We start from the raw sequence: 57,671 nt of genomic DNA on the forward strand, positions 1-57,671 counted from the left end.
TGACAACGACCGGCACGGTGACCAACACGGTGGTGGACGACCTCGACGCCACGACGGTTAGTTTGACTGGTAGTGCATCGGTAACTGAAGGCGGTACAGCTTCCTATACCGTTAGCCTGACTAGTCCAGCCCAAAACACCGCGGTCACGGTTAACCTTACTTACAGCGGTACCGCTGTCAATGGGACTGACTTTACGGGGGTGGCAACGGTCACGATCCCGGTGGGCAGCAGCTCGGTTAACTTCAATATTGCGACTATTGACGACTTCGTGGCAGAAGGAACGGAGAACTTTACCGTCAGTTTGGGCGCCATTTCTGGCGGAAATTTTGAAGCTATTGCGATAAACGGGGCGGCCAGTAATGTAACGACTACCCTCCTGAACAACAACCATGGTCCTGTAGCCGTAGCCGACACCGGCACGGCAGTCGAAGCCGGCACGGCCGCGGGCAGCAACGCCACGGGCAACGTCCTCACGAACGACACGGACGTGGACACCGGCGACACCAAGACGGTGTCGGCGATCACGGGTGGCACGGTGGGCAGCGCCCTGGTGGGCACCTACGGCAGCATCACGCTCAACGCCGACGGCACGTACACCTACATCGTGAACAACGCCAACGCCACGGTCAACGCACTGAGGACCAGCGCCAACACCCTGACGGACACCTTCACCTACACGATGAGGGACACGGCCGGTGCCACGAGCACGGCCAACCTGGTGATCACCATCCAGGGCGCCAACGACGGCCCGGTAGCTGTGGCCGACACGGGTACGGCAGTCGAGGCCGGCACGGCGGCGGGCAGCAACACCACGGGCAACGTCTTGAGCAACGACACTGACGTGGACACGGGCGATACCAAGACTGTGAGTGCGGTGGCGGGCGTGGCCGGCAACGTGGGCAGCGCCCTGGTGGGAACCTACGGCACCTTGACCTTGAACGCCGACGGCAGCTACAGCTACGCCGTGAACAACGCCAACGCCACGGTCAACGCCTTGAGGACGGCGAGCGACACCCTGACGGACACCTTCACCTACACGATGAGGGACACGGCCGGTGCCACGAGCACGGCCAACCTGGTGATCACCATCCAGGGCAGCAACGACGGCCCGGTGGCCGTGGCCGACACGGGTACGGCAGTCGAAGCCGGCACGGCCGCGGGAAGCAACGCCACGGGCAACGTCCTGACGAACGATACCGATGTGGACGCGGGCGACACCAAGACGGTGTCGGCGATCACGGGCGGCACGGTGGGCAGCGCCCTGGTGGGAACTTACGGCAGCATCACGCTCAACGCCGATGGCACGTACACCTACGTCGTCAACAACGCCAATGCAGCGGTCAACGCACTGAGGACAAGCGCCAACACCCTGACGGACACGTTCACGTACACGATGGTGGACGCTGCAGGCGCGACCAGCACGGCGAACCTGGTGATCACCATCCAGGGCAGCAACGACGGCCCGGTGGCCGTGGCAGATGTGGGCACGGCAGTCGAGGCCGGCACGGCGGCGGGCAGCAACGCGACAGGCAACGTCCTGACGAACGATACCGATGTGGATGCGGGCGACACCAAGACGGTGTCGGCGATCACGGGCGGCACGGTGGGTAGCGCCCTGGTGGGCACCTACGGCAGCATCACGCTCAACGCCGACGGCACATACACCTACGTGGTGAACAACACCAACGCCACGGTCAACGCACTGAGGACCAGCGCCAACACCCTGACGGACACCTTCACCTACACGATGAGGGACACGGCCGGTGCCACGAGCACGGCCAACCTGGTGATCACCATCCAGGGCGCCAACGACGCGCCGGTGGCGGCCGGCGCGATTGCCGGCACGGTGACGGACACGGCGGCAAGCGACAGCTTCACCAGCCTGACGGGCAGCTTCAGCGCCACCGATGTGGACACGGGTGACAGCAAGACCTGGAGCGTAGGAGGCGGTGCGGTGCAGGTCGGCACCTACGGAACCCTGACGATCAACGCATCAACAGGCGGCTACACCTACGTGGTCAACGCGGCGGCGGTCAACGCCCTGCCGGCGGGCAGCACGCCGACGGACGTGTTCACGGCGACGGTGACGGATACGGCCGGGGCAAGCGCGACGCAAACCCTGACCGTGACGGTCAACGGCGCCAACGATCGCCCCATCGGTACGGTGAGTGGTGGAACGACGATCTTTACCGAAGGCAACAACGTCGTTTCCACCCCGGTCGCGATCGACAGTGGCATCACGGTCAGCGATGTGGACAACACCAACCTGACGGGTGCGACAGTCTCCATTGGAAGTGGCTTTGCCACCGGCCAGGACGTACTGGGCTTCACCACCATGGGAAGCATCACGGGCAGCTACAACGCGACAACCGGCGTGTTGACTCTCAGTGGTACCGCGACAGTTGCGCAATACCAGGCCGCCCTGCGCAGTGTGACTTACACCAATACCAGCGACACCCCGTCCACGGCAGCCAGGACGATCAACTACGTTGTCAACGACGGGCAGGCGCTGAACAACCTGAGCACTGTCGCCAGCAAAACGGTCAGTGTCGTCGCAGTCAATGACGCGCCGATCAACACAGTGCCCGCAGGGCAGACCATGGCCGAGGACGCCAGCAAGGTATTCAGCACGGCCAACGGCAACGCCATCACGGTGTCCGACGTGGACAGCGGTACCCTGACGACGACAGTCAGCGTGACCAACGGGACCTTGACGGCGCTTGCCTTTGCAGGGGCCACCATCACCAGCAATGGCAGCGGTAGCGTGACCATCAGCGGAACAGCGGCGGCGATCAACGGGGCCCTGAATGGCCTGAGCTATACCAGCACAGCCGACTACCATGGTGCCGCGACCTTGACGGTGCTGACCAGCGACGGGACATCGACCGACAGCGATACGATTGCTCTCACGGTGACACCTGTGGTCGATATCACAGCGGATACGGCGACAACGCTCGAAGACACCGCGGTGACGATCAATGTACTGGGCAACGATACGTTCGAGAATGCCGGAAGAACCATCACGGCCGTCAACGGGAGCGCGATCACTGACGGCGGTGCTTCTGTCGCGGTGACCAATGGCAGCGTAGCCCTGGTTGGTGGCCAACTGGTGTTCACGCCGACGGCCAACTTCAATGGCGTGGTACCGGCGTTCACGTACACGGTGACCTCCGGTGGCGCTACCGAGACTGCGAATGTGAATGTGACAGTCACACCGGTCAATGACGCGCCTACCCTGACCGTTTCGGCGGTCAGTCCAAACTTCACGGAAGGCTCCGGCCTGACTCAGGCTGCGCCTGTTTCAGTGTTCAGCGGCGCGACGGTGAGTGCCGTGGAAGCCGGTCAAAACATCACCGGGCTGACCTTCACCGTCGGCGGCTTGCTCGATGGCGCCAACGAATCCATTGTTGTGGACGGCAGAACCATTACTCTGGCTGCCAGCAGTTCGGGAACCACGGTGACCAACGGGCTGGGTTATATCGTCACTGTCGGTGGAGGTGTCGCGACAGTGGTGCTGGTCGGCGGCTCGATGTCGACCGCCGCCGCGCAGACCCTGGTCAACGGCATTTCCTACCAGAACACCAATGTGAACCAGCCCACTGCCGGAAACCGCACATTCACCCTGACCCAGATCAAGGACAGCGGTGGCACCACCGACGGGGGCGTGGATACCACAGCGTTGTCCGTTTCCTCTGTTGTCAACGTGGTGCCTCTCAACGACGCCCCCACCCTGACGGCGACGGCGCGCAACCTGACGGTCACCGAGACGGCTACGGCGGGTGACCAGGCGCCGGCGGCCCTGGTATTCAGTGGCGCAGCGGTAAGCACCATTGAAAGTGGGCAGAGCATCACCAGCCTGACCTTCACGGTCAGCGGCTTGCAGGACGGCGCCAATGAAACCATCGTGGTTGACGGCCGCACTATCAATTTGGGAGCTAGTGTCGCAGGCTGGACAACGACTAACGGCCTGATCTTCACTTCAACGGTGAGTGGGGGTACCGCGACAGTGACCTTGAGCGGCGCTTCCCTGAGCGCGGCACAGACGCAGACGCTGGTCAACGGCATCACCTACCAGAACACAAGTGTGGACAACCCGACCGCTGGTGTGCGGACATTCACCCTGACCCAGATTCAGGACAGTGGCGGCACCTTGAATGGCGGTGTGGATACCTCTGCGCCGGCTGCGGCATCGACGGTTACGGTTGTGGCAACCAACGATGCGCCGACCCTGGATCTGGATGCCAGCGCCGCAGGGACCGGATACTCCACCACTTTCATTTACGCCGGCGGTGAAGCTGCCGTGAAAATTGTTGACTCCGATGTGCTCATCGCTGACGTCGATAGCCAGAACATTGCCAGCGTAACGATTGATATCAGCACCAACTTCAATGACAGGGGAACAGATTCCCTCGCGTTCAATAATATCAATCCCGCCAAATTCACCAGCACCTACAACGCGACGACAGGCACACTGGTCATCAGCACCATTGGCGGTCAGACAGCCACCCTGGCGGAATACCAGGCAGCACTGCGGGAGGTGACCTTCGACAACGTGGGTGCAGGTCGCGCACGTACGCGGAGCATCGATATCACCGTGACGGATGCAGAAGGCAATACCAGCAACACAGCGACGACAGCCGTTGTTTTTTCAACAACGCTCAACCCGAGCGTGCTGGCCGCTGCGGCGACGGGTGATGAAGATGCGGCATCCATTCCCATCATCTTGAATGGCCTGGACGATACGTCGATCATGCGTTTCGAGCTGACCAGTTCCCTTGCAAACGGCACGTTGAACGGTACGCTGTATACCGACGCAAGCTTGAGCACGCCGGCGGTTCAGAATACCTGGTACCCAGCGACAGGTAACAGTCTGACACTCTATTTTGTGCCGAATGCCAACTACGACGGCAACGCGACTTTCAGCTTTAGAGCCGATGATGCCAATACTGGTACCTCTTACTCTGGCACCGCCACCGCTACGATCACGGTCAACCCAGTGAACGACGCGCCGGTACTGGCCAACACCGTGCTCACCCTGGGCGCAGTCAATCAGAATGCAGCGGCTCCGACCGGCGCCGTGGGCAGCCTGGTTTCGACGTTGGTAGGTGGCGTGACCGACGTGGATTCGGGCGCTGTCCAAGGTATCGCCATCACCGGCACCAACGCCACCAATGGCACTTGGTACTTCACGACCGACGGTGGCACGACCTGGCGAGCCATGGGTTCCGTGAGTGACACGAGTGCGCTGTTGCTGGCTTCCAACGGCAACACACGGGTGTATTTCCAGCCTGCGCCGGGTTTCTCGGGCACGGTTGCCGATGGCCTCACCATCCGGGCCTGGGACACCACCTCCGGCGAAGCCGCCACCAAGGTGAATACCAGCAGCAACGGCGGAACCACTGCTTTTTCCAGCGCGACAGACACGGTGTCCATCAGCGCCATCGATATCAACGATGCACCGACCCTGACTGCGACGGCCTTGAGCCCGACTTTCACTGAAGGGGTAGGCGCTGTTCAGTCCGCGGCAGTGGCTGTGTTCAGCAGTGCGGCCGCCAGCACCATTGAAGCGGGGCAAAACATCACGGGCCTGACATTCCAGATAACCGGCCTGGTTGATGGCGCCAGTGAGTCGATTGTTGTCGACGGCAGAACCATCACGCTGGGTGCCAACAGCTCGGGTACCACCGTCACCAATGGCCTGGGTTATTCGGTGACGGTGACAGGCAGCGTCGCCACCGTGGTTCTGACGGGTGGAACGCTGACAGCAGCGGCCACACAGACGCTGGTCAATGGCATCACTTACCAGAATACCAATGTCAATGACCCGGGTGCTGGCGACCGGACATTCACGCTCACGCAAATCAAGGACAGCGGCGGGACGGCCAGCGGTGGCGTGGACACCTCGACCCTGTCGATATCCTCGACCGTCAAGGTGGTTTCGGTCAATGACATCGCGCCAACGCTGGATCTCGACGGAAGCACGGGCGGCACCGGTTATGTCACTTCGTACACCGAAAACGGTGCGGGGGTGCCAGTGTCGGCGGCCAGCCAGGTGCTGGCTGACGACAATACGAGCCTTTCGGGCGCGGTCATCACGCTGACCAACTGGCAGGCCGGTGACAGCCTCTCGATTGGTGCAATTGCGGCCGGGATCACCTACACGTTCTCCGGCCCGAACAACAACATCCTGACCCTGTTCGGGTCGGCGCCTGTCGCCAGTTATGCAGCGGCCTTGCGGGCCATCACTTACGCCAATTCATCGGAAAATCCGAACACGACACCTCGCAGCATCACGGTTTCGGTGAGTGACGGAACCTTCAGCAGCGCTGTGGCGACGACGACGGTGAATGTGGTGTCCGTCAACGATGCGCCGGTCCTTGACCTGGACGCCAGTGCCGCCGGCACCGGCTTTTCGACCTACTTCATCCGGAGTACCGGTCCCGCGCCCACACCGGTCAAGATCACCGATACCGATGTCCTGATCACCGATGTGGACAATGCCAACCTGACAGGCGCCACCCTCACGCTGACCAACTGGTTCACCGGTGATGTGCTGTCAACAGCCGGCATTCCAGGGGGTCTTGGCATCACTGCCGTCATCAGCGGCGCGAACAGCAACATCGTGACTCTGTCGGGCGCGTCGAGTCTGGCGAACTACCAGACCGCACTCAACGCCATCACCTTTACCAATGCCAATACGACGGCCAGCCTGACGGCACGCAACTTCACCGTCAGCGTGACGGATGGCGCATTGACAAGCAATATTGCGAACACGACGATCAACATGGCGACCTCGGGCAATCCCATTGCGAGCGTCGCCAGCGCGACGGGCAATGAGGACGCGGCCGCCGGGATCGCCGTGGCGCTGACTGCGGTCGACCCCAACGGCACGGTGGCCAGCTTCACACTGAGCAGCACACCGTCAAACGGGGTTCTTTACACCGATCCGGCGATGACCATGGCGGTATCGACGGGGGTGGCTTATACCGCCAGTTCGGGCGGCTTGACGCTTTATTTTAAACCGACGGCCAATTGGTCTGGCAGCACCAACTTCAACTTCTTTGCGACCGACAATTCGAGCGCGACCAGCACCAGTACCGTGGCCACCATCAATGTCACTGCCGTTGCCGACGCGCCCAACCTGAGCGTGGTCAACGCGTTCACAGAGGTATTCAACACCACCTGGGAGTCCGTCGGACCGCTGGTGGGTTCTGCAGATGACACCAACAATGCCACCCATGCCATGGGAACGGCGCCGATTGAAGGCTGGTCGCTGGTCACCACGCTGACCGGAGATACGGCGGGCGCGTCTGCCGGACGCCAGGTGAACCAGTTCTATTTCAATGCCGATGGTGATGCACTCACGACCTCTGGCGGTACGCCCTACATCGCGAGTGGCATGCTGGGCAGCGCCACCGGTGGTGACTCGCAGAAAGTGTTCCTGCATCTGGACAATGCCGCCAATGGTGTGTCGGCCCTCAACCCGAACTACCAGACACTGGGCATCACACGAACCATCAACGTCACCAACACCGCGAACGTCTACCAGCTGAGCATGAACTATGCGCCGGATGCGGCGCCTGTTGCGGGCACCGGCTTCCAGGTGGTGCTGGACGCGGGGACGGCCGGTGAAGTGGTTTACACCTACGCCGCTGGCGCCGTCAACTCGGCACTGCAGTGGGAGGCCGTCCGCGCGGGATTCAACTTCTCGACAACCGGCAATCACACGATCACCATCCGCACCAATTCGGCCGAAAGCGGGGAGGGCGTGGGGGCCTACTTTGACGACATCCGCCTGGTGCAGGCCCAGGGCGCGATGCAGGACAATGCGACCAACCTGAACTCGGTGACGGGAACGACCACACAGATATCACTGGCCGGCAAGATCACGACCAGCCTGGTGGATGCCGATGGCTCGGAAACCCTGTCGCTGCGCATTTCCAACATGCCGGGTGGTTCGCGCATCGTCTCAGGCGGCATCACCTACAACCCGGTTAGCGGTTCCGTCACCATTCCGACAGCAGCACTTGCCGCCGCCTACCTGGTGTTCCCGGAAGACTATTCCGGCCGGGTCGATTTGGGGGTGACAGCGACAGGCACGGAAGGCTCCAACAATGCCACCGCGAGTTCGTCGCAAACACTGACCTTCCATATCTTCACAGGTGGCCTCTCGGCGAGCCCGCCGCCCTCGCTTGCGGTGGTCAGCAACACGACGATTGTCGAAGGGGACTACGCTGTGTTCGACATCCGGCTCGGCGCGCAAACGGGCAACGATGTCACCGTGACCTTGACCACCGGAAATGGGACTGCCACCGCCGCTGACTATGGTCCCGGTCTGGAGTATTCTGTCAATGGTGGTACCTCCTGGACCGCTTATTCGGGCAGCCTGGTGATTGCCGCCGGCAAGACCAGTGTGCTGGTGCGAACGTCCACCACGGTCGATGGAATTATTGAGAGCTCGGAAACCTTCACGCTGACAGCCAACCTGTCAACTGGCCCGATCTCCAACTCCGTCGCAGTGGGCACGGCGACCATTCTGGATCTGGACAGCGCGCCTATCCTGTCTGTCCGTCCTGTCGGGCAGTGGACCTTTGACGAGGCTTTTGGTGTGCCGGCGGTCAATGAACTCAGAAACATCAAGGGCACGCTGTCGGACGCCAACACCACCAACGGCACAGCGCTGCCGACCTGGGTCACCGGTCACGCAGGCACTTCTGGAACCGCCTTGAAGTTCGACGGCAAGGGCGCTTCTTTGGCAGTAGATCCGGTTGAATTGACCCCCATCACGGGTTCAGCCACGGTATCGTTCTGGATCAAAACCACGCAAAACGCGACCACCGACGCAGCGCAATTTGGCGGAACGGATATCGGATGGAACCGCCCCAGTGTGATTGGTTCCGAGCAAAACGGTGCCGTCAATGATGCGCAATGGGGTTGGATTGACAACAATGGCCGCATCGGTTTGAACGTAGGCGACACCACTGGCGCCAAAAGTACAACGGTGATCTCCGATGACTCCTGGCATTTTGTCGCGATGACCCGGAATTCCGTCACCGGCCAGACCCAGATATGGGTAGATGGTGTGCTGGAGGGTAGCGTGACGGCGGGCGGGCTGTCTGGCGCGATTACCAATGTGTTCGGTATTGGCTTTACCAATGGGGTAAACGCCGATTTTTCGCGCCGGATCGACAACGATAAATACCTCAATGCAACCGTTGACGATCTGCGCATTTACGACACCGTGCTGACCACTGAGCAGGTGCGCTCGATCCTGATGGTGGAGACAAACCACCATGATGTGGCCATTGCCAACGACGGTGGCAGTTTCAAACTCGATGTGACGGCCAGGGCGTTTGACACGCTTACCGTCAATGGCCTGCTGACCGGCTGGACCATCAGTGATGGCGCAGGGCACAGCGCCACGGTCACCACCGGGACGACGCAGGTGATTGATCTTTCCACCTGGGATCTGTCAACGCGGCTGACCGTCAGCGGCGTCGGCACGGCCCAGTCGGCGCTGATTGAAGTCAGTGCAGCCCGCGGTGTGCATACGGTGGACCAGATGATCAGTCTCGTGTCTGCCACCAATGCGTATGAGGGCACGGCTGCGAACAACACGCCGACGCTGACGGCTTCTTCGGACTTCGTGTACGGCGGTGATGGCAATGACACGCTCAACGGCGGCGTGGGTGATGATCGGCTGGTGGGGGGTACCGGCAACGACATCATCAACGGTGGCGACGGACGCGATCTGATCATCGGCGGCCAGGGCGCCGATACCCTGACCGGCGGCTTGGGCGCCGACATCTTCCGCTGGGAGCTCAATGACGGCGGAACGGCGGGAGCGCCCGTGACCGATACGATTACCGACTTCAGCCTGGCCAGCCGGTCGGCAGGCGGGGACGTGCTCGATCTGCGAGATCTTCTGGTCGGAGAAACCGCCGGGACCCTGCTCGGGCAGGACAATCTGGCGAATTTCCTGCACTTCGAAAAGTCGGGTGCGGACACGATTGTCCACATCAGCAGCACAGGCGGCTTCGCCAGCGATCCACACGCCGTGGGCGCGCCCTCGGCTGCCGTGTTGGGTGCCGTCGATCAGAGAATTGTGCTGTCCGGTGTCGACATGATTGGCGTGTACACCACCGACCAGCAGGTGATTCAGGACTTGCTGAGCAGAGGAAAACTCAATACAGACTGACGCGTCTGGTCGTTGACAAAAAGAAGCCGCCGGATCAGAAAGATCCGGCGGCTTCTTTTCAGGGCGGTGAGTTGGTGGTTGTCAGGCAGGCTCTTTGACAGCGGGCCCGGATACCCCGTCGAAGCCCGCCCCTTCCAGGGCCGCCAGTTCCGCGCGGTCGATCACGCCGGCGGCATAAACCTGCATGCCCATTTTGTGGGCCACGTTTGCCACGCTCTTGAGGAAAAGCTGGTTGTCCGTGCTGTGTTGCAGGCCCCGGACGAAGCTGGCGTCGACCCTCAGGAAATCGAGCCCAAGATCGTGCAACGCGTCGACCTGGCTGAAATGCCGGCCAAATTGGCCCAGTCCCACCCGGCTGCCGGTTTTTCTGATGTTGGCGACGAATTCGCGAAAACTTTCGAGCTGCTGGACGGCCGCAGCTTCCGGCACCTCCAGCCACAGGCGGCGGGCCGCCTCCTGGTTGACCCTGAGCAGGTCCAGCAAATGCGAGCGAAAGTCTTCTTCGCTGACAGAGAGTGCCGACAGGCTGACCGCCAGGCCGGCCAGGCCCGGCTCGTTGCCCAGTTTGCCAAGCGCCAGCCGGATGGCCGACAGATCCATCAGCGGCATCAGTTGAAAAGCCTCGCTTACTTGCCGGAAGTGCCGGGTGGGCTGCCAGGCTTGTGCGTCATTCAGCATCAGTTCCGTGCTGCAGCCCCGGTGGACAAGATGTCCCTTCAGGTCAAGGACGGGGAAGGAAAGCTGCCGGACCCGGCCGTTGGCAAGGGCCTGCCTGATCAGGGCTGCTGTTTTTTGCTCATCTTCGGGGGTGGTTTCTCCGCCAGCCTCGCGGAGGGCGTTGTCGCCTGTGGCCTCGGCCGCCACCATGGCGCCCGAGACCTGAGCCATCAAACCCGCCATGTCCTGTCCGTGCTGCAACTTGCCCATGCCGATGTAGGCAGCGGGCCCACTTCCGGTCAGGGGTGCGCTCGCCTCCACCAGCGCCGCCAGCAGCTTGCTGGCCACCTCGTGCGCACCGGTCGGGCCTGGCACCAGCAGCGCAAAATCGGATTCACCGATGCGTGCCGCCACGGCGTGGGCCTGCGCGGCGTGCTGGTCAAGCACCGCAGCGAAGGCTTTCAGGAGTGCATTGACAGCCGGCGTCCCCAGGCGCTGGTGATGCCGGGAATAATTGGCCAGACGCACCAGCAGCAGCGTGCCGCCCGTCGTATCTTCGGTGTCGAGCGAGTCCAGCAACTGGGTCAGAAAGAAGGTCCGGTTGGCCAGGCCCGTGAGCGGGTCGTAATTGGCGCTGATGCGAAGAACCTCCAGGCGTTGCGCTTCTTCGGCAAACATGGTCTTGAGGCGGGTGACCGTGCTGTTCATGGCCAGGGCAAGTTGTCTGAGTTCTGGCACTTCCGGCACATCAATCAGCACAAAGCGGCGTTCGCTGATGTCGCTGGCTTGCTTGATGACCCGCTGCAGCGGTTCGTGAAGGCGCCGCAGGATCATGGCCCCCAGGAAACCGCTGAGCAGTCCTGACAGGGCGAGGGCGACCACCAGTTGCACGACACTTTTCCACAGCGCCAGGTAGGCGAAATGGCTGTCGCTGACAAGGGTCAGTGTGCCGAGCTGGGTCCAGCCGCTGCTGATCTGCGCCTGTCCGGGGGCGGCATTCAGCGGCAGGGCCCGGACAAACCAGTCGGGTACGGTGCGTGCCGTGGCCGGCGCGACCCGCTCGACAATGGTTTTCCCTAGAGGGTCTACAACGCGTATCAGGGCATAGTGGCCGCTGTCGAACAGGGCCGAAACCGTCAGTTCCACCATGACCGCATCAGCACGCTGCTGGCTCAGCGCCAGTGCCAGCGCGGTGGCGTTGTCGGTGTTTTTGATACTGAGCTGCTCCGTCAGGTAGCTTCGGGCGTTCAGCGTGGACGCCAGCAGGCCACCCAGCAGTGCCAGCAGCGTGCTGAGAGTGATTGCAAGCCACATTTGGCGGTACATCGACATGGAAAATTCCCCTCGGAGCAGTTCTTTATAGCGGTTTCTAAATGGATTCAATCAAAACCTTCGGCGCGCGCGCGCGTGAGCAATTCCTTCCACCGGGTCAGATTGGCGGGGCCGCCAGCGCCGCGTGCGCCGGAGGCCCCTTGCCAGAGCCCCTGGCTGTTGAAGCTGAACACCGGTTGCAGATCCGGGCGGCGCGATGCAGGCAACAAGTCATCAATCAGGTTGTCGAGAATCAGGGGTTCGGCCCCTGGGGACGGGTAATAGGCCAGCACCATGTGGGCTTGGGTGATGCTGCTGTTGACGCCGCCCAGTCGGGCCTGCACATAGATCAGGCGCAATTTCTCGTCAGGAATGTTGAGCAGCAGTAGCGTGAAATACTTGGCAATGGCAAAGTCTTCGCAGTCGCCCGCGCCTTTGCCCAAGGTCTCCATCGGGGTGGCCCAATAGTCGCTTTGGCCCCAGATGGGTTGGTCATCCCCGAACCTGATCCGGCGGTTGTAAAAGTCGTTGACCCGTCTGAGTTGGGCGGGTGCCGTCTGGTCCGCGCTGCTTTGCAGGAGTTTTTGCCAGTCCAGGAACGATTCGCGGGCGGCGGGGCCAAAGCGCTGGGTCAGGACGCTTTGCATACGTTCAAAATCAACCGCGGCAACCTTCATTACCCCGAGAACGAGCAGCACGACAATCAGGGCGGCTTTGGGGAGGTGCTTCAAGTGTTTCGTTTTCACCGCAGTGGTGAAATTCGCCCGGATATTAATTGCTCTTCGGAAAATCCTGCGTTAATATGAAAATATCTATATAAAACAGTAACTAACGGTGATTTGTTAACCTGATTTCGAATGATTCTCCATCACTCAGGTTCATGGCCAGATCATTCCGCGGTCTGCACAGTGCGCGTCCTTTTGTAGCAAAGAGTAAGAAGATGCCAGAAAAGCAACCCAAAAGCTTTGCCATGCTGCCCCCGGCGGCCATTGCCTGCACGTCGGGTTCCAGCAGTGTAACGGTGAAGCTGTGGATCGCATGAACTTGCGAGCGTCCCTGCTGGCCCCATTTGTGGCCGGCACTTTTGCGCATGGCCAGCGCGTTGCTGTGCCCTGCCGCCTGAACAACACCCTGGTCGCGCTGATGCTTGCCGGTGTTGGGTTCGGCGCCCTGCCGCTTGTGTTTTCGGCTCCGGCGTTTGCCCAGGGAACAGGCAAACCGCTGACGCTCAAGGAAGCCGCACAGAATGCGGTGCTGAACAATCCCGAAGTTCTCGCGCGCTGGCACACCATCAAGGCTGCCGACGGCGAGCGTGATGCTGGCGCCGGTGCCTTGTTGCCCAAGGTCGATCTTGCAGCCGGCAGCGGTGCGGAGCGGCGCAACGCTGCGGCCACGACTGGCACCCGCTTCGACCGCAATTCGGCGTCCCTGACCATCACCCAGCTGCTTTACGACGGCTTTGCCACGCGCAACGACGTCAAGCGGCTTGATCATGCCCGTCTGGTGCGGCTGTTCGAATTTTTTGACACGTCGGAGAGTGTGGCGCTCGAAGCGGTGCGCGCCTATTACGACGTTTTGCGTTACCGGGAGCTTTTGCGCCTGGCCGAGGACAATTTTGTCCAGCACCGCTCGGTTTTCGACCAGACAGAGCGCCGTGTCAAGGCGAAGGTGGCGCGGGCCGTCGATCTGGAGCAGATCGCCGCGCGTCTGGCCATGGCCGAGTCCAACCTGCTGACCGAAACCTCCAACTTGCACGACACCACGGCGCGTTTCCAGCGCATTGTGGGCCTGATGCCAACGCGGGACATGCCGGTGCCTGCGCCGCTGATGCGGGATATTCCGGAGGATGCGTCCGGGGCCATACGCAGCGCGCAGCAGCGCAATGGTGCCTTGCGCGCCTCGGTTGAAAACGTGCGTGCTTCCAATGCCGCGCTGGCCTCACGCAGCGGCGCGTACCAGCCGCGTTTCGATCTGCGTTTGCGCCGCGAGCAGGGCGCCAACCTGAACGGTGTCACGGGCAATACCGACGCCACCGTGGCGGAAGTGGTCATGAGCTGGAACCTGTTCAACGGCTTCGGCGACCGGGCGCGGGAGCGCCAGTTTGCCGAGCAGCTCAATGTGGCCAAGGACTTGCGCGACAAGACCTGTCGCGACATCCGGCAAACGCTGCTCATCGCTTACAACGATTCGCGCAAGCTCAAGGAGCAGCTGGGCTATCTGGACCAGAACAAGGTGTCCGTCGAGAAAGCGCGCAATGCCTACCGCCAGCAATTTGACATCGGTCAGCGCACCTTGCTGGATTTGCTAGACACGGAAAACGAGCTGTTCCAGGCCAGGCGGGCGGTGGTCAACGCCGAGCAGGACCTCAACATCGCCTACGCCAGAACGCAGGCGGGTCTGGGCACCTTGCTGCCAGCCCTTGAACTGTCCAGAATCGAGACCGGCGGCTTCCCCGGGCTGGATCGGTGGAACGATGGTGAAGACGCTTCGCAGCACTGCCCGGCCGAGCCCGTCAGCGTGTATGTGGTGGACAAGGGCGCCTTGATCCAGCGGGCCGCCGATCAGGTGAGGGAGACCGCACTGTTCAACGCGCGCGAGCGCGCGGTGCAGGAGGTTTTTGCACCCACCGTGACGCCCTTGCCTCCCGCGGGCGGCCGTCTGGCGCCAGTCCCTGCGCCGGTCACACCGGCCACGCCGGTCGCGCCGCCTGCGCCTGTGGTACCGCCCGCTGATTCCGGGAGCAGCGAACTCCAGCGGACGCTGGAAAAGCAGACCGCCCTGGCCAATGCACGCGAGCGTGCCGCGCAGCAGGCCCCGGCGTCTGCGCCGGCCGCCAGGCCCGCGATGCAACCGACACCGTGGGTGGCGCCCAAACCGGCGGCCGTTGCGGAGCCCGCGCCGGCCGCGATGCCAGAGGCTGGCAGCAGCAGCGAGATCAGCAACGCCGTGGAAGGCTGGCGCGCGGCCTGGTCCAGGCGGGATGTGGATGCTTACCTTGGTTTTTATGCGCCCGCCTTCATGCCATCCAACGAGGGTGGCCGGGACGCCTGGAAAGAAAAGCGCAAGGCGTTTCTGGGGCGCGCCGTTGATATTTCTGTGGAAGTGAGTGAGCTGTCGGTCGCCACGCCCGACGCCACCCATGCAACGGCGACCTTCCGTCAGACCTACCGCTCGGCCAACTACCGTGACGTGGTGACCAAAACCCTGCAATGGGTACGGGTGGGCGACCGCTGGCTGATCGTGCGCGAGAGCTCTGTGACGCCGGTGCAGGGCATCCAGTAATTCCCGGAGCCTCCCGCCGACGGGTGGCTTTTCCGCTGAAGTGGATGCGCAGGCGCCGGTTTGCGCACGCGCAAAAAAAGGGCTCAGCCCAAATCGGTATCGGCAGCCACCCGGTCGAGCTCGTCGAACACCTTGTCAAAGTCCACTGGTTTGGTCCAGTAACCGGCAAATCCTGCCTGCTCGGCAAGGATCTTGTGCTCCGGCTGGGTGTCGGCCGAACACATGAAGGCTGGCGTTGCCCGCAGGCCCGGGATCTCCCGCATGCGCTTGAGCAGGTCAATCCCATGGGTGTCCGGCAGGCGGCCATCGAGCACCAGCACATCAGGCAACCAGTTACCGGCCACCTCAAAGCCCTGGGCACCGTTTTGGGCCATGCGGACCTCGACGTCGTCGCGCGTTCGCATCACGTCGTCGAACAGCATGAGGTTGTACATGTTGTCCTCCACATACAGCACCCGCATTTTCCGCTGCAGGCCCTGGCTGGCGGCCTTGGGCGTCTGCAGGGGGGCCGAAAGCGTGTCTGCCCGGTCGGAGCCTTGCGCAGAGGAGCTCTGTTCCCAGTAACCATCGGTGGAAACCTGGTCCAGTGCCCGGCACAAGCGCGCAGACTGGAGCAGGGCGTTTTCCACCCGTTTGCGCTCGGTGACGTCCAGGCTCATTTCGATATAGGCCAGCGGTCGGCCCTGGGCATCGGACTCCAGATAAAGCAGGGCATGCACGTCCACCAGGCCGCCATCGGGGCGGATGACGCGGTAGTCCAGTTCGATGGCCCCCGGGGTCTTGCGCAACTGGTCGCGGGCCCGGACCAGCACGTCCAGGTCGTCCGGATAGACCAGGCCCATGGCTGCTTCCAGCGTCATGGGGGTGCCCGCGGGCATGCCAAACAGCTGATAGGCGCGCGGGTTCCAGCTGAGCTGCTGGGTTTCCAGGTGGAAGACGGACTGGGCCACCCCGGTCATTTCCATCAGCTGCTGCTGCATTCTCCGCTGGGCTTCGGCCAAGCCGAATTCGGGCTCGGGCGTGATCTGCTTGAAACCGGATGTCTGATCAGCCATGAAATGCAAGCCTGGTGGGTGTGGGTCGGAGGGGGGTCATGTAGATCTCCAGAAACGTCGGCGTCGATGCGGCCAATCCGTTCCCATCTTATGCCAGAAAAGCCCTGCAACACCGTCGCCAGGCCTGCGTCCTTGCCTGCTTTGGGAGGCAGGAGCCACCCGATCAGTCCGGCAGGACAGCCGTCACTTCAATTTCAATGCGGGCCCGCTCTTCCACCAGGGCGGAGACTTCCACACAGGTCATGGCCGGAAAGTTTTTCCCCATCACCTCGCGGTACACCGCGCCCAGCTCCTTGAGCCGTGCGATGTATTCCACGCGGTCCACCACGTACCAGGTCATGCGTGCCATGTGCTCCGGCCCAGCGCCGCCGGCCTGCAGCACGGCCAGGATGTTTTGCAGGGCCTGGCGGGTCTGGGCGATGAAGTCATCGCTCTCGAACTGCTGCTGTGCATTCCAGCCGATCTGCCCGCCGACAAAAATCAGTGCGCCTCTGGCCATCACGCCGTTGGCGTAACCCCTGGGTGCCGCCCAGCCGTCCGGCTGCAATAGTTTCATCATGACTTGTCTTCCAGTGGGGTTTGCAGATAAGGCAGCATCGCTTCGCGCCATCCGTCAGGAATGCCCAAAGCCTTGCCATTGGGGATTTCGGCGCAGACGACCACCGAGTCTGCACGCAATTTAAGGGTCGGGCCCTTTTCCTGATTGCGCGAGCAGCTATGAATTTCATAGTGCATGCCGATGCTGGTGTGGCCCAGCCGGGTCAGGCTGAGCTCGATGCTGACCTCGTCGCCATAGCGGCACATGCCGAGAAACTCGGTCTTCATGTCCACGATGGGCACGCCCAGTCCGCCGGCAATCATCTCGTGCTCGGGAAAGCCGATGTGGGACAGAAAATCTTCCTGCGCTTCATGCAGCAGGTAAAAGTACTGCGGGTAGAAAACAATCCCCGCCGGGTCGCAGTGGTGAAAGCGGATCAGCTTTTGGGTGGTGAATTTCATGTCTGTCTCAGGGCTGGCGCAGCTTGAAGCGCTGGAGTTTTCCGGTCTCCGTGCGCGGCAGGCTGCTCACGAATTCGATCCGGCGCGGGTATTTGAACGGTGCCAGCATGGCTTTCACGTGGTCCTGCAGCAGCCGGGTCATTGCCTCGCCGGCCTCCTGGCCTGGCTTGAGAACGACAAAGGCCTTGACGAGCATGCCGCGTTCGTCGTCGGGCTCGCCGATCACGCCGCATTCGGCCACGGCCGGGTGCTTGAGCAGGGCGTCTTCGACTTCAGGGCCACCCACGTTGTAGCCCGAGGTGATGATCATGTCGTCGGCCCGGGACTGGAAGAAGAAGTAGCCATCGACGTCCTGCAGAAACGCGTCGCCCGGGTAATTCCAGCCGTCCTTCACATACCTTGCCTGGCGTTCGTCGTCGAGGTAGCGGCAGCCGGTGGGCCCGATGACCGCCAGCTTGCCGATGGTGCCGCGCGGGACTTCCCGGCCTTCGTCATCCACCACCTTCGCGGTGTAACCGGGCACCACTTTGCCGATGGCGCCGCGGCGCACGTCCGCCGGTGCAGCGGAAATGAAGATGTGGAACATCTCGGTCGCGCCTATGCCGTCGGTCATCTCGATGCCGGTCGCCTCCTTCCAGAGCTGGCGCGTGGCGTCGGGTAGCCCCTCGCCCGCGCTGACGCAGATGCGCAGCGTCGGTACGCCATGCTGCTTCGCGAAGGCGGCCATCTGGCGGTAGAAGGTGGGCGCGGTGTAGCAGATGGTGGCGCCCACCTCGTTGATGAGCTTGACCATGGCTTCCGGGGTGTAGGGAATGCCGGGGTAATACACCGAGGCGCCCGCCCACATCGGGAACACCAGCATGCCGCCCAGGCCGAAGGTGAAGGCCAGCGGCGGCGAGCCCATCACGATGTCTTCCGGCGTGGCCTGGAGCACATGGCGCGGCCAGGCCTCGCAGGCAGCGAGCACGTCGCGGTGCGTGTGCACGGCCGCTTTCGGCGTGCCGGTGGTGCCGGAGGTGAAGGCCATCATCGCGATGTCGTCGGCCGAGGTCCGGCAGGGCGCGAAGTAGCCGTCCTTGCCGGCGGCACGCACAGCGAGCGAACCTGGCTCGTTCAGGTTGAAGGGGACGATGGTCGTGAGCGTCGGGTCCAGGTCCCGGGCGGCCTGCAGTTCGGCCAGCAGGCTGGCATCACACAGCGCCACCGTGGCCCGGGACTTGGCGATGATCTCACCGAGTTCCTTGGCGCGCAGCAGCGGCATGGTGGCCACGGCCACCAGCCCGGCCTTGACCACACCCAGCCAGGCCAGCGCCATGCCGATGGTGTTGCCGCCGCGCAGCAACACGCGGTTGCCGGGCACCAGCCGCAGGTCTTCGGTCAGCACCTGGGCGATGTGCCTGACGCGTTCGTGGGCGTCGGCATAACTCAGGATGATCTTGTCGGAGCGCAGGAAAGGCCGGTCCGACAGGCCGCGCTTGTCAGCACGCTCGAACAGCACGTCCACCAGGTTGGCCTGCGCGGGAATCTGCAGTTCGGGCAGCTCGTAGCGCATCTGCGGCCACTGGTCCGGCGGCGGCAGGCGATCGTGCACGAAGCGGTCGGTCTGGACGGAGGGGTGGGAAGGGGTGCTCATGACTGCAACACCGCCTTGCCAATGATCAGTTGCTGGACTTCGGTCGCACCCTCGTAGATGCGCAGCGAGCGGATGTCGCGGTACAGGCTTTCGACCTTGGTGCCGACCTTCACGCCCAGGCCGCCGTGCATCTGCAGGGCCATGTCGATCACACGCTGGGCGTTTTCCGTCGCCGTCATCTTGGCCATGGCGGCCTCGGCGGTGATGCGTTTGCCGGCACCGCTGGCTTCGCTGTCGTCGCGCAGCCAGGCGGCGCGGTAAGTGAGCAGGGCGGCGGCATCGATCAGCGCCGCCATCTCGCCGATCTTGGCCTGCGTCAGCTGGAAGTCGGCCAGGGTCTGGCCGAACATCTTGCGTTCGCGCGAAAAACGCACGGCTTCAAACAACGCGCGGCGTGCCATGCCCAAGGCGGCAGCGGCGACCGAGGCGCGGAAAATGTCCAGCGTCTGCATCGCGAGCTTGAAGCCGCCGTTGAGCGCGCCGAGTTGCGCCTCGCCCGGGAGCTTGCAATGCGCAAACTTCAGCGTGGCCAGCGGGTGCGGCGCCATCACCGCGATGTGTTCGCTGCTGTCCAAGCCGGGGTTGCCGGCATCAACAATGAAGGCGGTGATGCCGCGTGTGCCGGCTTCGCGGACGGTCTTGGCGAAGGTCACGTAAAAGTCGGCGATGTCGCCGTTGCTGATCCAGGTCTTGCTGCCGTTGAGCGCCCAGCCGCCGTCAGAAGTATCTGCGCTGGTGGTCATGGCGCCCGCGTCCGAACCCGCGTCAGGTTCGCTCAACGCAAAGGCCGCGATCTTGTCGCCACGCGCCACCGCAGGCAGGTAGGCCGCCTGTTGGGCCGGTGTGCCGGCCAGCGTGATGGCGCCGCTGCCCAGGCCCTGCATCGCAAACGCAAAGTCGGCCAGCGGAGAATGAAAGGCCAGGGTTTCGCGCAGGATCACCAGCGCGCGCGAGTCGAGCTTGTCCATGGCCCCGCCGGCACTGGCGGGCACGCAGTAGCGCAGCCAGCCGGCGTCGCCGAGCAGGCGCACCCACTGCTTGCAGGCACGGCGATCGTCACTTTCGTCCACCTGCTGCGCCGGCGCCCAAGCCGCGAGCTGATCGCCCAGTGCGCGGTGTGCGTCGTCGAAAAAAGGCAATTCCAGATGTCGGGTATCGGCTTTCACATCAGTCTCCCTGAAACACCGGTTTCTGTTTGCTGGCAAAGGCTTCGTAGGCGCGCGTGAAGTCTTTTGTCTGCATGCAGATGGCCTGCGCCTGGGCTTCGGCTTCAATTGCCTGGTCCAGGGTCATGGCCCACTCCTGGTGCAGCATGGTTTTGGTCATGCCGTGGGCAAAGGTCGGGCCGGCGGCCAGTTCGGCGGCCAGCGCCTGCGCCTTGCCCAGCAGCTCGGCCGGCTCGTGCAGGGCATTAAAAAAGCCCCACTGCAGGCCTTCGGGCGCGGTCATGGCGCGGCCGGTGAACAGCAGTTCGGAGGCGCGGCCCTGGCCAATCAGGCGCGGCAGCAAGGCGCAGGCACCCATGTCGGCGCCGGCCAGTCCCACACGCGTGAACAGGAAAGCGGTTTTGGCCTGCGCCGTGCCCAGGCGCATGTCGGCAGCCAGCGCCATCATGGCGCCGGCGCCGGCGCAGATGCCGTCGATCGCGGCGACGATGGGCTGCGGGCACAGGCGCATGGCCTTGACCAGGTCACCGGTCATGCGTGTGAACTCAAGCAGTTCGGGCATGGCCATTTTGGTCAGCGGGCCGATGATTTCATGCACATCACCGCCCGAGCAGAAGTTGCCGCCGGCGCCGGTCAGCACAATCACCTTGACGTCGGTGGCGCTGTTGAGCGCGCGAAACAGGTCGCGCAGCTCGGCGTAGGAGTCGAAGGTCAGCGGGTTCTTGCGCTCCGGCCGGTTCAGGCTCAGGGTGGCCACACCGGCATCAAAAGCATAGGCAAAGTGGCGTGCCTGGTAACCGGCCAGCGCATTGAACTGCGCGTGCATGGGGTTGGCGGGGCCGATGTAGTGTTTCATGCGTTTTCCATTTCCTGGTTCAGATCGGTCTGGTGCTGTTTGACCTTGCCGAGCAGCTTGTGCAGGGTGTCGATTTCGCGCGGCGACAGGCCGCCGAAGGCCTGCACAATCCAGCCCTCGTGCTGGCGCGCCATCTCGTCAAAGGTCTTGCGGCCGCGTGAGGTCAGGCGCACGCGGTAGGCGCGGCGGTCGCCTTCGACGTCCATGCGTTCGACCAGGCCTTCGGTCACCAGCTGGTCGGTGATGCCGGTGACGTTGCCGCCGGTGACCATCATGCGGCGCGACAGCTCGTTCATCTTCAGCCCGTCAGGGTTGCGCTCGAGCTGCGCCATCAAATCGAAGCGCGGCAGGGTGGTGTCGAATTGTTCGCGCAGTTGGCCGCGCACCTGTTTTTCAATCAGCTGTGTGCAGGTCAGCAGGCGCAGCCACAGGCGCAGCGCTTCCGGGTGTTCGCGGTGTCCTCGTGCTTCCATGTCCATGGCATCTCTCCTGATTTACTATCTATTTAATAGCTGCTGGCGCTTGCTGGATATGGGCTCAGGCCTGTTTTTGCTTTGAAAGTTCACGGTACATCTGATCCCGCCCGCTGAGGTAGGGTTTCGGCCAGTCCACTGCCCGGCTTTGCAGCTTGGCCGCTTCGTGCAGGGTCCAGGCCGGGTCGGCCAGGTGCGGGCGCGCAATCGCGCACAGGTCGGCGCGCCCGGCGGCGATGATGCTGTTGACGTGGTCCACTTCCGAAATGGCACCGACGGCAATCGTCTGGATGCCGACCTCGTTGCGGATGCGGTCGGCAAACGGCGTCTGGTACATGCGGCCATACACCGGCTTGGCGGCGCGCGTGGTCTGGCCCGAGGAGACGTCGATGAAGTCGCAGCCGGCGGCCTTGAACAGGCGCGCGATGGCCACCGCGTCGTCGGCCGTGTTGCCGCCCGGCGCCCAGTCGTGGGCCGAGATGCGCACGCTCATGGGCAGGTGCGCGGGCCAGACGGCACGCATGGCCGCAAAAACTTCCAGCGGGTAGCGGCAACGGTTTTCCAGCGAACCGCCGTACTCGTCGCTGCGCCGGTTGGTCAGCGGCGTGATGAAACTCGACAGCAGGTAGCCGTGCGCGCAATGCAGCTCCAGCCAGTCGAAACCGGCCTGCGCGGCATACTGCGTCGAAGCCACAAACTGCGCCTTGATGCGGTCCATGTCCTCGCGGGTCATCGCCTTCGGAACGGCGTTGGTCGGTCCGTAAGAGACCGCGCTGGCCGCCAGCAGCGGCCAGTTGCCGGCGGGCAGCGGCTCGTCGGGTGCTTCCCAGCCGAGCTGCGTCGAGCCTTTGGGGCCGCTGTGGCCCAGCTGCATGCCCATGGCCACACCTTCGCCGGAGCGGTGCGCGAAATCGACAATGCGTTTCCAGGCCAGCATCTGTTCTTCATTCCACAGGCCCGGGCAGCCCGGTGTGATGCGGCCCTCGGGGCAGGGTGCGGTCATTTCGGCAAACACCATGGCCGCGCCGCCCAGCGCGCGCGCACCCAGGTGCACCAGATGGAAGTCCTGGGGCAGGCCATCGACGGCGCTGTAGGTCGCCATGGGCGAAACCACGATGCGGTTTTTCAGCGTCAGTCCCCTGACTTTCAGCGGCAACAGCATGGGCGGCGGCGCCGACGTGGCCCCCACGCTTGCCACTGCGTGTGCTGCGCTGCCCCCCGAGGGGGCCGTCGCTTGCTCGGGGCGGCCCTTCGCGGCGCGGCCCACATTGGCCAGCCACTGCTCGTAGCCCTGCAGCCAGGAGGCGTCGCGCACACGCAGGTTCTCGTGGCTGATGCGCTGCGAACGCGTCAGCAGCGAGTAAAAGAACTGTTCGGCGTCCAGCCCGCTGTAGCGGTCCACATTTTCAAACCACTCGGTCGAGTTGCGCGCCGCATTCTGGATCTTCAGGACTTCGACCGAACGCACGGCTTCATACGCCTGCAGCGCGGCGTCTGCCGCGGGGTGTTGCGCAAAGCAGCGGCTCAGCTCGATCGCGTCTTCCAGCGCGAGCTTGGTGCCGCTGCCTATCGAGAAGTGCGCGGTGTGTGCGGCGTCGCCCATCAGCACGATGGGCACCGGTCTGCCGTTGATGGTCTCGTGGTGCACCCAGCGTTCGCAGACCACGCGCGGGAAGCGGATCCAGATCGCCGAGCCGCGCACGTGCGTCGCGTTGTTCATCAGGGCGTTGCCGTCCAGGTACCTGGCGAACATTTTTTCGCAGAAGGCGATGCCTTCTTCCTGGCTCATCTGGTCCAGGCCATGGGCCTTCCAGACGGCCTCGGGCGTCTCGACGATGAAGGTGGAGGTGTTGTCGTCGAACTTGTAGGCGTGCGCCGCGAACCAGCCGTGTTCGGTCTGCTCGAACGCAAAGGTGAAGGCGTCGAAGGTCTTGTGGGTGCCCAGCCAGACGAAACGGCAGGCGCGCAGGTCGATGTCGGGCTTGAAGGTGTCGGCGTAGCGGTTGCGGATGCGGCTGTTCAGGCCGTCGCTGGCAATCACCAGGTCGGCCTGGTACTTTTCCGTGATGGCCTGGTCATCCTGCACATCGGTTTCAAACACCAGATCGACGCCGAGTTCAATGCAGCGGTCCTGCAGGATGTTGAGCAGGCGCTTGCGGCCTATGCCGCAAAAGCCGTGGCCGCCCGAGCGCACCGAGCGGCCCTTGAAAAACACCTCGATGTCGTCCCAGTGGTTGAACGCGTCACCAATCAGCTGCGCACTGACGGGGTCGGCCGCCTGCAGGTTGCCCAGCGTCTGGTCCGACAGCACCACGCCCCAGCCGAAAGTGTCAAACGGGCGGTTGCGTTCCACCACCGTGATCTGGTTGGCCGGGTTCTGCAGCTTCATCAGCACCGCAAAGTACAAACCGGCGGGCCCGCCGCCCAGGCAAAGAATGCGCATGGAAAGACCGTTCAAGTTGATTGATCGAGTCTTAATTGTTTAGGTTTAAACTATTTTCGTCAAGCGGTTTTACGGACCGGCGACTCATGGTTAACGCTGCCCCTGACGGGGAAGACGTAGCGAGTGCGATGGGTCCTCTTTGCAAGCAGCGGCCGCGGGTCCGGCCCTGGCCTGTCCTGAGCCTGCAGAAGGGCCGGCCCGCAGGCGCAGCGCCCCCTCGGGGGGCAGCGCAGTACGCGAAGCGACAAGCGTGGGGGCCCTATTTCCAGGGTGCCTGGAAGCCGTCGGCCCGGTAAGTCAGCACAAGGGTGTCGCGGTAGCCGTCCCGCGCCGCATCGTCGAGCGGCAGGATGGGGGTGGTTTCATGGATCACCCGGGCGTCGTCCAGCAACAGCGTGGTCAGCGGCTCCTGCATGAGAAAACGCAGGCCGTGCGGGCCGTTGGCGTCGAACACCCGGCTCTCCCCGCCCTTGACGCCGCTGCGCGCCACCAGCATCACCACCACGAAGTCCACACCGTCACGGTGCGCGCCTTCCGGCGTGGGGCGGCCCACGCCACCCGCGGTGTCGATGCGGAACTGGTGCGCCTCAATAAACCAGCGCGCCACCGGCCGAACCTGGGCAAACAGCTGGCCCAAGGCGCACAGCAGGGCGGTCCAGGCCGGCGCGGCGGCGACGGCTGGTTCGACCGGTTCGAACCAGCGCTCAAAGCCGCCGTGCAGGGCGTTGTAGTCGGTCGGCTGCCAGTGGGCGCGGTGAGGCGCCTGTTGCAGCTGCCCGCCGGGCAGCTCCTGGACAAAGCAGCTGTGCCGGCGCCGGCGGTAGTGGCCGCCATCCTTGAGGTGGGCATCGGGCGGCAGGTTGTCCCAGGAGGCGGCCAGGCCGGACCATTGCCCGGCCCAGCCAGACGGCAGGGACAGGGTGGCCGGAAGCTCGGCAGGTGACAGCAGGCTCAGGCCGTCCTGGCTCAGTCCCTGGGCGGCAGGTTTTTGAACGGTGGGGATATTGAACATAACCGCCTATTTTGCTTCACCGGGCTCGCGCATGATCGGGCAAGCTGCCTACAGCCGCCAGCCGAAGACTCGCTCATAATTATCCCTATTCATGCAAAAAAAGGAGCTGCCATGCTGTACAAGTTCAAGTCCAAAGCTTCCGGCGACCTGATCATGCTGGAGGCCAATGGCCGACGCGTGCTGGAAATCATCGGCAAGGACGCCGGTCCCAAGGGCATCATCCTGCCCGAGCAGATGCCGGCAGCCATCGCGGCGCTGGAAGCCGCGATCGTCCTCGAGGAGACCCACGACGAAGGGGCGCCTGAGCCCGTGCCCGGCGAAGGCCTGGGCCTGCGCCAGCGCGCCGTGCCCTTCATCGAGATGCTGCAGCGCAACCACAAGGCCGGGCACGAGGTGGTCTGGGGAGTCTAGTAGAGCCCCCACGGTCGCTCACTGCGTGTAGCTCCCTGCCCCCCGAGGGGGCCGCTGCGCCTGCGGCCCGGCGAAGCCGGTTCCGCGGCCCCTGCTTGAAGGACGAGCCGCGCCGTGTGCCTTCTTGTCCGTTCGTCCTGAGCCTGTCGAAGGATGCCCCCAGCCTTGCTAGTCGACCTTCGCGCCAGAGGCCTTGACGACCAGGGCCCACTTGGTGATTTCGGCGTCAATCAGCTTGGCGAATTCCTGCGGGGTGTTGCCGCTCGGGATGGCGCCCTGGGCCAGCATTTTTTCCTTGATGGCCGGGGTGGCCAGGGCCTTGGCCACTTCCTGCTGGATGCGGCTGACCACGTCGGGCGGCGTGCCGGCCGGCGCCAGCAGGCCAAACCAGCTGCTGGCCTCAAAACCCTTGAGTTTGCCGGCTTCCTCCACCGTGGGCAACTCGGGCATGGCCGTCGAGCGCTGGGCGCTGGTGACTGCAAAGGCCTTGAGCTTGCCGCCCTTGATCTGCGGCATGGCCGACGGCAGGTTGTCGAACATGACGTCCACGTTGCCGCCTATCAGGTCCAGCAGGGCCGGACCGGAACCGCGGTAGGGGATGTGCGTCATGAAAATCCCGGTTTGCGATTTGAACAGTTCGCCGGCCAGGTGAATCGAGGTGCCGTTGCCGCTGGACGCCATGCTGAACTGGCCGGGATGGGCCTTGGCGTATTTGACAAAATCTGCCACGGTGTTGATGCCCAGTTTGGCGGCTTTTTCGGCATTCATGACCATCACGTTGGGCACCCCGGCCACCAGCGTGATCGGGGCAAAGTCTTTTTGCGGGTCAAAAGGCATCTTGCTGTACAGCGACTTGTTGATGCCGTGGGTGCCCACCGTGCCCATCAGCAGGGTATAGCCGTCGCCAGGGGATTTGGCCACGAGGTCGGCGCCCACATTGCCGCCGGCACCGGCCCGGTTGTCCACGATGAAAGGCTGGCCGAAAGCCCGGGTCAGCTCGGGCGCCACGGCGCGGGCCAGGATGTCGGTGGTGCCACCGGGCGCAAACGGCACGACGATGCGCACCGGCTTGGTTGGCCAGGGGCTTTGCGCCGCCGCCGGAAGTGCTATAAAAATAGTAGCTGCCAGCGCAATACTGGAAAGGGCCAGGCGGCGATTTGTCTTGAAGATGGGCATGATGCGGGGTTCCTGTTGGAGTGTGTCAAAGCGATGGATCTATCTTGCCGCTGCGGGGCGGGCGCTTCAATCGGGGCAATCCCGGCCCGCAACAAAAAAGCCGCCTGGCTACTGCCCGGCGGCCTTTCTTCACGCGGCGATGCGGAAATCAGTCGGCAAACTTGCCGGCCGCTTCGATCACCGGCTTGAGCTTGGCAATTTCCGAGGCCACAAAGGCCTTGTGTGCCGCCGGTTCCACGCGTTTGTCGGTCACGACGATCGCGCCCAGGCCTTCCTGCTTCTTGATGAAGTCGGGGTCTTTCAGCGCGAGCTTGAGCGCCGTGTTCAGCTGGGCCTGGATGGCCGGGGACGTGCCTTTGGGTGCGTACAGGCCATGCCAGATGGTCAGGTTGAACCCCTTCAGGCCCATGTCCTGCAGGGACGGATAGTCCTTGAGCAGCTTGTGCGAGGACAGGGGCTTGGCGGTGGTCACGGCAAAAGCCTTGACGCGGCCGGCCTCGATCTGGCCGGTGGTGTTGGTGGTCTGGTCGCACATCAGGTCCACCTGGCCGCCGACCAGTGCATTCATCGCCGGGCCGGTGCCGCCGAACGGAATGGTGGTCATGGCTTCCTTGGCGTTGATCGCCGCTTGCCACATCAGGCCGCACAGGTGCGAGGCTGAACCCAGGCCGGCATGGGCAATGTTGAGCTTGCCGGCATTGGCCTTGATGTAGTTCTCGAAGTCACGGTAAGTGTTGGCTGGCAGCTGGGGCTTGCCAATCAGCGTCATCGGCACTTCATTGATCATGCCCAGGTACTCGAAGTCTTCCAGCGGCTTGTATTGCAGCTTGCGGTACAGCGCGGGGGCGGAAGCCATGCCGATGTGGTGCAGCAGCAGGGTGTGGCCATCCGGGGTGGCCTTGGCGACCTTGGTGGCGGCAATTGTGCCGCCGGCGCCGTTGACGTTTTCCACGACAAAGTTGGCGCCCGGCATGTTTTTGCGCATGGCTTCGGCCAGGTCGCGTGCCACACGGTCGGTCGGACCACCCGCTGCAAAAGGAACCACGATGGCAATCGGTTTGGAGCCGGGGTAGGTCTGGGCATTGGCGAACAACGCTGTTGCGGCAGCGGCGAGGACTAACAGGCGTTTCATCACATATCTCCGTTGAATTGAATGGCACAGTGTAGGCGGCACAGGCGCCGCCGTCATCTCGGGAACTACGTAAGGGCAAGCACTCAGCCCTCCGGGTGCAGCGCAATGTGGGTAGCCGACCCTCGCTACCAGCCAGGGCCGCGGAACCGGCCTGTCCGGGCCGCAGGCGCAGCGCCCCCGGGGGGCATCCTTCGACAGGCTCAGGACGAACGGATAGGAAGCGAGAAGCCGGCGGATCTTTCTTCAAGCAGGGACCGCGCGTCCGGCTCTGCCGGCCGGCAGGCGCAGCGCCCCCTCGGGGGGCAGAGAGCGACACGCAGTGCGCGAACGTGGGGGCTCTACTTGTAACTTCGGGCGTCCTCGATGACCTTGCCATCGTTGGGCAGGCTGCCCGGCGCCATCAGCTCGACATCGCCGCGCAGCTTGGTCACATCGCGGATCGCCTCGCTGATCCGGCTTTCCAGTTCCTGCGGCATGGAGGTCGCTTCCACCTTGAGCGTCATACTGTCGCTGGCCATCTCGCCGGTGACGACCAGGCGCGCCTTGAGCACCTCGGGAAAACGCCGGGTGATGTCGGCCACCTGGCCGGGATGCACAAACATGCCCCGGATTTTCGTGGTCTGGTCGGCCCGGCCCATCCAGCCCTTGATCCGGGTGTTGGTTCGCCCGGTGGGACAGGCGCCAGGCAGTATCGCCGACAGGTCGCCCGTTCCAAAGCGGATCAGCGGGTAGTCGGGGTTCAGGGTGGTGACCACCAGTTCGCCGACCTCGCCCTCCGGCACGGGGTCGCCGGTGCCGGGACGGACAATTTCCACAATCACGCCTTCGTCCAGCACCAGGCCTTCGCGCGCGGAGGTTTCGTAGGCGATCAGCCCCAGGTCGGCGGTGGCGTAGCTCTGGTAGACCGCCAGGCCGTGCCCGGCAAACCAGTCGCGCAGGCTGGGCGGAAGTGCCTCGCCGCCCGTCAGGCCCTTGCGGATGCTGGAGATGTCGCTGCCGGCCTCAAGCGCTTTTTCGACCAGGATGCGCAGGAAACTGGGCGTTCCCATGTAGGCCTCGGGCCGGAGTTCGGCGATCGCCTGGAGCTGTTGCTCGGTCTGCCCCACCCCGGCCGGAAAAACGCTGCAGCCGATGGCGTGCGCACCGGATTCCATGATGAAGGCACCCGGTGTCATGTGGTAGCTGAACGCGTTGTGGGCCAGGTCGCCGGCGCGAAAACCCGCGGCGAACAGGGCGCGGGCGGCACGCCAGTAGTCGCGGGCGGTGCCTTCGGGCTCATAGATCGGGCCAGGGGATGAAAAAATGCGCGGCATCTTCGGGCCGCGCAGCAGTGTGGAAAAGCCGCCAAACGTGTCGTTGCCGCGGGCCGCCTGCTGCCGCGCCAGCAGTTCGTGTTTGCGTGTGACCGGCAGCCGTGCCAGCGTCTGGCGCGACATGACTTCCCTGGCTTGCAGCCCCGCAAGAATGGCGCCAAAGGCAGGCGCGGCCTTTTGCGCATGCGCCACCTGCGCCGGCAGCGCCGCCATCAGCTGGGTCTCGCGGGCGGCCGGGTCCCGTGTTTCCAGCGCGTCGTAATACTCAGTCATAAGATCTCCGAGGGAGCGTTGGGCTCCCCTCTTTACCAGCAGGGGCCGCGGGACCGGCTTTGCCGGACCGCAGGCGCAGCGCCCCCGAGGGGGGCAGGGCGCTACACGCAGTGAGCAACCGTGGGGGCTTCATGCAAGCCAGCGCTTGCGGCGCTTGTAGCTCTTGACGTCCTTGAAGCTTTTGCGCTCGCCGCCGCCAACGCCGAGGTAAAACTCCTTGACGTCTTCGTTGTTCGCCAGATCGCTGGCCTGGCCGTCCATCACGATACGGCCGCTTTCCATGATGTAGCCGTAGTCGGCGTATTTCAAGGCCATGTTGGTGTTTTGCTCGGCCAGCAGAAAGGTCACTTTTTCTTTCTGGTTGAGGTCTTTCACGATGTTGAAGACTTCCTCGACGATCTGCGGCGCCAGGCCCATCGAGGGTTCGTCGAGCAACACCATGCTCGGGTTGGCCATCAGCGCACGGCCGATGGCGCACATCTGCTGCTCGCCGCCCGAGGTGTAGGCTGCCTGCGAGGTCCGCCGTGTTTTCAGGCGCGGGAAATAGTTGTAGACCTTCTCGAGGTTGGCCGCCACTTCGGCCTTGTTTTTGCGCGTGTAGGCGCCGGTCAGCAGGTTTTCCTCAATTGTCAGGTGGGCGAAGCAGTGCCGGCCCTCCATGACCTGCACCACACCGCGTTGCACCAGGTCGGCCGGAGACAGGTTTTCGATGCGTTCGCCGCGCAGCTCGATGGAGCCCTTGGTGACTGCCCCACGTTCGCCCTGCAGCAGGTTGGAGATGGCCCGCAGGGTTGTGGTCTTGCCGGCGCCATTGCCGCCCAGAATGGCCACGATACGACCCTGCGGCACTTGCAGGGACACGCCCTTGAGCACCAGGATGACGTGGTTGTAAATGACTTCGATGCCATTGACGTTCAGGACGATATCGCTGGCGATGTCAGGTTTTTCCATAAGAATGTTTCTGCTTGTTGCTGTCCAAACGGCAGCGCTGCAACAGGGGCTTGAAGCGCTGGCGTTTGGCGGCTCGTCGGAGCCGCTGCCCTCCTGCGCCGCAGGAGGGCTTAAAGCCTCATCACATCAGGACTGGCAATCCGCAGCCGTACGCCGCGTCAGCTTTTTCTCGGCGGCGTATTTATCGGCAGAATTTTTCACCAGGGGGCGGATGACTTGCTCGTCAGCCTGCAGCCAGTCCGAGGCCCAGACAAACTTGCTGCCGTCCCACTGGTGCACACGTGCCCACGCAGAGCCCATGTGGTCCACGCAGTTGGTCGAAACCGGGCGCATCACGCCCTTGAAGCCGAGGGCGTCCAGCTTGGCCTGGGTCAGGTTCAGGTTTTCATAACCCCAGCGCGCCTGCTCGCCGGTGACAACCTTGCCTTTGCCAAAGCGTTCCTGCGCTGCACGTACACCTTCGGTGGCCAGCAAGGCGCCCAGCACGCCGCGCATGTACAGCACGCTGCCCACTTCTTCCTTGGGGCCGGTTCCCTGGCCTTTCGCATGCACCTTTTCCAGGATGTCCTTGACAACGGCCGACTGTGGCTCGGCGCCGTGCTGCATCATCACGGCGCTGTAACCCTTGGCACCCTGGCCGATGTCTTTCAGATCAGGCTCTGCGCCAGACCACCAGGTACCGAACATTTTTTCACGCGGATAACCGACGGCCTGGGCTTCCTTGATGGCGGTCGGTGTCATCACGCCCCAGGTTTGCAAAATCACGTAGTCAGGCTGATCCCTTCTGACCTGTAGCCAGGTGGCTTTTTGTTCCACGCCAGGCGCGGCGATCGGCAACAGCTGCAAGGTGAAGCCGTACTGAGCTGCGCGCTCTTGCAGGATAGGCAGCAGTTCCTTGCCGAAAGGACTGTCGTGGTAACCGACGGCAATTTTTTTGCCCTTCAGTTTGTCCATGCCGCCGGCCTGCTTGCCGATGTGCTGGAGCACCGTATCCCCGGCGACCCAGTAGTGGCCAATCAGCGGAAAATTCCATTTGAAAATGCCACCGTCGGCAGAATCGCTGCGGCCATAGCCGGAGGTGATCATCGGAATCTTGTCGGCAGGGATTTTCTCGGTCAGGGCAAAAGTGATGCCGGTGGACAGGGGCTGGAAGACGGTTGCGCCGCCGTGTTTTCCCTTGAGCCGCTCATAACATTCCACACCGCGGTCTGTGGCGTAAGCAGTCTCACATTCTTCGACCAGCGTTTTGACGCCGTTGATGCCACCGCGCGCATTGACCAGCTTCATGTAGTCGTTGTGCCCGTTGGCCCAGGGTGTGGCATTGGGTGCCACCGGGCCGGTGCGCCCCGACAAGACCGGGAAAAACTGCTCCTTGGCTTGGGCGAAGGCCCCGGTGCCAACAGTGGCCAGCACACTGGCCAAAACGAGGTTGCGAACTTTCATGCCTGTCTCCTTGAATGTGGCATCAGAGTGCCATGGGTTAACGAAAGAAAAACCTGGCGCTGCGCGCGGCGATCAATGCGGAAAAGGCCATAAGCGCATCTTTTGCTTGCCAACGCTCCACAGCTTGGCCAGACCGTGGGGCTCCACGATCAGGAACCAGATGATGAGCGCTCCAAAAATCATGATTTCTGCGTGGGCGACGGCAGCCGTTGAGATGTCGATTCCCACCAGATTGCCGACAGCAGGCAAAAACTGATTCAGAAAAATCGGCAAGACAACAATAAACGCCGCGCCAAAAAAGCTGCCCATGATGGAGCCCATGCCGCCAATGATCACCATGAACAGGAGCTGAAACGACCGGTCGATGGAAAACGCAGCCGGCTCCCAGGACCCCAGATGCACAAACCCCCAGAGGCCGCCGGCAACACCCACAATGAATGAGCTGACCGCAAAGGCACTCAGCTTGGCGTATATCGGTCGAATCCCGATCACCGCCGCAGCCACATCCATGTCGCGGATTGCCATCCATTCCCGCCCGACAGCGCCGCGCACCAGATTCTTGGCCATCAGCCCGAAGACGATCAGAAAGCCCAGGCAGAAGAGGTACTTGCTGGCGGGGGAGGTGATGGGCCAGCCCATCAGGCTGAGATCCGACACCGCCACCGAGCCGGACGAGCTGTTGTTGGTGAACCAGCTGACACGCAAGAAGGCCCAGTCGCAGAAAAACTGGGCAGCCAGCGTGGTGACCGCCAGATACAGCCCTTTTACGCGCAGGCTGGGAACCCCGAAAAACAGGCCCAGCAAGGTGGCGAAGAAGCCACCGAGCAGCAGGGCGGCAATCAGCGGCATACCGTCAATACGCACATAGCAGTTGTACGCCGCATAGGCGCCCACCGCCATGAAGGCGCCGGATCCCAGGGAGATCTGGCCGCAGTAGCCCACCAGAATGTTGACGCCGAGCGCGGCCAGCGACAGGATGACAAAAGGAATAAAAATCGCCCGCAGCAGGTATTCATCAGCAAGCAGCGGGATGCCCACGACGGCGATGACAAACAGCGCCAGTATGCCCAGCCGGTCCTGCGTGATCGGAAAGATCTGGCTGTCTGCCCGATAGCTGGTTTTGAACTGGCCGTTTTCTCTGTAGAACATGTGGGTACGCCGTTAGATCGCGATGGAGGAATATCTGCGGGGGACTGTGCCCCGTCCAGCAGGGGTCGCGGAACCGGCTTTGCCGGGCCGCAGGCGCAGCGCCCCCCCGGGGGGCAGCGCAGTACACGAAGTGACAAGCGTGGGGGCTTCCATACGCGATCGATGATTTTTTAGTTTCAACACGCTGCGCTTAACTTTGCCTTGCAAAGTTAGTCTGCACTGAAAGATCATCCCTGCCCTTGCTGGCAGAGAACCCATGAATGGATTCTTCGCGTATTTCATACGCGATCGATGATCTTTTCACCGAACAAACCCTGGGGCCGAAACATCAAAAAGACCAGCGCCAGCACATAGGCGAACCAGATCTCTATGCCGCCACCGACGTAAGGGCCCAGGAAAACTTCAGACAATTTTTCGCCCACCCCGATGATGAGTCCACCGATGATGGCGCCGGGTACAGAAGTGAGGCCGCCGAGAATCACCACCGGCAGTGCGCGCAGGGCCACGGTCGTCAGCGAAAATTGAACACCGAGCTTGCTGCCCCAGATCATGCCGGCCACCAACGCCACGACGCCAGCCACACACCAGACAATGACCCAGATGCGGTTGAGCGGTATGCCTATGCTCTGCGCCGCCTGGTGGTCGTCGGCCACCGCACGCAAGGCCCGGCCAGTGGCGGTTTTCTGGAAAAACACACTGAGCAGGGTCACCAGCACGGCGGCGATCAGGGCCGCGTAGAGGTCTTCCTTGTTGATCAGCAAGCCGCCTTCAAATACCGAGCTGAAGGCAAATACGGGTTCTTTGGGCATGCCAATGTCAATCTTGTAGATCGCACTGCCAAACAGCGATTGCCCGAGACCATCGAGAAAATACCCGATGCCCAGCGTGGCCATGAGCAAGGTGGTGCCTTCCTGGTTGACCAGGTGCCGCAGCACCAGCCATTCAATCAGCCAGGCGACCGCAAACATGACAAAAGCCGCCAGCACAAAAGCGATCAGGTTGGCCAGCAGCAGGCTTTGCAAACCCAGCCATTGGGGCACCCATTCTGCAAAGCGCGCCATGGCCAGCGCTGCAAACAACACCATCGCGCCCTGCGCAAAATTGAACACGCCAGAAGCTTTGAAAATCAGCACAAAGCCAAGCGCCACCAGCGAATACAGCATGCCGGCCATCAAGCCACCCAGAAGTGTTTCCAGAAAGAATGCCATCAGATGCTCCAATTTCCAGCAGCGGCCGCAGAACCGGCTTCGCCGGGCTGCAGGCGGCGTCCCCTGCAAGGGGAGAGGCGGCTACGCGAAGCGAGTCCGCAACAGGGGTGTGCCATATTCATCAGTGACTCGTTCCTAGATAAGCCTTGATCACGTCCGGGTTGTTGCGGACTTCATCGGGGGTGCCGTCGCCGATCTTTTTGCCGTAGTCCAGCACCACAACACGGTCGGAAATGTCCATCACCACACCCATGTCGTGTTCAATCAGGACCACGGTGGTGCCGAACTCATCGTTGACGTCGAGTACAAAGCGGCACATGTCCTGCTTTTCCTCGACGTTCATGCCGGCCATGGGTTCGTCGAGCAGCAACACCTGCGGTTCCATCGCCAGGGCGCGGCCCAGGTCCACACGTTTTTGCAGGCCGTAGGGCAGCTGCCCCACCGGCGTTTTGCGATAGGCCTGGATCTCCAGGAAGTCGATGATTTTTTCAACGGCTTCGCGATGCTGGAATTCTTCCTTTTGCGCCGGGCCGATGCGCAGCGCCTGAAGCAGCAGGTTGCTTTTGATCTTCAGGTTGCGCCCGGTCATGATGTTGTCGAGCACGCTCATGCCCTTGAACAGCGCCAGGTTCTGGAACGTGCGCGCCACACCCATGACGGCCACCTGGTGGCTGTTCATGTGTTTGAAGGTCTGGCCGCGAAAGGTGATCGTGCCCTGCTGCGGCGTGTAGACGCCGTTGATGCAGTTGAGCATGGAGCTTTTGCCGGCGCCGTTGGGGCCGATGATGGCGCGGATTTCGTGCTCTTTCACATTGAAGGAGATGTCCGCCAGCGCTTTCACACCTCCGAAGCTCAGGGAGATGTTGTGGACGTCGAGGATGACGTCGCCTATTTTCTTGCTCATGCTGCGGCCTTCACCGGTGCAAAGGTCTGGGCGTCCGAAATTTTCAGCGTGGCGCTCACGCTGCCGCTGCGGCCGTCTTCAAACTTGACAACGGTTTCAATGAACTGCTCGGTTTTTCCGCTGTACAGCGCATCGACCAGGGGCTGGTACTTGTCGGCGATGAAGCCGCGGCGCACCTTGTTGGTACGGGTCAGTTCGCCGTCGTCGGCGTCGAGTTCCTTGTGCAGCACCAGGAAGCGGCTGATCTGCGAGCCCGCCAGCAGGGCGTCGGCGCTGAGGTCGGCGTTGACCTTCTCGACACATTCCTTGATCAGCTGGTAGACCTCGGGTTTTTGCGCCAGGTCGGTGTAGCCGGCATACGGCAGGTTGCGCCGCTCGGCCCAGTTGCCGACCGCATCGAAGTCGATGTTGATCATGACGCAGACTTTTTCGCGGCCGTCGCCATAAGCCACAACTTCCTTGACGTGCGGGAAAAATTTCAGCTTGTTCTCGACATACTTGGGCGCAAACATGGCGCCGTCGTTGGCGCCGCCCTTGATGCGGCCCACGTCTTTGACGCGGTCGATGATCTTGAGGTGGCCGCTGGCATCGAGAAAGCCGGCATCGCTGGTGTGGTACCAGCCGTCGGCTGTCAGCACCTCTGCCGTGGCGGCCGGGTTTTTGTAATAGGCCTTGAGCAGACCGGCGGACTTGACGAGGATTTCGCCGTTGTCGGCCACCCTGATTTCCACGCCCTTGATCGGCACGCCCACCGTGTCCGCGCGCGCCTGGTTGTCTGGCTGCAGGCAGACAAACACGGCTGTTTCGGTCGAGCCGTAAAGCTGCTTGAGATTGATGCCGATGGACCGGTAAAAGGTGAACAGGTCGGGACCAATCGCTTCACCGGCCGTGTAGGCGACCCGGACCCGGCTGAAGCCCAGGTTGTTGCGCAGCGGGCCGTAAGCCATGACCTGGCCGAGCGCATAGAGCAGCCGGTCGCCGGCACCCACCGGCAGGCCATCCATCAGGGCCGGGCCAACACGTTTGGCCACATCCATGAAGAAGTGAAACATCTTGCGCTTGAGCAGGCCCGCGTCTTCCATGCGGATCATCACGCTGGTCAGCAGGCCTTCGAAGACACGCGGCGGCGCGAAGTAATAAGTCGGGCCGACTTCCTTCAGGTCGATGGTGACGGTGCTGGCGTTTTCCGGGCAGTTCACCACATAACCGCAGCACAGCCACTGCGCGTAGCTGAAAATGTTCTGGCCAATCCAGGCCGGCGGCAGGTAGGCCAGCACTTCCTCGCGGCTAGTCAGCTTGTCGAACTCGGCGCCGGCTTCGGCGCGGTCGAGCAGGGTGCTGTGCGTGTGCACCACGCCCTTGGGGTTGCCGGTGGTGCCCGAGGTGAAGAACATGGCGGCCACATCGTCGGGCTGCGCCTGTTCGACCTGGTTCCTGAAAAACGCCGGCTGGCCGGCGGCCAAGGCCTGGCCCGAAGCGATCAGCGCATCGAGGGCGACCAGGCCCGGCTCGTTGTAGTTGCGCAGCCCGCGCGGGTCGTCGTAAATGATGTGGGCCAACTGCGGGCATTGCTCGCGGATGTCCATGAGTTTGTCGACCTGCTCCTGGTCTTCGACCATCGCAAAGCGGACTTCCGCATTGTTGATGGGGAACACACATTCGGCGCCCACGGCGTCCTGGTACAGGGGCACGGCAATGGCACCCAGCGACTGTGCCGCCAGCATGGTGGCGTACAGCCGCGGACGGTTCGCGCCAACCACAACCATGTGTTCGCCGCGCTGCAGGCCGGCCTGGTGCAGGCCGCAGGCGATGTGTTCCACCAGCGCGGCCATGTCGGCCCAACTGTGCGCCTGCCAGATGCCGTATTCCTTCTCGCGCATGGCAGGCGCCGTGGGGCGTTCTGCGGCGTGTTTCAGCAGCAATCGGGGGAAGGTGGTCTGCATTCGGTACCTTGTCTCCAGTGTTCAGTGCGGCTTCCCGTTCAGGAGAAGCGCTTGCGTGGAATGAATAGTAGGACTGCCTTTGACGTTACGGTGTCATTGCGACGACAATTTCCGGGTAAGTCCTAGTGGGGTGTCCCCGGGGTTCGGCCCTGTTATCGGATAAAGCGGCCATCGCGCGCAACCATGGTGAGTTCGACGAAGCGCGACGCGTTCGTCGCCGAATCGCTGAAGCTCACTTCGAAACCGCCCAGGTCGTAGCGTTTGAGGTTCCAGGTGCTGTCTACAAAGCCGCTGCGTGTCGGGTTCCGTCCCGCAAGCCGGAGCGCCTCGGCAAAAACCCGGGCATTGATATAACCCTCCAGTGCCAGATGCGACGGCGCCAGTGTCACGCCGGCAGCCTTCCAGGCCTGCTGGAATTCGCGAACGATGGGCACCACGGTGGCGTTCGGCAGGGGTACGACCTGGGAAATGGCGATGCCGGTCGCATCGTCGCCCATGGCCTTGATGGTGGCGGCGGCTCCCATGATGGAGAGGGCATACAGCGGCAGCCCCTTGCGGTGCATGCGCATCGCCTTGACGAAGTCGATGGTGGGTTTGCCCGCCAGGCCGACCAGCACCGCCTCCGGGTTCGAGGTCGCGACCTTGGCCGCGGCTGCGCCCGCGTCCGAGGAATTGTTTTCCACGGTCACGATGGCCGTGGCATCGAGCTTGTGCCGGGTCATGGAGCGCTGGGTGGCGTCGAACACTTCCTTGCCGAAGGTGTTGTTCTGGTAGACGATCGCGATGCGCTTGACGCCGATGGTCGCGAGGTGTTGCACCAGCTGCTCCGCCTCGTCCGCATAGCTGGCGCGGATGTTGAACACATTGCGGGCATTTTTGGGCCGAACGGACAGGGCGCCGGAAAAGGGCGCAAAAAGCGGGATGCCCGATTCAATCACCTGCGGCAGCATGGCCTCGATCATGGGGGTGCCCATGCAATTGAACAGCGCGAAGTTGTTGCGGTCTTCAATGAACCCCTTCACATTGGCGAGCGCACGCTTGACGTCGTAACCGTCGTCGGCCGCGACGAGTTCGATGGGCCGGCCGTTCACCCCGCCTTTGGCATTGATGGCCGCAAAACACGCCTTGGCACCCTGGTGCATGGCCTGGCCCAGTTCGCCCAGGGGGCCGCTGAGTGCCGTGGACTGCGCAATTTTCAGGGGGGCGGTGTTGTCGGCGCGCAGGGGTGCATGAAAGGCCACGGGCAGCGCCGCGAGCGCGCCCAGCACGCTGCGGCGTGTCGGTTGGCCGGCCTGTGGGGCGCATGTCGCGGCATGCCCGGGATGGGGGGTGGAGGGGAGAGAGGTGGTCATGGGGTCCTGGCTGGAGGTTGAAATTTGAGTGGCCAGATGCTAGGGGGTGGATTGACAATAAAATGTCTATCCAGCGACAATTCAAGGGTGTGCCCTCTCCGGAGTTTCCCGAGAGAGATTCCGATTCCTTCACCTGACCCTTGTGATCCGTGTCTACTGACCTGACCCTCCACCAGCGCCGCAGGACGCCCACCCTTGAAGAGCAGCAAGGCATTCCCTGGCTGTGGCAGTTGTTGCCGGATGAGCGCGCGCGCGCGGTGGCGCAGCTGCAGGTGGGTGACGCCGCACCGGGCGACTATGTCTGCCGGGTCGGCAAGCCGGTGACCTACTGGTTCGGCGTGGTCGAAGGCCTGCTCAAGATGAGCAGCGACAACGCCCAGGGCACCACCATGACGTTTGCCGGGCTGCCGCCGGGCGGCTGGTTCGGCGAGGGGACGGCGCTCAAGCGCGAGCCCTACCGCTACAACATCCAGGCGCTGCGCAAAAGTGTGGTGGCCGGCTTGCCGGTGGATACCTTTCACTGGCTGCTGGACCACTCGATCGGTTTCAACCGCTTCGTGATGAACCAGCTCAACGAGCGCCTGGGGCAGTTCATTGCCGCGCGCGAGATTGACCGCATGGCCAACCCCGATCTGCGCGTGGCCCGCAGCCTGGCGGCGCTGTTCAACCCGGTGTTGTACCCGGGCGTCGGCGAAATCCTGCGCATCACCCAGCAGGAGATGGCCTACCTCGTGGGGCTGTCGCGCCAGCGTGTGAACGAGGCGCTGTCCAACCTGCAGGCGCAGGGCACGATCCGCATCGAATACGGCGGTTTGCGTGTGCTGGACCTGGAGGCGCTGCGCAGCAGCATTATTCAGTAAATAAGGGCTCTGGCCCTTGTACTGATTGCGCAGACAGCTATCAAATGCATAGCATAAAGACGCTTCACTGCAAGCGGCGCTGAACGGCTGTCGGCGCCGGCCTGAGCGATACCGCCCTAAAATGGGCCCTTCATGGCTGAACCCACTTCCCCCAAACCCCCTGTCTCCGGCGCGGCGGTGCGCATTCCCAGGGCGGTGCCCGCCCCGGGCGCCCCGGCACTGACGGTCCGTCTGAACAAACGCATGGCCGAACTCGGCCTGTGTTCGCGCCGCGAGGCCGACGACTGGATTTCGCGCGGCTGGGTCCGCGTGGACGGCCAGCCGGCGGTCGTGGGCCAGCCGGTGGCCGCCAATGCCCGCATCGAGGTGGCGCGCGAGGCCGAGCAGTACCAGCGCCAGCAGGTCACCATCCTGATCAACAAGCCGGTCGGCTATGTCAGCGGCCAGGCCGAAGACGGGCACGAACCCGCCGTGGTGCTGGTACAGCCGCAAAACCGCTGGCGCGAGTGCAACAGCCGCATGCGCTGGGGCCATGAGCAGTTGCGCGGCCTGGCGCCGGCGGGCCGGCTCGACATCGACTCGATCGGGCTGCTGGTGCTCACGCAGGACGGCCGCGTCGCGCGGCAACTGATCGGCGAGGACTCGGAGATCGAAAAGGAATACCTGGTGCGTGTCACGTATCAGGGTGAACATGGCGCCGAAACCGTCAACGTCCAGGCCGTGTTTCCACCGGAAAAACTCGCCTTGTTGCGCCACGGCCTGAGCCTGGACGGCGAGCCTTTGAAACCGGCGCGTGTCGAATGGCAAAACCCGGAGCAACTGCGCTTCGTGCTCAAGGAAGGCAAGAAGCGCCAGATCCGCCGCATGTGCGAGCAGGTCGGGCTGTTTGTGACGGGCCTCAAACGGGTGCGCATCGGCATGGTCAACCTCGGCCATCTGCCGGTCGGCCAGTGGCGCTACCTGGCGCCGCACGAACGGTTTTAATCCGAATGGCACTTACATAAGACAAAAAGTCTGTCATCCCGGCCTTGAGGAGCCTGCCCCGGACTCCGATCCCGGGGGGATCCATGCCGCATGTTCCACCGGGCAGGCCCGCGAGGCATGGATTGCGGGTCAAGCCCGCAATGACAACTTCGGGCGTCATCCACGTCCCCGCCTGTCATCCCGACTGGCAGCTTTCCTGGTATTCGCGGCTCAAGTAAGTGCCATTCGTTTTAATCCCGGGTTGCTCCTGTTTCAGGAGCTGTCTGCGCCCGCCCCTATTGGGCTCAAGCCTGTTTTTGGTCATTAAATCACCCGGAAACGATGCGGGTGGACGCACCCGCTGCCGATCGCGACAATGGCGGCATGACCACCCCATCGTCACGCCGTTCCGCACAGGCCCCCCTGGCTGACTGGCGCCGCCACCTGCACCTGTCCGACCTCCGGGGCCTCGCCCAACTCGCCACCCGGGGCACGCTGGGCATCACCGAGCTGGTCGAGAAGGTGCAGGGCAATGTCTACAAGGCGGTTGCCGCACCGTTTGGCGCGGCCGGGCAGAAGTTTGTGGACCGCACGGCGGGCGCCTCGGGTGTCCGCAAAAGCGGCATCACCGGCCTGGTCTACGGCAGCGTCAAGGGCGTGACGCGACTGGCCGGCGGCACCGTCGATGCCTTGTTGTCGCGCGTGGCGCCCAGGGCGGGGCCGCAGGCCTCGTCGCCGCAGCGCGAAGCCCTGTTGGCGGCGCTCAATGGCGTGCTCGGCGACCAGCTGCTGGACACCGCCAACCCGCTGGCCATCCGCATGAGCCTGCGCCACAACGGCCAGTGCCTGCCCATGGACAAGGTCGCGCTCGCGCAGCATCTGCCGCGCGCGACGGGCAAGATCCTGCTGCTGGTGCACGGCCTGTGCATGAACGACTTGCAGTGGCGCGCTGACAGCCCGGCCGATGGGCTGCCGGGCCACGGCCGGGACTACGGGGAGGGGCTCGCGCACGAGCTCGGCTACACCCCGGTGTACCTGCACTACAACACCGGCCTGCACACCTCGGTCAATGGTGGGCAGTTCGCCGCGTTGCTCGAGCAGCTATTGCAGGCCTGGCCGCAGGAGGTCGAGGCCTTGACCCTGCTGACCCACAGCATGGGCGGCCTGGTGGCACGCAGTGCCTGCCACAGCGCGGCAGCGCAGGGCATGCACTGGCCCAGCCGGCTGCGGCACCTGGTTTTTCTGGGCACACCGCACCATGGCGCGCCGTTTGCAAAAATCGGGAGCTGGGTGGACACCGTGCTCGGTGGCAACCCGCTGACCCGGCCGTTTGCAAAAATCGGTCAGATCCGCAGCGCGGGCATCACCGACCTGCGGCACGGCAATGTGCTGCCGGCCGACTGGCAGGGCGCCGACCGGTTTGCCGGTGGTCCGGATACGCGGCAGCCTTTGCCGCTGCCGGCCGGTGTCGCCTGTTTTGCGGTGGCCGCCACGCTGGGCGGGGCCCCGGCGGCGGCAACAGCCGGGCGCAAGTTGGATGATGCCCTCGGCGATGGCCTGGTGCCGCTGTCCAGCGCGCTGGGCCAGCATGCCGAAGCGGCGCGCTGCCTGGCTTTCCCGGCCGACCGGCAATGGGTGGCGGCCGGGACCGGCCACATCGCTCTGATACACAGCCTGCCGGTCTACCAGCAGCTCAGGCGCTGGCTGGGGTGAGCGCTCAGACCGCCACCGGCAGCCGCATCAGCATCAGCCCCTAATTCAAGGCTAATTCAGTCCGGCGAAGATATAGCCTCCACCACCACACCCTGCCCGCCATGGACACCTTTGCCGAACGTGTTGCCCGCGCCATCCTGCTCGCCGCCGGTGTGAGCGCCGTGTTTGTCCTGCTGGCCCTGCCGCCAGCGGACGGTGCGGCGCTGCCGCTGCTGCTGCACCACCAGTTCCTGATCGGCTTGCTGGCGGCCGCGCTGCTGGGCGCCGTGCTGGTGCGGACCCTCCGGCCGGCCGTTGTGGCGGCGGGCCTGCTCAGCCAGGCCGGCTTTGTCGGCATTGCGCTGGCCACGCCCGGCTTCAGCGCAACCACCGCCTTCTACCTGAACGTCGCCGGTATGGCCGCCCTGCTGTGCGTGGGCGCCCTGTTGCTGCAGGCCGCCAGGCAGCAGGCGCGCTGGGAAGGCCTGTCGCCGCGGCACGGGGAGGCATGATGCGCGTCCTGCTGGTGGAAGACGACGACATGATCGGCCGCAGCCTGCAACAGGCGCTGGAGACCAACGGCTGGTCGGTGGACTGGGTGCGCGACGGCCTGCTGGCACAAAGCGCGCTGGCCGACGGCGCTTACGCTTGCGTGTTGCTGGACCTGGGCCTGCCCAAGCGCGACGGCGTCGAGGTGTTGCGCCAGGCCCGCGTCCGCGGGGATGCTACGCCGGTGCTGGTGCTCACCGCGCGCGATGGCCTGGACGACCGGATTGCCGGGCTGGACCTGGGGGCCGACGACTACCTCATCAAGCCCTACGAGTTTCGCGAGCTGCTGGCACGCATGCGCGCCGTCATCCGGCGGCGCGACGGCAGCGCGCATTCGGTGATCGGCAACGCCGTGGTGCAGCTGGACCTGACCACGCGTGAGGTGCTGGTCAACGGCGAACCCTCGGCGCTGTCTGCGCGCGAGTACGCGCTCCTTCACGCCTTGCTGGAAAGGCCGGGCGCCATCCTGTCGCGCGACCAGCTTGAAAACCGCATCTACGGCTGGGGCGAGGAAGTCATGAGCAATGCGGTGGATGTGCTGATCCACGGCATGCGCAAGAAACTGGGGGCCGACACCATCCGCAACGTGCGCGGCCTGGGGTGGCGCATCACCGGTACGCCGGCAGCGTCTCCCGCCTCCGGAGACTCGGCATGATGATCCACGTTTTCCCCTCGGGCCGGCTGTGTTCGCTGCGCCGCGCGCTGCTGCTGTGGCTGCTGCCGGTGTTTTTGCTGGTGGGGGCGGCGTCAGCCGGTTTCGCCTACTGGACCTACAACCGCATGGTGGCCACCTTCATGGACAGCCAGATGGAGTTGCTGGCTGAATCCATGGTGGCGCAGGAGCAGGACATGGTGTGGCCCGCGTTGACGGGTGAGCAGATCCACAAATGGGGTAGTTATGTGGTGCAGGTGTTCGACGCGGACGGCCGAGTCCGCTCCAACTCCTGGCCGGAATTGGCGCCCCGCCTGCAGCCGGCGGGCGGGTTTCATGACATCAAGGCAAACGGCGCACGCTGGCGCAGCTACACCACGCCGGTGAACGAGGCTTCGGGTTCACGCCGCGTGCAGGTGTTGCAAAGCGGCGAGTTTCGCCGCCACCTGGCCGCCGAACGGGCTGGCAGCGCGATTTTGCCGGTGATCATCTTGCTGCCGCTGTCGGCCTTTGTCCTCTGGTGCGTGGCCGCGATGATGTCGCGTGCCATCGGAGACATCGCACGCCAAGCCTCGGCTCAGGACGAAAACAGCATTGCCGAGCTGCCGCTGGACCGGGTGCCGCGTGAAATTGCGCCGCTGGTTATTTCCTTCAACAGCCTGTTGACGCGGCTGCGGGATGCGTTTGCCACGCAGAGGCGTTTTGTACAGGACGCCGCGCACGAGCTGCGCACGCCCATCACGGCGGTGAGCCTGCAACTGGAGAACCTGCGCGGCGACTTTGCGGCAGGCGCGCCGGCGCAACGTTTTGCGCAACTGGAAGCCGGTGTGCAGCGCGCGCAGCGGCTGGTTGATCAACTGCTCAGGTTGTCGCGTCAGCAGTCCGTGGGCGCGGAATCTCCGTCCATTCCGGTCAATGTGCACGAGGTGCTGCGCGAAAGCATCAACACGCTGATTGCGCTGGCCGACCAGCGCAACATTGATCTCGGCCTGGAGGAATCCGGCTTGCCTTCGGAGGCCACCATGCTGACCTGCTCCAGCGGTGACCTGCGCAGCGTGGTTGACAACATGATAGAAAACGCCCTGCGTTATTCCCCGGAAGGCGGCGTGGTGGATGTGCGTGTCAGGAAGAGCCAGGGGAAACTGGCCATCGAGGTGGCAGACACCGGCCCCGGCATTCCGCCGGAGCTGCTGGACCGCGTGTTCGACCGGTTCTATCGCGTGCCGGGAAGCGATGTGCGCGGCAGCGGGCTGGGCCTGTCCATTGCCCAGTCGGCCGCACAACGTTGCAGCATGCGCATCAGCCTGCGCAATCGGGACGACCGCAGCGGGCTGGTGGCGCGCGTCGAGACGGTTTGAGCACCTGCTCATTTCCAGCTAAGACTTCGCTCATGGTCGCCTAATTTGCCCCAAATACAGTGAGGTCACGGTTGAAGTTGGAGCCCGAAAGGGCCGGCACAACCGACAACCCGGTTCTCAACCATCCACTGAAAGGTCATCATCATGAACAAGTCTTACGCCCTCATCGCCCTCGCTACCTTTGCTGCCATCGCTTCCACCGGCGTGCGCGCCGAAACGCCCGATCCGGTCTCGCAGTTTGCGCTGCAGTCCGAAGGCAGCCGCACCCGCGCCGAAGTCATGGCCGAAGCCAGCGCCAAAGTGAAAACCCACAGCCAGGAGCCCGCGGGTTCACGTGTGGCTGCCACCGTGCAGTCCGCCGTGCCCACCGCCATCGTGCGTGGTGAGGCTGCGCAGGCCCTGCGTCTGGGCAAGATCCGCAGCGGCGAGCTGACTGGCCTGGAAGGCTGAGCCGGCCATCGGTCGCGGGCCCCGGGGCGCATCCCGGACCCGCGATAATCAGGTCTTGAAATATGCGACGACGCCCCTAACTCCAGGGGCGTTTGTTTTATTCCCCCTGATTTTCAAGAACCCACCACATGAGCAAGCAAACCCTCTCCTTCCAGGCCGAAGTGGCCCAGCTGCTGAAGCTGGTCACCCATTCGCTGTATTCCAACCCCGACATTTTCCTTCGTGAGCTGGTCTCCAATGCCTCGGATGCCTGCGACAAGTTGCGTTTTGAAGGCCTGAACCATCCGGAACTCTACGAAGACGCACCCGATCTCGGTGTGCGCGTGAGCTTCGACAAGGCGGCCAAAACCATCACCATCACCGACAACGGCATCGGCCTGTCGCAGATCGAGGCGGTGGAACACCTGGGCACGATCGCCAAAAGCGGCACGCGTGATTTCATGGCCAAACTCTCGGGCGACCAGAAAAACGACGCGCAGCTGATCGGCCAGTTCGGCGTCGGTTTTTATTCCGGCTTCATCGTGGCCGACAAGATCACCGTCGAGAGCCGCCGCGCCGGACTGCCGGTGGCCGAAGGTGTGCGCTGGAGCAGCGCCGGCACCGGCGACTTCGAGGTCGAGACGATAGAGCGTGCCGAGCGCGGCACCAGCGTCATCCTGCACCTCAAGGACGACGCCAGCGAGTACCTCAACACCTGGAAACTCAAAAGCATCATCAGCAAGTACTCCGACCACATTTCCCTGCCCATCCTGATGCGGAAGGAAGAATGGAAGGAAGGCGAGAACGACCAACCCGGCGAAATGGTGACCAGCGACGAGTGGGAAACCGTGAACCAGGCCGCAGCCCTGTGGACGCGCGCCAAGAAGGACATCACGCAAGAGCAGTACGACGAGTTCTACAAACAGATCAGCTACGACAACCAAAGCTCGCTGGCCAGCACGCATAACCGCGTCGAAGGTGCGACCGAATACACGCAGCTGCTTTACATCCCGGCCAAGGCGCCCATGGATTTGTTCAACCGCGACAAGGCCGCCGGCGTCAAGCTCTACGTCAAGCGCGTCTTCATCATGGACGACGCGCAGGCGCTGCTGCCGGTGTACCTGCGTTTCGTCAAGGGCGTGGTCGATTCCTCCGACCTGCCGCTCAACGTCTCGCGCGAGCTGCTGCAGGAAAGCCGCGCCGTCAAGGCCATCCGTGAAGGCTGCACCAAACGCGTGTTGTCCATGATCGAGGACCTGGCCGCCAACGAGCCGGAAAAGTTTGCCAGCTTTTACGCTGAGTTCGGCGCCGTGCTCAAGGAAGGCCTGGGCGAAGACTTCGCCAACCGCGAGCGCCTGGCCAAGCTGCTGCGTTTTGCCAGCTCGACCACCGACACCACCAGCGTCGGGTTGGCCGACTACAAGGCGCGCATGAAGGAAGGGCAGGACGCGATTTACTACATCACGGCCGACACCCAGGCTGCCGGCAAGAACAGCCCGCAGCTCGAGATCTTCCGCAAGAAGGGCATCGAGGTGCTGCTCATGACCGACCGTGTCGATGAGTGGGCGCTGAACTACCTGCATGAGTTCGACGGCACACCGCTGCAGTCGGTGGCCAAGGGCGCGGTGGACCTGGGCAAGCTGCAGGACGAGGACGAGAAAAAAGCCGCCGAGGAAGCGCAGACCCAGTTCAAGCCCGTGCTCGACAAACTCAAGGAAGCGCTCAAGGACAAGGCCTCCGACGTGCGCGCCACCACGCGCCTGGTTGACTCACCGGCCTGTCTGGTGGTGCAGGAAGGTGACATGTCGACGCAGCTGGCGCGCATGCTCAAGCAGGCCGGCCAGGCCGCGCCCGAGGTCAAGCCGATTCTGGAGATCAATGCCCAGCACCCACTGGTCAAAAAGTTAGAGGGCAGCGAACACTTCGACGATCTCGCCCACATCCTGTTCGACCAGGCGCTGCTGGCTGAAGGCGGTTTACCCGATGACCCGGCGGCTTATGTGAAGCGGGTCAACGCCTTGCTGCTCTGAAAGCGGCATAAGGTGGGTTAAAGCGAATGGCACTTGCATAAGCAAAAAAAGGCTGTCATCCCGGCCTTGAGCCGGGATCCATGCCGCATGTTCCAGCGCAGGCCCGCGAGGCATGGATTGCGGGTCAAGCCAGATGATCGAAACCCCTCTGCTGGCAACGAGCCTGCATGGGCATTTCAAGGCTGCTTGCCGCCCAGGTGTTCAAACGGATTGATCGGCTCGCCCTTCCACCATTGCTTCTCCGGGCCGAGCCTGAAGATGGCGAAATGCAGGTGGGGTGCATCCGGATTGGCATTGCCGCTGGAGCCGACATACCCAATTACGCTGCCGCGGCGTAGGTTCTGGCCTTCCTTCAAGCCTGCCGCATAAGCGTCCAGGTGCGCATAGTAGTAGGCCAATCGCCTCGTCGCATCGAACTGGTAAATCGTGATGCCGCCGGGCTTGCTCAAAAACAGCTTGGCGATGGGTCCGTCGTCCACCGCGAGCACGGGCGTGCCGCGGGGGGCGTGGATGTCGATGGCTTCATGGCCGCGCTGGTTGCGGTCCCGGCCGTCGGCAAAGGTATCGCGCAGGTCCCGGGCCAGCATGCCCTGCACCGGCAGCTGCAACGCCGGCACCTCTGCTGCAGGCGCCGGGGCTTGCGTTGGCGCCGGGGCTTGCGTTGGCGCCGGGGTTGGCGTTTGCGGGGCTGAGGGGGGCGGTGCTGGCGTTGCCGCGGATGAAGCCGGCGCCGGCGGCATTGTTGCCCTTGACGTTGGTGGCGGCGATGCTGGCGGTTCCGGCGCCGGGCTGATCAGCACCCAGAGCACACCCGCGGCAAAGGCTGCCGCACCTGCCCAGGCGCCCCAGCGCCTGGCGGGGCGATCAGGCATGGACGTCCACCGCAAAACCGGTCTGGACCACCTGGGCCAGGCGCAACACGTCCCAGTTGGTCAGGTGGATGCAGCCATTGGTTTCTGCGGTGCCGACGCGTGATGGGTCGGGGGTACCGTGGATGCCCCAGTGCGGCTTGCTGAGCCCGAGCCAGTACACGCCCACCGGGTTGTTGGGACCGGCGGCAATATCGGTTTTGGCATTGGTTTTTTTCGCGTTCTTGAGCAGCGCGGGATCGTAGGTGAACACCGGGTCTTTGGCGGCATTCCTGATTTCCATGCGGCCAAGGGGCAGCGGGTCCGACGTGCCGCCTATGCTGACCGGGAAGGCCGCCACCGGCAAATCCGCCTTTTCGAGCAGGTAGAGCACGCGCTCCGACTTGTCGATGCGAATGGATGCCGCCTTGCTCGTCGGACTGTCGGTGCCGGAAGCCGGCGCAACAATCTTGTCGCCGGCCTCGAAGCGGCTGCCGCGGTTGGCGTCACGCAGCCACTTCGCGCTGCAATGGAATTTTTCTGCCAGCGCCTCCTGGACGGTTTCATAGTCCAGCGACTTGAGCCCGGCCCGTTCCATCATGTCCGCAGGGGTTTTGGTGAAGGGGCCTGCCGCGTCCTCCTTGCTGATGGTGTACTCGGCCAGCAGGGGCGCAGGCGACGGGCCCGCCAGGGTTTTCCAGGTTTCGCTGTCGATGCGGCCGGTGGACTTGAGGTTGTTTGCCGTCTGAAACGCGGCCACCATGCGGCGCATGTTGGTCCCGAAGGCGCCGTCCATCTCGCCGGGAGAAAACCATGCGCGATCGAGCAGAATCTGCGCGCGCAAGACGGCTTCGCCGCGTGCGCCCGAGGCCAGGACCGGCGTATCGGTGGCTGCGTTCACACGCGCCATCATGGCCGCGCCGGTCTGGCTGCCGGCCTTTGTCCGGCGCTGGTGTTGTGGGACGGCGGCCGCGGGAAACGCGGCGCCGGCGGCCAGCCAGCAAAGCAGATGGCGGCGGGCAAGAGGGGAGCTTGTTTGCATGTAGAAGATTCCGTAGGCCCGGTATGGGTCCAACCCATGGTAGGACCGGCCGCAGTCGGATCTTGTCAGCAAACAGCGTGTTGTCAGGTCATTAAAGGCGCTCTGCGAAGCCCGGAGGCTTCTTCACTGGCGAGCAGGTCGATCAGTGTGGCGGCGGCTTGCGGCAAAGCTTTTCAGAAACCCACGATATGCTCAGTCCAGCTTGCCGATGCGCTTGACGACATCGGCCATGCGTTTGGCGTCGGCTTGGACGTAGTTCTCGAAATCGGCAGCGTCCTGGTACAGCACCGGGCTGCCGGCGTTGAGGATGACTTCCTTGACCTTGCTGTCCCGCGCGGCAGCGTTGGCGGCGGCGCGCAGGCGCTGGGCAATGGGTTCGGGGGTGTCTTTGGGAATGAACAGGCCGGACCACTGCGCGTATTCGGCGTTGTAACCCGCGTCTTTCAGGCTGGGCGTCTCCGGCAGGGCCGCGAGCTTGCCATTGCCCCAATGGGCCAGTACCCGCAGCTTGCCGGCCTTGACGTGCTGCAGCACGGTTGCGGGCCCGGAGGACACCGCGTCGATTTGCCCGCCGAGCAGGGCCACCACCGCGGGGCCTGCGCCGGTGAAGGGGATGTGCGTCATTTTCACGCCGGCGTTCTGCGAGAGGATTTCCATGGGCACATGCATGGTGCCGTAGTTGCCCGATGATCCGTAGTTGATCGCGCCCGGGCGCTTCCTGGCATCCTCGACAAAATCCTTCACGTTTTTCCACGGCGATTCGGCGCGCACCGCGAGCACGGTCGGGTCGGCGGTAAACCGCGCGATGGGACGCAGGTCGTTCAGCGCAAACATCGGCGGGCGGCCCCGCAGGGTGTCCGCCTCGGGAATGACGGTCAGCGAGGACAAGGCCAGGAGCACGGTGTAACCATCGGGCTTGGCTTTGGCGGCCACCCCCATGCCGATGCCGCCGCCGGCGCCGGCCTTGTTTTCAATCACCACCGGTTGACCCAGATCGCGCGACATGGCTTCGGCCACAGGGCGCGCCACGAGGTCGGCAAGGCCGCCGGGCGGGAAGGGCACGATCATCGTGATGGGGCGCGCAGGCCACGCGTTTTGTGCGGACACCCAGGTGGTGGCCGAAATGAGCAAGGCACCCAGCAATACGGATCTGCGTTTCATGTTTGTCTCCTGAGGGTTGGTCGGCGGCGGATCGAAATCCAGCGCACTTTCTATGGTTTGCATGCTAACATCCGCCTGAAATTTTGGGGTTATCGCAATCCCTAGGAGTCTGCCCCCAGGCTCCTGCTTCCACAACCGCCGCGGCATTTTCCTGCCGGGCAAAAACAAAGAGAGACAGCGCCATGAAAATTGTTGCCTACCGCTTGAAGGGCCGCTCCGGTGTGGGCCTGGTGTCCGCCGACCTCGCGCAGGTCCAGCCCTTTGACCTGCCCGAAGCGCAGAGCGACCTGGGGGCGCTGCCGCTGATCGACATGCAGGCGCGCGGCGACACCCTGCCGGCCTTGCTGCCCGCCCTCGCCCTCAGTGAGGTGCAGATCATCGCCCCGTTGCCGAAGCCGCGTCGCAACATTTTCTGCGTCGGAAAAAACTACTTTGCGCACGCCAAAGAGTTTGCCGGCAGCGGCTTTGACAGCAGCGCCAAATCGGGCGGCGACATCCCCGCGGACCCCATCATCTTCACCAAGGTGCCGGAGTCCGTGGTCGGCCCCGGCGCCGCCATCGAGATGCCGGCGGTCTCCACGGCGATCGATTACGAGGCCGAACTGGCCGTCATCATCGGACGCGGCGGCAAGGGCATTGCCGCGAAGGACGCGATGGCCCATGTCTGGGGCTACACCATCGTCAACGACATCACCGCGCGCGACTGGCAAAGCCGTCACCAGCAATGGCACATGGGTAAATCGTTCGACACCTTCTGCCCCATGGGGCCGTGGCTGGTGAGCGCCGACGAACTGGACGGCGCCAACACCAGGGTGCGCTGTTATGTCAATGGCGAGGAACGCCAGAACGCCTCGACCACGGACCTGATTTTTGACATTCCCAAATTGATTGAAACCCTCTCGGCCGGCATCACGCTCTACCCCGGTGACGTGATCGCCACCGGCACGCCGGTCGGTGTCGGCATTGGCTTCAAGCCACCGAAGTACCTGCAGGCCGGTGATGTGGTGCGAGTGGAGATCGACGGTATCGGCAGCCTGGAAAACCCGGTGCGCTGAAGCACGCCCGGAGGACCGTTCTCAGCCGGCGGCGTGGCGCTGCGTGCCGCCGCCATGCAGTTCATTGGCAAAACCGTGGTTCACGTCGCGGTGGCCCGCCTCGTCTTCCCGCACGGCCAGCACCACGTCCCGCAAGGTGGCGTCGGCGGGCAGTTTCCAGTAGTCCTTCGCAATCTGCGGGGCGGCCACGTTGGCATGGGCGCCCGAGTCGATGAGTTCCAGGTAGTGGGTGTAGCTGGTACAGGCCTCTTCCTCGAAGTAACCGACGACGCGGTGCGCCACACCCGGAGCGATCAGGTAGAGCAGGAAGTAGGCGTTGTAGAAAAAGCCTTGCACAAGGATCACCAGCGCGCGCTCGAACCAGTTGGGCTGCGCGATTTTGATGAAGGTCATCAGGTGCATGCGCTCGTTCTCGGCCTCGTCCATCAGCGTGCGTATCCAGCCCTTGTCGTCCTCGATGCGGCGCAGGCAGCGCAGGTGCGTCAGCGTGGCCCCCACCATGCCGGGAACCGCGGCGACGGTTTCCAGCACGATCGCACGGTGGCCGTAGCGCTTGGCAAAAAACAGGTCGGCAAAAAAGCGCAGTAAACGGACAAAGGCGTAGGCAAAGCGGTCGCCAAAAGTACGTGGTGTGTAGTGGGGATTGTTCATCGGAGCCTTCGCATGCACGGGATGTGCAGCCTTCCGGACCACCGTACACGAAACGGGTTCGCCTGTCTGTCCGACACCAGGCCGCGTGGGCCTACAGGGTCTGCATGCGCAGGCGACGCGCCGCTTCTTCGGCCCGCGCATCATCGATTTCGCCCATGACGGCGCCCATGTCCACCGGCCCGAGCTTGTGCGCGAAACGGCCGGTGAGCACCGTATCGGGCCGCAACACGCCGCGCTGGTACAGGTCCCAGATCTCATGGCCGTAGTCGGTGGTCAGCAGGTCAGGCGCGAAACGGCCGAAAAAGCCGCGCAGATTGGCGACATCGCGCAGCAGCATGCGGCTGGCGTGGTTGTTGCCGGCGGCATCGACCGCCTGCGGCAGGTCGATGATCACCGGACCGTCCGCGGCCAGCAGCACATTGAACTCGGACAGGTCGCCGTGCACGACGCCGGCGCACAACATGCGCACCACTTCCGTGAGCAGCGTGGCATGGTGCAGGCGCGCTTCTTCGGGCGTGAATTCCACATCGTTCAGGCGCGGCGCCGCATCGCCATGTTCGTCGGTCACCAGCTCCATCAGCAGCACGCCGTCGCAGAAATTGTGCGGTTTGGGCACGCGAACACCGGCGGCCGCCAGGCGATAGAGTGCATCGACTTCGGCGCTTTGCCAGGCCGCCTCGGCTGCCTGCCGGCCAAAACGCGTGCCTTTGGCCATCGCACGCGCCTGGCGCGTGTTCTTGACCTTGCGGTTCTCGGTGTAGTCCACCGCCTGCCGGAAGCTGCGCTGGTCGGCCTCCTTGTAAATCTTGGCGCAGCGCGTTTCGTCACCGCAGCGCACGACGTAGACCATGGCTTCCTTGCCGCTCATCAACTGCCGCACCACGGTGTCTATCAGGCCTTCTTCGATCAATGACTGCAGTCGCTTGGGTGGTTTCATGACCCTATTTTGCGCCCCGCGGGTAAAGCGCCTGCAGTCAGCCTGCCTGCCCGTCGATACGCGGCCGGGTCAGCACCGGCCAGTAGCGCACGGCATAAAGCGCGAAGCCGGCAGACCACAGTGCTGCCGACCACAGCGTGGCCTCGATGATCCAGGCCGGGACGGCGAGCGGCACGAACACGCGGACCAGCGCCGCGAGCAGGATGAGAACATAACAGGCCACATCGCTGCGGTCGGCCCGCAACGGCCGGCCGGTGTGGCCGCGTGCGGTACGCGTCATCATGCCGATGATGAGACCGCCGATGGCGCCCACCGTCAGCGCGTGCGTGGCCAACGAGGGAGCCACCCATCCCGCTGCAGCCAGGGCGCGCAGTGCGAGATGCACCGGTATCCAGAAGTAGGCGACCTGCAACACCCAGACCAGCGGCGCACGCCCTGTCTTCCAGGGCCGCCACAGGCTCCAGCGGGCAAGGTGGGCAAGCGCGCAGGCGCCAGCCACGGCGGCCAGCCACGCGCCCTGCAGTTGCACGGCGTCGGCCAGCAGCAGCACCAGCACGCTGCCCAGCGCGGCTTTCTCCAGCAAGGGCTGACGCGTGGCATTGGCTCCCGGGACGCCGTTGTTGGTGAACATGGGGATCACACGGCCGCCCATCACGGCCATGATGAACAGCATGACATCGAGGGCGAGCTGGATGCCGACCCAGCCTGGAAGCTGCATCACGCCGAGTTGTGCCAGGTGAATGCCGAGCACGGCTGCCGACATCAGCAGCAGCAGGCCGACAAAAAAGTAGTTGCGGCGATTGCGCGCGGCGATGAAGGGAATCGCCAGCGCGATGGCGGCAGCGAGCGGGAAAGCGACATTGACGACGGCTGCCGCCCAGCCGAAGGGTGTGAGTACCAGCACCCGGCCCGCCACCCACAGCGTGGCCAGCGCGGCCAGGGGCAAGCCGGTGGGCGTCGGCCGGTTCGACCAGTTGCGTCCGGCCGTGAACAGGAAACCAACGACCACGGCCAGTGCGAAGCCGAACAGCATCTCGTGGGCATGCCACATCGGCCCCTGCAGATAGGGCAGGCCCAGCCATCCGGAAAATTGCAGCGCCCACAGGCCGATGGACAAGGCGGCGAAAGTGCTTGCCAGCAGGTAGAACGGACGAAAGCCGAGGTCCCAGAGGGCCCAACCGGCAGGTGCTGGCGAAGGGCGGGGAGGCTCCGCGATTTTGATGAACGGTGTCATGAGGATGTCTTTCGGGTGGGCAGGGCGTCGGCCCCGCCATGCTGGATGCGCCAGGCCACGGCAGCGCCGGCGATGGTGGCCGCAAACAGCGCGATTGCGGCAGCATTGAGGAGGGCGCCGGTGCTGCGCAGCGAGTCACCTGCCATTCCAGCGACCAGGCGCAGCAACAGGGAGAGATGCAACACGGCTAGCGGCACGTAGAAAAAGGCGCCGAACTGCAGCTTGACGCGCGCAATGGCCGGCAGGATCACCGGTGCATGGCCCATCATCATGCTGACGATGAAGCCCAGGCCGAGGGCGTGCAGTGCGGCGTCGCGCAGGGGCAGGCCCAGGGCGGTGGCGGCCCACGCAACGCCCGCCACGGCCAGCCACGCGTAGCCGCCGAGCAGGCAAACCGCCATATATCGGCTGAGTCCGTGTGCCCGGACGGTGTGGCGGGCAATGTCGAAGACCGCCAGCCACAGCGCCAGCAGGGTCAGCGCTGCCCCGTACAACAGCCCGCCGGCAACCGGTGCCAGGGCCGACCAGGCCGCGCCCGCGAGCAGCGCTGCCAGCACGGCCTGCAGCGACAGCTCCGCGGCGGGCCGCCGGCGCATCAGCCGCGTCATTTCCAGGCGCTCGGCGGCGATGGTCATCACGAGAAAGGCGAACCACCAGGGCAGCGTCGCCATGCTGCCCTGGCCCGTGGCGAACAGCAAGTTGCCGGTCAGCCACGCTGCCGCGGCGACCAGCAGCAGCCAGGTGTGGACGGCGCGCTGGCGCCGCACGATCACGATGTTGACCGCGGTGAAGATGGCGGCCGCGGCCACGCCCAGCCACGCGCCCGGCCCGGGCTGACCCAGCAGCAGGAGCGCGCCACCTGCACCCGAGGCCAGCGGTGCGAGGAAAGCGGCGCGCAGCTTGACGGCCACGGCCCGTTCGATGCCGATGACGGTGCCGAGAAAACCGCAGATCATCAATGCCGCATGGGCCAGTGCGGCCTGGCCGGGCCAGACGGCATCCGGCAGGGCGGGCAGGGCCACACCCGCGCGCAGCAGGCCCCCTGCGATGCCGGCCAGCAGCGACAGAGCAACCCCTCCCAGCAGCAGCGGCCGCACGGTCAGGGTCATCCATCGCGGCGCCGTCTGGCGTTGCGGTGGTTTGGTGCGGCGCGAGGTGTTCACCACTGCATGAAGCGCCTGGCGCGTTCGCTCATCCGGTCGGCGGACCAGGGCGGTTCCCAGACCAGTTCAACTTCGATCAGCAATTCCGGCGGTGCCACGCGGTCCAGCTCGGTCTCGACCTCGTCGATGATGAGATCGGCGACCGGGCACGCGGCGGATGTCATGGTCAGCCGGACATGCAGTTTCTCGTCAGTTACGGTGACGCCATAAATGAGCCCGACATCAACGATGCTCATGGCGACCTCCGGGTCGACCACCCGCGTCAGCGCCGCCACCAGGGGTTGCCGCAGTGGCTCAGGGCCTTCGTAGGGAAATGGCGCTTTGGGCTCGGTCATGGCAGGTCCGGCATCAGCGCTCATGCGGCGCGTTTTGCCGCCGTCGGGGGCGCTGTCCTGTCGATAAACAGCACTTTGGCCAGCGACTGGCGGTTCTGAACCAGGTCGGCCAGGGTGTAGCGGTCCAGCACGGTGTAGAAGGCCTCGACCGCTTCACCGAGCACACCACGCAGCCGGCAGATGCGTGTGATCGCGCAGTGGTTGCCCTCATCAGAAAAACATTCGGCCACCACCGCCGCGCCCTGGGTCTGGCGCACCACCGCGCCGACGCCGACCAGTTCGGGCGGCATGGCCAGTTCGAGCCCGCCGCCCTTGCCGCGCACATTGGCCAGCCAGCCGTTTTTACCGAGCAGGTGTACCACCTTGGTCAGATGATTTTCCGACACGTCGAAAGAGGCTGCTATTTCGGCAATCGTGGCGCGTTTCTGGGGCTGCGCGGCCAGATAGATCAGCACACGCAAGCTGTAGTCGGTAAAGGTGGTGAGTTTCATACGGAGAATGTAAGGCCTCAGCCGCGTACCTCGAAGTCGATCACGATTTCCCCCGGCTCGCGCCGGACATAGGTGATGCCCAGCTTTTCGCCGAAGGCCTGCTGCAGCTGGCCCAGCAAGGGCAGGGGATCGTGGTCGTTGACGAAACGCATGGTTTCCCCGGGGTGCAGGCTTTCCAGGGCGCCGAAGATGGCCGCGTGGCGGAACCGTTTGGCAACACCGCGGGCGTCGAAGGGGTGGATATTGTTGAGGGTCTGGATCTCGCTCATGGTGAAAGCTCCAATAAAAGGGGGGAAAGGGACGAAAGGCCGGCGCGGCCGGCCTTTCGAAGGAGGTCAGAGACCGGGCGCCGCCTTTGCGTTGATGGCGGTGGCGGGTTGAACCGCGGGACGCCGCAAAAGACGCAGGGCATACCAGGCCAGCAGGGCCGCCCCGATGGCGAACAGGATGTCGCCGGGTACCCGCATCCAGACCAGCGTCTCCATCACGGGTGAGTGGATGATTTCCGGCGAGCGGGCGTACCACAGGCCCTTGCTCACGCTGGCCCAGGCCTGGTAAATGCCGGCCGGCAGCAGGGACAGGAAGACCATCATCGCCAGGCCGATGTTCAGGCTCCAGAAGGCAGGCTTGAGGATGTTGTCGGCATGCAGGTGGCGTGCATACAGGCCGCGCAGGCAGAACAGCATCAGGCCGATGCCGAGCATGCCGTAGACACCGAACAGGGCGGCGTGACCATGGGCGGGCGTCATGTTCAGCCCCTGCACATAGTAGAGCGAGGCCGGTGGGTTGATGGCAAAGCCGAGCAGGCCGGCACCGACGGTATTCCAGAAGGCCACAGCCACAAAACACATGACGGGCCACTTGTAAGTGGCGAGCCAGGGCAGGGCCCTGGAACGGCGGTAGGTCTGCAGCGCTTCAAGGCCGATCAGGGTCAGGGGCACGACTTCCAGGGCAGAGAACACCGCGCCGACAGCAATCACCGAGGTGGGTGTGCCGGTGAAGTACAGGTGGTGCAGCGTGCCGAGGATGCCGCCGAACAGGAACACGATGGTCTCCGCGATGATGGCGCGGTTGGCGCTTTCAGTTCGCACCAGTCCCAGCTTGGTGAAGATCAGCGCAACCACGGCGGTGGCGAACACCTCGAAGAATCCTTCCACCCACAGGTGAACCAGCCACCAGCGCCAGTACTCGACCATCGAGTAGTGCGTGTTCTGGCCCCAGGTCAGCGAGGTGGCATAGAAGCCGCCAATGCAGGTTGCGGACAGGAAGACCATGGCGATGAGTCCACGCGTTTCCGAGGGTTTTTTCAGCGCCGGCCAGAGGGCGCGGCCCAGCAGAAACACCCAGAACAGCAGACCCACGAACAGCAGGATTTGCCAGACGCGGCCCATGCTGGTGAATTCCAGCCCCTGGTTGCCCACCCAGAACGCGAAGTCCACGCCCCGGCGTTGCAGCGTGCCAAGCCACGCTGTGGCGGTGGAGCCGACCACGATGGCAATCAACGCCCAGAACAGAACGTCCACGCCGAGCTTTTGCAACTTGGGTTCCCGTCCCGACAGCAGGGGGGCGATGTACAGGCCGGTGGCCAGCCAGGCGGTGGCGATCCAGAAGATGCCGACCTGGGTGTGCACCGTGCGGCTCACCACATAAGGCAACACCTGGGCCAGCGGCAGGCCGAAAAAGGACTGGCCTTCGACGGCGTAGTGCGCCGTGACCACGCCCATGGCGATCTGCAGCAGCATGAGACCGATCACGGCAAAGAAGTACTTGCGCGTGGCCTTCATCGAAGGGGTGGCGACCGCGCCGAGCAGCGGATCGGCCTTGGGCGGCACCGACTCCGGCTCATGCCGCTGGCTGCCATGCAGCCACAACATCGCGGC

Annotated in this window: 44 protein-coding genes (1 of these 44 running past the window's edge); 12 read left to right on the forward strand and 32 right to left on the reverse strand. The window is 63.8% G+C overall.

Annotated elements, in window-relative coordinates; all coding sequences use genetic code 11:
* Positions 1–32 precede the first annotated feature (32 nt).
* Entirely contained in the window at positions 33–10,199 is a 10,167-nt protein-coding gene (locus PSV40_RS11420) for a VCBS domain-containing protein (protein WP_300537528.1), read from the forward strand.
* Positions 10,200–10,280: 81 nt separating this feature from the next.
* Here the strand turns inward: PSV40_RS11420 and PSV40_RS11425 are convergent, their stop codons facing one another.
* Both PSV40_RS11425 and PSV40_RS11430 read right to left on the reverse strand, forming a co-directional pair.
* Positions 10,281–12,188 carry a LapD/MoxY N-terminal periplasmic domain-containing protein gene (locus PSV40_RS11425; protein WP_300537530.1) on the reverse strand — a complete coding sequence of 636 codons (1,908 nt, stop codon included), beginning with the start codon at positions 12,186–12,188 and terminating at the stop codon, positions 10,281–10,283.
* A gap of 47 nt (positions 12,189–12,235) precedes the next feature.
* Positions 12,236–12,898, reverse strand: coding sequence for a transglutaminase-like cysteine peptidase (locus PSV40_RS11430; protein WP_300537531.1), 663 nt, complete (start codon positions 12,896–12,898; stop codon positions 12,236–12,238).
* A 307-nt stretch (positions 12,899–13,205) separates the two neighbouring features.
* Here PSV40_RS11430 and PSV40_RS11435 point away from each other — a divergent pair, with 307 nt between their 5' ends.
* Entirely contained in the window at positions 13,206–15,449 is a 2,244-nt protein-coding gene (locus tag PSV40_RS11435) for a TolC family outer membrane protein (RefSeq protein ID WP_300537533.1), read from the forward strand.
* 83 nt (positions 15,450–15,532) lie between these two features.
* Here PSV40_RS11435 and PSV40_RS11440 read toward each other — a convergent pair whose 3' ends face one another.
* From PSV40_RS11440 to PSV40_RS11480, 9 genes are all read right to left on the reverse strand, one after another.
* Complete coding sequence (locus PSV40_RS11440; protein ID WP_300537534.1) at positions 15,533–16,504, reverse strand: response regulator; 972 nt, start codon at positions 16,502–16,504, stop codon at positions 15,533–15,535.
* 163 nt (positions 16,505–16,667) lie between these two features.
* Positions 16,668–17,063 (reverse strand): RidA family protein, encoded by a 396-nt coding sequence (locus tag PSV40_RS11445; RefSeq protein WP_096668976.1) that lies wholly within the window; start codon positions 17,061–17,063, stop codon positions 16,668–16,670.
* Entirely contained in the window at positions 17,060–17,503 is a 444-nt protein-coding gene (locus PSV40_RS11450) for a thioesterase family protein (RefSeq protein WP_300537536.1), read from the reverse strand. The genes PSV40_RS11445 and PSV40_RS11450 overlap by 4 nt, the downstream gene beginning before the upstream one ends.
* A gap of 7 nt (positions 17,504–17,510) precedes the next feature.
* On the reverse strand, positions 17,511–19,136 hold the full coding sequence (locus PSV40_RS11455) for an AMP-binding protein (protein ID WP_300537537.1): 1,626 nt from the start codon (positions 19,134–19,136) through the stop codon (positions 17,511–17,513).
* Positions 19,133–20,302, reverse strand: a complete 1,170-nt coding sequence (locus PSV40_RS11460; protein ID WP_300537539.1) for an acyl-CoA dehydrogenase family protein — start codon at positions 20,300–20,302, stop codon at positions 19,133–19,135. Before PSV40_RS11460 ends, PSV40_RS11455 begins: the two co-directional genes overlap by 4 nt.
* Before the next feature lies 1 nt (position 20,303).
* The gene (locus PSV40_RS11465) at positions 20,304–21,158 is read right to left on the reverse strand and encodes an enoyl-CoA hydratase family protein (protein ID WP_300537541.1); all 855 of its coding nucleotides are present in this window, start codon (positions 21,156–21,158) and stop codon (positions 20,304–20,306) included.
* Positions 21,155–21,637: a MarR family transcriptional regulator gene (locus tag PSV40_RS11470; protein ID WP_300537544.1), complete on the reverse strand. Its 483-nt coding sequence runs from the start codon at positions 21,635–21,637 to the stop codon at positions 21,155–21,157. The genes PSV40_RS11465 and PSV40_RS11470 overlap by 4 nt, the downstream gene beginning before the upstream one ends.
* Before the next feature lie 58 nt (positions 21,638–21,695).
* The gene (locus PSV40_RS11475; RefSeq protein ID WP_300537838.1) at positions 21,696–24,074 is read right to left on the reverse strand and encodes a bifunctional salicylyl-CoA 5-hydroxylase/oxidoreductase; all 2,379 of its coding nucleotides are present in this window, start codon (positions 24,072–24,074) and stop codon (positions 21,696–21,698) included.
* 259 nt (positions 24,075–24,333) lie between these two features.
* Positions 24,334–25,086, reverse strand: a complete 753-nt coding sequence (locus PSV40_RS11480) for a 2OG-Fe dioxygenase family protein (protein ID WP_300537546.1) — start codon at positions 25,084–25,086, stop codon at positions 24,334–24,336.
* Between the two features lie 111 nt (positions 25,087–25,197).
* Between PSV40_RS11480 and PSV40_RS11485 the strand changes: the two genes are divergently transcribed.
* Positions 25,198–25,497 carry a DUF1840 domain-containing protein gene (locus PSV40_RS11485; RefSeq protein ID WP_300537548.1) on the forward strand — a complete coding sequence of 100 codons (300 nt, stop codon included), beginning with the start codon at positions 25,198–25,200 and terminating at the stop codon, positions 25,495–25,497.
* Between the two features lie 168 nt (positions 25,498–25,665).
* Here PSV40_RS11485 and PSV40_RS11490 read toward each other — a convergent pair whose 3' ends face one another.
* The 10 genes from PSV40_RS11490 to PSV40_RS11535 form a co-directional block, all read right to left on the reverse strand.
* Positions 25,666–26,673, reverse strand: coding sequence for a tripartite tricarboxylate transporter substrate binding protein (locus PSV40_RS11490; protein ID WP_300537550.1), 1,008 nt, complete (start codon positions 26,671–26,673; stop codon positions 25,666–25,668).
* A gap of 148 nt (positions 26,674–26,821) precedes the next feature.
* Positions 26,822–27,805 (reverse strand): tripartite tricarboxylate transporter substrate-binding protein, encoded by a 984-nt coding sequence (locus PSV40_RS11495; protein WP_300537552.1) that lies wholly within the window; start codon positions 27,803–27,805, stop codon positions 26,822–26,824.
* A 338-nt stretch (positions 27,806–28,143) separates the two neighbouring features.
* On the reverse strand, positions 28,144–29,391 hold the full coding sequence (locus PSV40_RS11500; RefSeq protein ID WP_300537554.1) for an AMP-binding protein: 1,248 nt from the start codon (positions 29,389–29,391) through the stop codon (positions 28,144–28,146).
* 129 nt (positions 29,392–29,520) lie between these two features.
* The gene (locus PSV40_RS11505; protein WP_300537556.1) at positions 29,521–30,342 is read right to left on the reverse strand and encodes an ABC transporter ATP-binding protein; all 822 of its coding nucleotides are present in this window, start codon (positions 30,340–30,342) and stop codon (positions 29,521–29,523) included.
* 126 nt (positions 30,343–30,468) lie between these two features.
* Positions 30,469–31,785: an ABC transporter substrate-binding protein gene (locus PSV40_RS11510; RefSeq protein WP_300537558.1), complete on the reverse strand. Its 1,317-nt coding sequence runs from the start codon at positions 31,783–31,785 to the stop codon at positions 30,469–30,471.
* A 72-nt stretch (positions 31,786–31,857) separates the two neighbouring features.
* The gene (locus tag PSV40_RS11515) at positions 31,858–32,934 is read right to left on the reverse strand and encodes a branched-chain amino acid ABC transporter permease (protein WP_300537560.1); all 1,077 of its coding nucleotides are present in this window, start codon (positions 32,932–32,934) and stop codon (positions 31,858–31,860) included.
* A 278-nt stretch (positions 32,935–33,212) separates the two neighbouring features.
* The gene (locus PSV40_RS11520; RefSeq protein WP_300537562.1) at positions 33,213–34,142 is read right to left on the reverse strand and encodes a branched-chain amino acid ABC transporter permease; all 930 of its coding nucleotides are present in this window, start codon (positions 34,140–34,142) and stop codon (positions 33,213–33,215) included.
* A gap of 121 nt (positions 34,143–34,263) precedes the next feature.
* Complete coding sequence (locus tag PSV40_RS11525) at positions 34,264–35,046, reverse strand: ABC transporter ATP-binding protein (protein ID WP_300537564.1); 783 nt, start codon at positions 35,044–35,046, stop codon at positions 34,264–34,266.
* Positions 35,043–36,989, reverse strand: a complete 1,947-nt coding sequence (locus tag PSV40_RS11530; protein WP_300537566.1) for an AMP-binding protein — start codon at positions 36,987–36,989, stop codon at positions 35,043–35,045. Before PSV40_RS11530 ends, PSV40_RS11525 begins: the two co-directional genes overlap by 4 nt.
* Positions 36,990–37,141: 152 nt before the next feature.
* The gene (locus PSV40_RS11535) at positions 37,142–38,341 is read right to left on the reverse strand and encodes an ABC transporter substrate-binding protein (protein WP_300537568.1); all 1,200 of its coding nucleotides are present in this window, start codon (positions 38,339–38,341) and stop codon (positions 37,142–37,144) included.
* Between the two features lie 149 nt (positions 38,342–38,490).
* On the opposite strand from PSV40_RS11535, the gene PSV40_RS11540 reads away from it, so the two are divergent.
* The 8 genes from PSV40_RS11540 (at position 38,491) to htpG (ending at position 46,874) form a co-directional block, all read left to right on the forward strand.
* On the forward strand, positions 38,491–39,201 hold the full coding sequence (locus PSV40_RS11540) for a Crp/Fnr family transcriptional regulator (RefSeq protein WP_300537570.1): 711 nt from the start codon (positions 38,491–38,493) through the stop codon (positions 39,199–39,201).
* A gap of 132 nt (positions 39,202–39,333) precedes the next feature.
* On the forward strand, positions 39,334–40,185 hold the full coding sequence (locus tag PSV40_RS11545; protein WP_300537572.1) for a pseudouridine synthase: 852 nt from the start codon (positions 39,334–39,336) through the stop codon (positions 40,183–40,185).
* A 363-nt stretch (positions 40,186–40,548) separates the two neighbouring features.
* The gene (locus PSV40_RS11550) at positions 40,549–41,877 is read left to right on the forward strand and encodes an alpha/beta hydrolase (protein ID WP_300537574.1); all 1,329 of its coding nucleotides are present in this window, start codon (positions 40,549–40,551) and stop codon (positions 41,875–41,877) included.
* Positions 41,878–41,978: 101 nt separating this feature from the next.
* Positions 41,979–42,368 carry a hypothetical protein gene (locus tag PSV40_RS11555; protein WP_300537576.1) on the forward strand — a complete coding sequence of 130 codons (390 nt, stop codon included), beginning with the start codon at positions 41,979–41,981 and terminating at the stop codon, positions 42,366–42,368.
* Positions 42,368–43,060 carry a response regulator transcription factor gene (locus PSV40_RS11560; RefSeq protein ID WP_300537840.1) on the forward strand — a complete coding sequence of 231 codons (693 nt, stop codon included), beginning with the start codon at positions 42,368–42,370 and terminating at the stop codon, positions 43,058–43,060. Before PSV40_RS11555 ends, PSV40_RS11560 begins: the two co-directional genes overlap by 1 nt.
* The gene (locus tag PSV40_RS11565; RefSeq protein ID WP_300537578.1) at positions 43,057–44,415 is read left to right on the forward strand and encodes an ATP-binding protein; all 1,359 of its coding nucleotides are present in this window, start codon (positions 43,057–43,059) and stop codon (positions 44,413–44,415) included. The genes PSV40_RS11560 and PSV40_RS11565 overlap by 4 nt, the downstream gene beginning before the upstream one ends.
* Before the next feature lie 144 nt (positions 44,416–44,559).
* Positions 44,560–44,865 carry a DUF4148 domain-containing protein gene (locus PSV40_RS11570; RefSeq protein ID WP_300537580.1) on the forward strand — a complete coding sequence of 102 codons (306 nt, stop codon included), beginning with the start codon at positions 44,560–44,562 and terminating at the stop codon, positions 44,863–44,865.
* A 128-nt stretch (positions 44,866–44,993) separates the two neighbouring features.
* The gene (gene htpG / locus PSV40_RS11575) at positions 44,994–46,874 is read left to right on the forward strand and encodes a molecular chaperone HtpG (protein WP_300537582.1); all 1,881 of its coding nucleotides are present in this window, start codon (positions 44,994–44,996) and stop codon (positions 46,872–46,874) included.
* Between the two features lie 176 nt (positions 46,875–47,050).
* Here htpG and PSV40_RS11580 read toward each other — a convergent pair whose 3' ends face one another.
* The 3 genes from PSV40_RS11580 to PSV40_RS11590 form a co-directional block, all read right to left on the reverse strand.
* On the reverse strand, positions 47,051–47,482 hold the full coding sequence (locus PSV40_RS11580; protein ID WP_300537584.1) for a M23 family metallopeptidase: 432 nt from the start codon (positions 47,480–47,482) through the stop codon (positions 47,051–47,053).
* Positions 47,483–47,738: 256 nt separating this feature from the next.
* Positions 47,739–48,764 (reverse strand): L,D-transpeptidase family protein, encoded by a 1,026-nt coding sequence (locus PSV40_RS11585; RefSeq protein WP_300537586.1) that lies wholly within the window; start codon positions 48,762–48,764, stop codon positions 47,739–47,741.
* Between the two features lie 192 nt (positions 48,765–48,956).
* Positions 48,957–49,925 carry a tripartite tricarboxylate transporter substrate binding protein gene (locus PSV40_RS11590; protein ID WP_300537587.1) on the reverse strand — a complete coding sequence of 323 codons (969 nt, stop codon included), beginning with the start codon at positions 49,923–49,925 and terminating at the stop codon, positions 48,957–48,959.
* 182 nt (positions 49,926–50,107) lie between these two features.
* On the opposite strand from PSV40_RS11590, the gene PSV40_RS11595 reads away from it, so the two are divergent.
* Positions 50,108–50,980 (forward strand): fumarylacetoacetate hydrolase family protein, encoded by an 873-nt coding sequence (locus PSV40_RS11595; protein ID WP_300537589.1) that lies wholly within the window; start codon positions 50,108–50,110, stop codon positions 50,978–50,980.
* A gap of 21 nt (positions 50,981–51,001) precedes the next feature.
* Here the strand turns inward: PSV40_RS11595 and PSV40_RS11600 are convergent, their stop codons facing one another.
* The 8 genes from PSV40_RS11600 to PSV40_RS11635 all read right to left on the reverse strand — a co-directional run.
* Positions 51,002–51,631, reverse strand: coding sequence for an alternative oxidase (locus tag PSV40_RS11600; protein WP_300537591.1), 630 nt, complete (start codon positions 51,629–51,631; stop codon positions 51,002–51,004).
* 91 nt (positions 51,632–51,722) lie between these two features.
* Positions 51,723–52,568, reverse strand: a complete 846-nt coding sequence (locus tag PSV40_RS11605) for a PA4780 family RIO1-like protein kinase (RefSeq protein ID WP_300537593.1) — start codon at positions 52,566–52,568, stop codon at positions 51,723–51,725.
* Between the two features lie 37 nt (positions 52,569–52,605).
* Positions 52,606–53,802 (reverse strand): NnrS family protein, encoded by a 1,197-nt coding sequence (locus PSV40_RS11610; RefSeq protein ID WP_300537595.1) that lies wholly within the window; start codon positions 53,800–53,802, stop codon positions 52,606–52,608.
* Positions 53,799–54,965 carry a hypothetical protein gene (locus tag PSV40_RS11615; RefSeq protein ID WP_300537597.1) on the reverse strand — a complete coding sequence of 389 codons (1,167 nt, stop codon included), beginning with the start codon at positions 54,963–54,965 and terminating at the stop codon, positions 53,799–53,801. Before PSV40_RS11615 ends, PSV40_RS11610 begins: the two co-directional genes overlap by 4 nt.
* On the reverse strand, positions 54,962–55,300 hold the full coding sequence (locus tag PSV40_RS11620; RefSeq protein WP_300537599.1) for a metal-sulfur cluster assembly factor: 339 nt from the start codon (positions 55,298–55,300) through the stop codon (positions 54,962–54,964). Before PSV40_RS11620 ends, PSV40_RS11615 begins: the two co-directional genes overlap by 4 nt.
* A 20-nt stretch (positions 55,301–55,320) precedes the next feature.
* The gene (locus tag PSV40_RS11625) at positions 55,321–55,791 is read right to left on the reverse strand and encodes an Rrf2 family transcriptional regulator (protein ID WP_300537601.1); all 471 of its coding nucleotides are present in this window, start codon (positions 55,789–55,791) and stop codon (positions 55,321–55,323) included.
* Between the two features lie 17 nt (positions 55,792–55,808).
* Positions 55,809–56,060: a DUF2249 domain-containing protein gene (locus tag PSV40_RS11630; protein ID WP_300537603.1), complete on the reverse strand. Its 252-nt coding sequence runs from the start codon at positions 56,058–56,060 to the stop codon at positions 55,809–55,811.
* Positions 56,061–56,126: 66 nt separating this feature from the next.
* Positions 56,127–57,671, reverse strand: partial view of a nitric-oxide reductase large subunit gene (locus PSV40_RS11635; protein ID WP_300537605.1) — the 3' portion only. 732 nt of this gene lie beyond the right edge of the window; the window shows 1,545 of its 2,277 coding nt (coding positions 733–2,277); its start codon lies beyond the right edge, outside the window; its stop codon occupies positions 56,127–56,129.

The sequence above is a fragment of the Polaromonas sp. genome (assembly GCF_029945925.1).
Lineage (GTDB): Bacteria > Pseudomonadota > Gammaproteobacteria > Burkholderiales > Burkholderiaceae_C > Polaromonas.

Coding starts and splice junctions, on each gene's coding strand:
- PSV40_RS11605 (WP_300537593.1), bottom strand. CDS start 52,568: ATGAAACCACCCAAGCGACTGCAGTCATTGATCGAAGAAGGCCTGATA.
- PSV40_RS11610 (WP_300537595.1), bottom strand. CDS start 53,802: ATGACACCGTTCATCAAAATCGCGGAGCCTCCCCGCCCTTCGCCAGCA.
- htpG (WP_300537582.1), top strand. CDS start 44,994: ATGAGCAAGCAAACCCTCTCCTTCCAGGCCGAAGTGGCCCAGCTGCTG.
- PSV40_RS11585 (WP_300537586.1), bottom strand. CDS start 48,764: ATGCAAACAAGCTCCCCTCTTGCCCGCCGCCATCTGCTTTGCTGGCTG.
- PSV40_RS11630 (WP_300537603.1), bottom strand. CDS start 56,060: ATGAGCGAGATCCAGACCCTCAACAATATCCACCCCTTCGACGCCCGC.
- PSV40_RS11565 (WP_300537578.1), top strand. CDS start 43,057: ATGATGATCCACGTTTTCCCCTCGGGCCGGCTGTGTTCGCTGCGCCGC.
- PSV40_RS11515 (WP_300537560.1), bottom strand. CDS start 32,934: ATGTTCTACAGAGAAAACGGCCAGTTCAAAACCAGCTATCGGGCAGAC.
- PSV40_RS11625 (WP_300537601.1), bottom strand. CDS start 55,791: ATGAAACTCACCACCTTTACCGACTACAGCTTGCGTGTGCTGATCTAT.
- PSV40_RS11510 (WP_300537558.1), bottom strand. CDS start 31,785: ATGAAAGTTCGCAACCTCGTTTTGGCCAGTGTGCTGGCCACTGTTGGC.
- PSV40_RS11570 (WP_300537580.1), top strand. CDS start 44,560: ATGAACAAGTCTTACGCCCTCATCGCCCTCGCTACCTTTGCTGCCATC.
- PSV40_RS11465 (WP_300537541.1), bottom strand. CDS start 21,158: ATGAAACACTACATCGGCCCCGCCAACCCCATGCACGCGCAGTTCAAT.
- PSV40_RS11450 (WP_300537536.1), bottom strand. CDS start 17,503: ATGAAATTCACCACCCAAAAGCTGATCCGCTTTCACCACTGCGACCCG.
- PSV40_RS11595 (WP_300537589.1), top strand. CDS start 50,108: ATGAAAATTGTTGCCTACCGCTTGAAGGGCCGCTCCGGTGTGGGCCTG.
- PSV40_RS11500 (WP_300537554.1), bottom strand. CDS start 29,391: ATGACTGAGTATTACGACGCGCTGGAAACACGGGACCCGGCCGCCCGC.
- PSV40_RS11440 (WP_300537534.1), bottom strand. CDS start 16,504: ATGGCTGATCAGACATCCGGTTTCAAGCAGATCACGCCCGAGCCCGAA.
- PSV40_RS11485 (WP_300537548.1), top strand. CDS start 25,198: ATGCTGTACAAGTTCAAGTCCAAAGCTTCCGGCGACCTGATCATGCTG.
- PSV40_RS11475 (WP_300537838.1), bottom strand. CDS start 24,074: ATGCGCATTCTTTGCCTGGGCGGCGGGCCCGCCGGTTTGTACTTTGCG.
- PSV40_RS11470 (WP_300537544.1), bottom strand. CDS start 21,637: ATGGACATGGAAGCACGAGGACACCGCGAACACCCGGAAGCGCTGCGC.
- PSV40_RS11425 (WP_300537530.1), bottom strand. CDS start 12,188: ATGTCGATGTACCGCCAAATGTGGCTTGCAATCACTCTCAGCACGCTG.
- PSV40_RS11525 (WP_300537564.1), bottom strand. CDS start 35,046: ATGAGCAAGAAAATAGGCGACGTCATCCTCGACGTCCACAACATCTCC.
- PSV40_RS11550 (WP_300537574.1), top strand. CDS start 40,549: ATGACCACCCCATCGTCACGCCGTTCCGCACAGGCCCCCCTGGCTGAC.
- PSV40_RS11505 (WP_300537556.1), bottom strand. CDS start 30,342: ATGGAAAAACCTGACATCGCCAGCGATATCGTCCTGAACGTCAATGGC.
- PSV40_RS11590 (WP_300537587.1), bottom strand. CDS start 49,925: ATGAAACGCAGATCCGTATTGCTGGGTGCCTTGCTCATTTCGGCCACC.
- PSV40_RS11600 (WP_300537591.1), bottom strand. CDS start 51,631: ATGAACAATCCCCACTACACACCACGTACTTTTGGCGACCGCTTTGCC.
- PSV40_RS11445 (WP_096668976.1), bottom strand. CDS start 17,063: ATGATGAAACTATTGCAGCCGGACGGCTGGGCGGCACCCAGGGGTTAC.
- PSV40_RS11530 (WP_300537566.1), bottom strand. CDS start 36,989: ATGCAGACCACCTTCCCCCGATTGCTGCTGAAACACGCCGCAGAACGC.
- PSV40_RS11535 (WP_300537568.1), bottom strand. CDS start 38,341: ATGACCACCTCTCTCCCCTCCACCCCCCATCCCGGGCATGCCGCGACA.
- PSV40_RS11455 (WP_300537537.1), bottom strand. CDS start 19,136: ATGAGCACCCCTTCCCACCCCTCCGTCCAGACCGACCGCTTCGTGCAC.
- PSV40_RS11555 (WP_300537576.1), top strand. CDS start 41,979: ATGGACACCTTTGCCGAACGTGTTGCCCGCGCCATCCTGCTCGCCGCC.
- PSV40_RS11435 (WP_300537533.1), top strand. CDS start 13,206: ATGAACTTGCGAGCGTCCCTGCTGGCCCCATTTGTGGCCGGCACTTTT.
- PSV40_RS11480 (WP_300537546.1), bottom strand. CDS start 25,086: ATGTTCAATATCCCCACCGTTCAAAAACCTGCCGCCCAGGGACTGAGC.
- PSV40_RS11520 (WP_300537562.1), bottom strand. CDS start 34,142: ATGGCATTCTTTCTGGAAACACTTCTGGGTGGCTTGATGGCCGGCATG.
- PSV40_RS11495 (WP_300537552.1), bottom strand. CDS start 27,805: ATGAAACGCCTGTTAGTCCTCGCCGCTGCCGCAACAGCGTTGTTCGCC.
- PSV40_RS11620 (WP_300537599.1), bottom strand. CDS start 55,300: ATGACCGAGCCCAAAGCGCCATTTCCCTACGAAGGCCCTGAGCCACTG.
- PSV40_RS11560 (WP_300537840.1), top strand. CDS start 42,368: ATGCGCGTCCTGCTGGTGGAAGACGACGACATGATCGGCCGCAGCCTG.
- PSV40_RS11490 (WP_300537550.1), bottom strand. CDS start 26,673: ATGCCCATCTTCAAGACAAATCGCCGCCTGGCCCTTTCCAGTATTGCG.
- PSV40_RS11545 (WP_300537572.1), top strand. CDS start 39,334: ATGGCTGAACCCACTTCCCCCAAACCCCCTGTCTCCGGCGCGGCGGTG.